Below are 55,852 nucleotides of genomic sequence, written 5' to 3'. Positions count from 1 at the left end.
CACGGAGCAGCCGAGCCGCTCGGCGTAGTCCTCGACCCGGCGGTGGGTGACGTCGCGCTCGATCTCGGCGCGGAGCTGGTCGATCAGGTCGGCGGCGGGGCCGGAGCGGACCGGCGGCGCCAGCGCGACGATCCGCATCAGCAGGACCGCGACCTGGTGCGCGAGGAGGGCGCGGCTCAGCTCGCTGCCGTCGCTGCGGGCCCGGTCGACGGCGATCTGCGCGATCTCCGCGACGATCGCCTCCTCGTCCTCGCCGGCCGGCTGCCAGCAGGTGGGGGCGGTCGGGTCGGTGACGAGCCGCACGGGCAGCGGCGGCAGGGCCGGCAGCGTGGCGGGCGGGAAGGCGAGGACGGTCGCGTCGAAGCCGGCCTGCCCGCCGAACTGGTGCACCTGGCCGGGCCGCCCCCACAGCAGCGTGCCGGGGCGGCAGGCGTGGGTCACGAAGTCGATCGTGTGAGTGCCCTGGCCGGTGCTGGCGAGGATGACGACATGGTCGCGGGCGCGCTGCGGCGCGGCGTGTGCGGGCAGGTCGCTGAGCCGCGCCGCATCGACGGCCGCGGTCGGCGAAGCCCGCAGAAGCACCATGACCTGCCCGACTGTACCCAAGCAGGGCCGGGCCGTCATCTCCACCGGATTCCGGTGCCGGCCCGGCCCGCGAGCGCGCTCAGGACGCGTGTCCGGGCGCGCGGGCCGGGCTCAGCCGACGCTGATGCCGGCGACCGCCAGCTCCTCCAGGCGGACCTGCTCGAAGGCGGCGCCGATCTCGGTGAGGCGGGCCGCGTCGACGGACTCGCGCAGCGTGGGCAGCGTCGACGTCTCCTCCTCCTCGACGTGGCGGCCGACGGTGGCGATGAAGTCCTCCAGGCGGTCGTTGAACGACTCGTCCTCCGGGCCCATCCGCTGCAGGTCGTGGAGCATCCGCTCCGCCTCGTGGTGCTCGTCGGCGCCGCGATGCGCGACCTCGTCGGGCAGCGACGGGTACACCTGCTGCTCCTCGGCGTGGCTGTGCGCGGTGAGCCGCGCGGCGATCTCGTCGAGCAGCAGCTGCCGGTCGCCCGAGCCGGCTCGGAGCCGGTCGAAAAGCTGCTCCATGAGCCGGTGGTCGTTCATGATCAGCGTGACGGCGTCGGATGCCATGACTCCCCCTGTCGTCGCGGTCACCATTCAGCGTGCATGCATACCCGGTCGCAAGAAGGGCTAAACGGTCAAAACGCACCGCACGACGTGCGCCGCGCGCACTTCCGACCGATGATCGAACTATGCGGTCGTGGCTGTATATCCCCGATATCCGAAATGTCGGAAGCATCGGTACCAGTGAGGCGGACGCCCTGGTGGTCGACCTCGGCGGCGCCGCTGACCCCGCCGCCGTCGGCGGCTGGATCGTGGACGCGGCCCGGGAGGCGGTCTGGGTCCGGCTGGACGCGACGGAGCGGGGCCGGCAGGCGCTGCGGGTCGTCGTCTCGCCCGCGCTGACCGGGGTCTGCGTCGCCGCCGAGTCGGCCAGCGAGATCGCCGCCCTCAGTGCCGTCATCGCCGAGGCCGAGGAGGCGGCCCGGCTGCCGGTCGGCCGGATCGCCGTCGTTCCCCGCCTGGCGACCGCCGCCGCCGTCCTGCAGGCCGCCGAGATCGCCCGCGCCCCGCGGGTCGCCCGGCTCCAGCTCGCCGAGGGTCCCCTGGCCCGGCAGCTGCTGGTCGAGCCGGGCGACGACGAGCGCGAGCTGCTGTGGGCCCGGTCGATGGTCGTGATGGCCGGCGCGGCGGCCCGGCTGGCGCCGCCGATCGCCGCGGCGTGCCCGCCCGGCACCGATTGCGAACCGTCCGGCGTGGTCCTGCGCCGGCTCGGCTTCCGCGGCCGGACCTGCCTTGACGAGAACCAGGTCCGGATCGCCAACAAAGTATTCGCAACCCCATAGGACATTGGCACGAGATTATGTGACCTACGGCAAATACTTACCCTTTGTGCTGTCGACGATGCGTTCTGTGAGTATTTCCGTCCCGTAAAAACCTGGAAACGTCGCCGTTGCGCCCGGCGTCCCGTGGCCAGCGGAAGTCGGCCCCGTGGCAGCCGTTAGGGTCCGTATGGGTTCGTGTACACCAACCCAACGGATGAGGAAAAACAAGGCGATCGGCGGCGCGCGGGCGACATCGGTATTGACACGGATCGGCCGAGCTGTGATTGTGCTCAACGTCATGCGCCTGCTTGTCAGGACTGACCCGTATTGTCAATCTCGGATGCCTGCGGGGACTCTTCGTGACCCAAAGCCAGAGCACGTCGTCGCTGCCCGTCCCAAGACAGGAGCGCGACCCTCGGCTGAGTCCCGATCGTCGGCCGACCCGTCACGCCGCCGCCCCGGCCGCGCCTGAGCGCGACCAGCGGGCAGGGCGGCGCGAACGGCCCGGCCGGCGCATCATCGACCAGCTCCGCCTCATCGTGGGCGTGCCGCTCGTTGCCGTCGTCGTGTTCGCCGGCATCGCCCTGGTGACCACCGTCCAACAGGTGAACCGCAGCCGGCAGCTGCAGGACCTCTCGGCGCTCGCCTCCGACGCCGGCGGCCTCGCCCACGCGCTGCAGCGCGAGCGGGCCGCGGCCGTCAACGTGCTGCTGAACCCGAACCCGGCGCAGCTGGAGGCGTACTCGTCGCAGGTGATGATCACCGACGACAACGTCACGGCCTACCGCAGGAGCCGCGCCGGCATCAGCGACGTGCCGGACGTGGTCCGCCGCGTCGACTCGAACCTCGACGGCCTGGCGCAGCTGCGCGAGCAGGTCCGCAAGGACGCCCGCGCGTCGGTGTCCGGTATCGCGTTCAGCTACCGGATCCTCATCGCCGACCTGCTGTCCTACCGGGAGTCGGTGGCCCGCTCCGGCGCCCCGACCGAGCTCGCCGACCAGATCCGCGCCGCCGCCGCCCTGTCGCGCGCCGCGGAGGCCCTCGGCCAGCAGCAGGCGGCCGTGCTGCGCGCCGTCGCGGCGACCGAGCTGACCCCCGCGCTCCAGCAGGAGATCACCGCCACCCGGACGAGCTTCGTCGAGGCGACGGTCCAGTTCAACGACCTCGCCCCGGCCGAGTGGCGCAGCTGGTACGAGCAGGCCAGCACCGGCGAGCAGGTCATCGCCGCGCAGCGGTTGCAGGACCAGGTCAACCGCACCCGGCCCGGTGAGCGGTTCACCCTGGACACGGGCGGCTGGATCAACGCGATGTCCGGCTGGTCGGGCCTGCTGTTCGGGGTCCAGCAGAAGGTCGACGACGCGATCCAGACGAAGGTCGGCGACCTGCGCGACGAGCAGATGACCCAGGCCGGCATCCAGATCGCCGGCGTCGCCCTGGTGCTGCTCATCGCGATCGTCCTGACCGGTGTCGTGGCCCGGCGGATCACCCGCCGCCTGCGCGCCCTGCACGACTCGGCCCGCGACGTCGCCTACGACCAACTGCCCGCGGTCGTCGCGGAGCTGCGTGCCGCCGCGCCCGGCACGGTCGACCCGGACGAGGTCGCGGACCGCGCCTCGGCGAAGCTCGTCGTCGGCGGCGCGGACGAGGTCGCCGACGTGGCGCAGGCCTTCCGCGCGGTCCACCGCGAGGCGGTCCGCATCGCCGGTGAGCAGGCCGTCATGCGGTCCAACGTCGCCGAGATCTTCGTCCACCTGTCCCGCCGCGAGCAGCGACTGGTCGACGCGGTCCTCGCCCAGGTCGACCGGGTCGAGCGCGACGAGACCGACCCCGACCGGCTGCAGCAGCTGTACCAGCTGGACCACCTCGCCACCCGGATGGCCCGGATCAACCTGAGCCTGCTCGTCCTGGGCGGCTCCGGCGCCGCGCGCGTCCGCCGCGAGGACGCCCCGATGGGCAAGGTCCTGCAGGCCGCGATCTCGCAGATCGAGCACTACACCCGGGTCCGGTTCGGCAGCGTCGACGACGACGTCGCGGTCGTCGCCGAGGCGGTCGACGAGATCGTGCACCTGCTCGCGGAGCTGCTCGACAACGCCACCGGCTACTCGCCGCCGGAGTCCGAGGTGTGGGTCACCGGCCGGGCCCTCGGCGACCGGGTCATCCTGCAGATCGTCGACGAGGGCGTGGGCCTGCCGCCGTCGCGCCGCGAGCAGCTCAACCAGCTGCTCGCCCAGCCGCCCGCGATCGACATCGCCGCGGTCCGCGCCATGGGTCTCACCGTGGTCGGGCACATCGCCGCGCGGTACCAGATCCAGGTGCAGCTGCGGCCGGGCCAGCACACCGGCACGCTCGCCGAGGTGGTCATCCCCAAGGACGTGTTCCGCCCGATCATGGCCTCGGAGCGGCAGCCGCAGCTCGCGCCGGCCGTCACCGCGAGCCTGCCCGCCGGGTACGCCCAGAGCGGCGGCGGCAACGGCAACGGCAGCGGTGGCAACGGGGGCGGTCCCGCCGCCCGCCCGGTCGCCGCGGAGCTGTTCACGCCCGCGCCGCGGACCGCGCCGCCGAGCCTGTTCGACGTGCCCACGCAGGAGTACCGGGTCGCGACGCCCACGCAGGAGTTCGCGCCGGTGCAGGACTACGCACCCGTCCAGGACTACGCGCCGGTCCAGGACTACGCGCCGGTCCAGGCACCGGTCCAGGAGTACGCGCCGGTGCAGGAGTACCGCGCGCCGCAGCCGATGCCGCCCGGCCCGGGTTCGTGGCCGCCGCTGCCGGAGCCCGAGGTGCCCTCGATCCTCGCCGACGCCGACGACTCGATCGAGCTGCCGATCTTCCAGTCGGTCAACGGCTGGTTCCGCACCGAGACACCCGTCGAGCTCGCCGACACGGGCGTGTACGCCGCGCCCGAGGAGCCCACGAACTGGGAGTCCAGCGCCGATGTCGGCTGGCGTGCCGCCCAGCAGGCGGCCACGCCGGACGTCAGCAGCGTCACCGCGTCCGGCCTGCCGGTCCGCGCGCCGCAGCGGCATCTGGTGCCCGGCGCGGCCGCGCCGGCACAGGGGGAACGCTCCACCGCACCGCGTCGCGACCCCACCAAGGTCGCCGCCGCGATGTCCGCCTACGCCCGCGGTGTGGCCGGCCGCCGGCCGGGCGGCGGCTCCTGATCCGATGGGCTCCCTGACGCACCAAGAACAGCAAGAGAGGACCACTTCTGTGACCGACCCGAGTAATCTCGGTTGGCTGCTGGACAACTTTGCGACCCGCACCCCCGATGTCAGCCACGCGCTGGCGATCTCCACCGACGGGCTGGTCCTGGCCCACACCCGCGCGCTGCCGCGCGACCGGGCCGACCAGCTGGCGGCCACCGGCAGTGGTCTCGTCGCGCTGCTCGCCGGCGCGGCGCGGTTCTTCGAGGCGGGCAGCGTCATCTCCAACGTGACCCAGCTCGACGGCGGCTTCATGTTCACCATGGCGTTCACCGACGGCGCGTCGCTGCTGGTGCTTGCCTCGCCGCACGCCGACGTCGGCAAGGTGTCCTACGAGATGACCGAGCTGGCCAACCGGATCGGTGACGCGCTGGCCCCGACGGTCCGCGGAGCGCCGGCATGACCGCTCCGGGACGCGGGCGGCCGACCGCTGTCAAGATCATCATTGCGGGCGGGTTCGGCGCCGGTAAGACGACCCTCGTCGGGGCCATCTCGGAGATCCCGCCGGTGACGACCGAGGCGGTGATGACCGCGGCCAGCCTCGGTCACGACGACTCGACGCTCGTGCCGGACAAGGGCAGCACCACCGTCGCCATGGACTTCGGCCGGATCACGCTGTACCAGGACCTCGTGCTCTACCTGTTCGGCACGCCCGGGCAGAAGCGGTTCTGGTTCATGTGGGACGAGCTGTGCCGCGGCGCGATCGGGGCCGTGGTCATCGCCGACACGCGGCGCCTCGCCGACTGCTTCGGCGCCATCGACTTCTTCGACAACCGGCGGCTGCCGTACGTCATCGCGGTGAACCACTTCGAGGGCGCCGCCCGCTACCACCTCGAGGACGTCCGCGACGCCCTCGCGGTCAGCCCGGGCGTGCCCATGATCAACGCCGATGTCCGCTCCCGCGCGTCGGCCAAGGAGATCCTGGTCGCCGTCACCGAGCACGCCCTGGCGCAGCGCACCGCCGCCCGCCGCTGACCCGACCGTGTCGGCGCCGACGACCGCGCCGACGCCAGGAACCGTGCCACCGAACAGAACCGCGTCACCGAACGAAACGTCCGCGACCCCACCGCGAACCCCTCCGCGAACCAACCGCGAACGCAGAACACATAGGAGAACCATGCAACGACGATCGCTGGTCAGTGCGGTGCTCGCCGCCGGTCTGCTGGTCGCAGCCGCCGGCTGCGCCGACGGCGACGCAGACACCAAGTCCGGCAGCGGCGCCGCCGCCTCCACCCTGAAGATCGGCTTCCTCGGTTCCCTCACGGGCACCTACCAGGCGGTCGGCACCGACCTGAAGAGCGGCTTCGAGCTGTACCTGTCGATGCACGACAACAAGCTCGGCGGCCACCCGATCGACCTGAAGATCGCCGACGAGGGCGACGGCGCTCCGACCGCGCTGCCCGCCGCGACGAAGCTCATCAAGGACGAGAAGGTCGTCGCGCTGACCGGCATCGTCGGCGGTGGCTCGGTCGCGGCCGTCGCGCCGCTGCTCGCCGAGGCGAAGATCCCGCTGATCGGCTCCAACGGCCGGCCGGAGCTCAAGGACCTCAGCGGCGTGTGGACGACCAGCTTCATGTCCACCGACGCGGGCCAGGCCATCGCGCAGTACATCAAGGACAAGGTCAACGGGCCGGTCTTCGCGATCGGGCCGGAGTACCAGGGCGGCTTCGACCAGGTCGGCGGCTTCACCACCGAGTTCACGAAGATCGGCGGCCAGCTGGTCAACGGCAAGGCGACGTGGACGCCGTTCCCGGCGACCACGAACTTCCTGCCGTACCTGTCGCAGATCAAGCAGAGCGGCGCCAAGGCCGTCTACACGTTCTACGCCGGCAAGGCCGCGATCGACTTCGTGAAGCAGTACGCGCAGTCCGACGCGAAGGACATCCCGCTGTACGCCGCGGGCTTCCTCACCGAGGGCTCGGTGCTGCAGGCGCAGGGCGACGCGGCGCGGAACATCCTCAACGTCTGCAACTACTCGCCGGACCTCGACAACGAGGAGAACCGCAAGTTCGTCGCCGCCTGGAAGCAGAAGCACCCGGACGCGACCCCGACCGAGTACGCGATGGCGTCCTACGACGCGGCCGCCGTCCTGGACCGCGCGATCGCCGCGGCCGGCGACAACCCGACCCCCGAGTCGATCAACGCCGCCGTGGCCAAGCTCGGCCAGATCGCGTCGCCGCGCGGCAACTGGCAGTTCGGCCCGAAGAACCACTCGCCGATCCAGAAGTGGTACCTGCGGCAGGTCCGCAACGACGGCCGGGCCCTCGCCAACGTCATGGTGCAGGACCTCGCGACGGTCGGTGCCTGACCGAGTTGGACGCGTATCTGATCCCGGCGGTCGACGGCGTGGCCTACGGCCTGCTGCTCTTCGTCGTCGCCGCCGGGCTCACCCTCGCCTTCGGCGTCGGTGACGTGCTCAACCTGGCGCACGGCACGCTGTTCGCCTTCGGCGCCTACGCGGCGGCGAAGGTCAGCGACGGGTCGTGGGCCTCGCTCGCGGCCGCGGTGCTCATCGGCGCCGTGGCCGCGGCGGCCGGCGGCGCCGTCCTGTCGGCGCTGCTCGTGCCGCTCGCCGGCCGGGGCCACCTGGCGCAGGCGCTGCTCACGTTCGGCGTCGCGCTCGTCGCCGGCGACCTGCTCGTCGGCCTGTTCGGCCCCGACGAGCTGCCGGTGCGGATCCCCGCGAGCCTCGACCGGGCGGTCACCATCGCCGGGCACTCGTACCCCGGCTACCGGCTCGCCTTCATCGGCGTCGCCGCGCTGATCGCGGTGGCGCTCTACGCCGTCGTCGCCCGCACCCGCGCCGGCAGCCTGGTCCGCGCCACCGTCGACGACCGCGACATGGTCGCCACGCTCGGCGTCAACCCGTTCATGGTGCGCACCGGCATCCTCGCCGCGGGCGGTGCCCTCGCCGGGCTCGCCGGCGCGCTCGGCGCTCCGATCATCGGCCCCGGGCCGCGCACCGCGGACCTGGTCCTCATGCTGTCCCTGGTCGTGGTGGTGCTCGGCGGCATGGGCTCGATCGGTGGCGCGTTCGTCGCCGCGATCGCGGTCGGCGAGATCCAGACCATCGGGGTGACCTCGGAGACGACCCGGGACTACGCCCCGTTCCTGCTCTTCGGCGCGATGGCCGTCGTGCTGTCCGCGCGGGCCCGTGGCCTGCTGTCAGCCGGACGGAGTGCCGCATGACCGCGCTCAAGCGCCCCGCGCTGCCGGCCCCGCTGCGGCGGCTGGCGCCGCTGGGGTTCCCGGCGCTGATCGCCGTGCTGCTGCCCCTCGCGTGGGTCCTCGACGACTACGCCACCAAGACCCTCACCCGGATCCTCGTCATCGGGCTGCTCGCCGTCAGCGTCGCGCTGCTCACCGGCGTCGCGGGCCTGCCGACGCTCGGGCAGACCGCGCCGTACCTCGTCGGGGCCTACACCGCCGCGACCCTGGTCCGGCACGACGTCGCGATCGGCGTCGTGCAGCTGCTCGCCGCGGCCGCGGCCGGGGCGCTGTTCGCGCTGGTCACCGCGCCGCTGGTGGTCTACGCGCGGGGCGTCGTCGTGCTCATGATCACCCTGGCGCTCGGCGAGCTCACCTCGACCGTCGCCGGACGGTGGAAGTCGGTCACGAACGGCACCGACGGCATGCTTGCGTTCGCCTCCCCGGCCCCGCTGCCGGGGCTGGTCACGCTGACCACCGACCGGGCCACGTACCTCTACGTCCTCACCGTCGTGGCGGTGCTGGTCGGCGCGGTGCTGCTGGTGCTGCGCTCGCCGGCCGGCGCGATGCTGCGGGCCGCCCGCGACGGCGAGCAGCGGATGCGGGCCAGCGGGCACCCCGTCGCCGGGTACCTCACCGTCGCCTACGTGGTCGCCGGTGCCCTCGCCGGCTCGGCGGGCGCGCTGCTGGTCACCGTCGAGCGTTACGTCTCGCCCGGCGACGGCGGCTTCGACGTCTCCGCGCTCGTCCTGCTCGCGGTCGTCATCGGCGGCGCCACCTCGCTCGTCGGCGCGCTGCTCGGCGCGGGCCTGGTGGTCGCCGCCCGCGACTGGGTCTCCGGGCCGCTGCCCGGCCACGCGCCGCTGGTGCTGGGCGGGCTGTTCATCATCTGCGTGTACCTCCTGCCACGGGGGTTGCTGGGGAAGCGGTCGGCGCATGACTGACGTGCTCGAGGTACAGGGGCTCGGTCGCCGGTACGGTGACCTCGCCGCCCTGGACGGTGTCGACCTGCGGATGGCGCCCGGCGACCGGGTCGGGCTGATCGGCCCGAACGGCGCCGGCAAGTCCACGCTGCTCAACCTGGTCGCCGGGTCGCTGCGGCCGACGGCGGGCCGCATCCGCCTCGACGGCCGCGACGTCACCCGCCTCGGCCCGGCCCGCCGGGCCCGGCTCGGCGTCGGCCGGACCCACCAGCACCCGGCCGTCTGGTCGAGCCTGCCGGCGCTGGACAACGTGCTCGTCGCCGCCCGCCGGCCGTGGGGACGGCTGCGTGCCGGTCGCCGCGCCAGGGCCCACGAGCACGCCCGGGACCTGCTCGCCGGTGTCGGGCTGACCGGCGTGGACCAGACCCTCGCGGGCGCGCTGTCGCACGGGCAGCGCCGGCAGCTGGAGCTGGCGATGGCCCTGGCGGGGGAGCCGCGCCTGCTGCTGCTCGACGAGCCCGCCGCGGGTCTCGCCCCGCCGGAGGTCGAGGTCCTCGCGTCGCTGCTGGCGTCGCTGCCGCTCACCGTCGCGATCCTGCTGGTCGAGCACCACCTGGACCTGGTCTACGGCTTCGCCGACCGGATCACGGTGCTGCACTCCGGCCGTCACGTGCACACCGGCACCGTCCCGGAGACCCGCTCGTCACCCGAGGTGGCGGCCGCCTACGCCGGAGTGGCCCCATGACGCTGACCATCGAGGGACTGCACGCCGGGTACGGCGGCGGCACCGTCCTGCACGGCGTCGACCTGACCGTGCCGGAGGGCACGGCCCTGGCGGTGCTCGGGATGAACGGCGCCGGCAAGACCACCCTCGTGCACACCATCGCCGGCCTGGTCAAGGCCCGCTCCGGCAGCGTCCGGCTGGGCGGCACCGAGCTGGCCCGGCGACCGGCGCACGCGATCGCCAGGGCGGGTGTCGCGCTGGTGCCGCAGGGGCGCCGGGTCTTCGCCAGCCTGACCGTCGCCGAGCACCTGACGCTGTCGCGCCGCAAGGGGGAGTGGACCCGGCAGCGCGTCCTGGACCTGCTGCCGCGACTCGGCGAGCGCCTCACCCACAAGGGCAACCAGCTCTCCGGCGGCGAGGCGCAGATGCTCGCGATCGCCCGGGCGCTGCTGACCCAGCCGCGGCTGCTGCTGCTCGACGAGCCGTGCGAGGGCCTCGCCGTCGACCTCGCCGCGCGGGTCCGGGCCGTCGTCGCCGAACTGACCCGCACCGGACTCACCGTCCTGCTGGTCGAGCAGCAGCCCGAGCATGCCCGGGCGGTCACCGGGCACCTCGTGCACCTGGAGAACGGCACGCTGAGCGCCGTCCCGGAAGGCGACCAGGGCGACACTCAAGGGGCGGCAGGAATTCCCATACTTCGATAGGTTGTCGGGCAGTCACTCTCCGGAGCAGGGAGCTGCCATGACGACACTGCCCTTCCCGCTGCCCGACGCGCCCACGCTGTACGCGCCGCTGCCGGCCCTGTCCGAGGTCCAGCGCGACGAGGCCCTCGGCGGCGTGGCGCGGATCGACACCCCCGACGGCGGGGTCGCCTACGTGGTGACCCGCTACGCCGACGTGCGCACCGTCCTCGTCGACCCGCGGTTCAGCCGCGCCGGGGCGGCGGCCTCCACCGCCTCCGCCGCCGACTTCGGGCTCGGCGCGCTCGCCACCGGCTCGATCGCCGGCATGGACCCGCCGGAGCACACCCGGCTGCGCAAGCTCGTCGCCCGCGCCTTCACCGCCCGCCGGGTCGAGCAGCTGCGGCCCGGCGCCGCCGGGATCGTCGACGAGCTCATCGACGCCATGCTGGAGCTGCCGCAGCCCGCCGACCTGGTCGAACACTTCTCCCTCGCGCTGCCGGTGCGGGTGATCTGCGAGATGCTCGGCGTGCCCGCCGGCGACCGGGCGAAGTTCCACGGCTGGTCCGACACGCTGCTCGGCGGGCCCGGCTCCGACCCGCGGGTCATGGGCGCCGCGCTGCGGGCGATGGGGGAGTACTTCGCCGGCCTGATCGCGCTCAAGCGGGCCAGCCCGCAGGACGACCTGATGACGGCGCTGATCGCGGCCCGCGACGAGCAGGACAAGCTCTCCGAGGAGGAGCTGGTCCGGCTCAGCCTCGGCATCCTCATCGGCGGGCACGAGACGACCGCCAACCAGATCACCATGATCCTGCTGACCCTGCGGCACCACCCCGAGCAGGACGCCCGGCTGCGCGCCGACCCGTCGCTGATCCCGGGCGCGGTGGAGGAGCTGATGCGCTTCGTCCAGCTCGGCGACGGCGCCACCTCGCTGCCCCGCGTCGCCACCGAGGACGTCGAGCTCGGCGGCGTGACGATCCCGAAGGGGGCGGTCGTGCTGCCCGCGCTCGCCGTCGCGAACCGGGATCCCGAGGTGTACGACGAGCCCGACGGCCTCGACGTGACCCGCGCGGAGCTGTCGCACCTGTCGTTCGGCGCCGGCGTGCACCACTGCCTCGGCGCGCAGCTGGCCCGCATGGAGCTGCAGGAGGCGCTGCGCGGACTGTTCACGCGGATGCCCGCGGTCCGGGTGGCCGTGCCCGACGAGGAGCTGCGCTTCAAGCAGGGCATGATCGTGCGCAGCGTCGAGACGCTGCCGGTGACCTGGTAACACCTGCCGGCGCCGCACCGGCGTCTACATCCTCATCAAGGGCCGGGTCTCCCGTCGATGCGGTCGCTGTCGGAGGTCGCCCCCGACCGGGCCGAACGCTTCCACAAGCAGCGCATCGGGGTGCTCGCCACCACGTCGCTGCTGGCCCCGGCGATGCTCGTGTACGACGGGGTCACCGACCCCTCGAACGTCGACTGGAAGGCGATCAGCGCCGGCTCGGTCGTGCTGTTCCTGCTGGTCGTGGCGAGGATGTCCGGCCTGGTGGCGCAGGTGCGCGACCAGGCGGCGCAGCTGGAGGCCCTCGCCCACAACGACGGCCTGACCGGGGTGCCCAACCGCCGCGCCTGGGACCTGGAGCCGCGGCGGGAGATGACGAAGGCCCGCCGCAGCGGCGCCGACGTCTGCGTGGCGCTGCTGGACCTCGACCACTTCAAGCGCTTCAACGACACCTTCGGCCACCAGGCCGGCGACCGGCTGCTGAAGGAGGCGTCGGCCGCGTGGCGGTCGCTGCTGCGCCCCGGCGACACCCTGGCCCGCTACGGCGGCGAGGAGTTCGGCGTGCTCCTCGTCGGCGCCGCCCCGCCGGAGGCGGCACGGATCCTGGACCGGCTGCGCGAGGTGACCCCGCACGGCCAGTCGTTCTCCGCCGGGCTGGTCCGGCGGGACGGCGTGGAGGCCGCCGACGAGGTCGTCGGGCGCGCCGACGAGGCCCTCTACCAGGCGAAACACAACGGCAGGAACCGCGTTCACCTGGTGGACGCCACCCCGACGAGCAGGAACACCAGGATCCTCGCCTGAGGTTCGTGCGCGCCTTGTTGCAAACTCTTGGCAACAACGTGGCGTCGGCAATAGGCTGCATGGCATGCCTGCGGTAGCCATGCACATCTCCAACGGGATCATCGACAACCAGATCGCGGTGCTGTTCGCCGGTGTCGCCCTCGCCGGGCTCGCCCTGTGCTTCATCCAGGGCCGGCGCGAGCTCGACGACCGGCTCGTGCCCATGGCGGGCCTGGTCGCGGCGTTCATCTTCGCCGTGCAGATGCTCAACTTCCAGGTGCTGCCCGGGGTCAGCGGCCACCTGCTCGGCGGCACCCTCGCCGCGATCCTCGTCGGGCCCTACCTCGGCGCGATCTGCGTCACGATCGTCCTCGTCGTGCAGGCGCTGATCTTCAGCGACGGCGGCGTCACCGCCCTCGGGCTCAACATCACCAACATGGCGCTGCTCGGCACCGCCGCCGGCTACCTGGTCGTCGCCACCCTGCTGCGGGTGCTGCCCCGGCGCACCTGGACGCTGACCGCGACCGCCGTGATCGCCAGCGTCGTGTCGGTGACGGTCGCCGCGCAGGGCTTCGTCCTCCAGTACGCCCTCGGCGGCGCCACCGACATCGGGAAGTCCCTCGGCGCGGTCGCCGCCGCCATGGCCGGCACGCACCTGCTGATCGGGCTCGGCGAGGGCGTCATCACGGCGCTCACCGTCACGTACGTGGCGAAGGTCCGCCCCGACCTCGTCTACGCCGTCCGCAACCGCCGGCGCCCCGTCGTCAGCGAGGCGGTGACGGTATGAAGAAGTCGACCTGGTTCATCCTCAGCGGCCTGATCGCCGCGCTGCTGCTCGCGGGCGTGGTCAGCAACTACGCCTCCGGCCACCCCGACGGCCTCGACTCCGTCGCCCGGGAGGGCTGCACCTTCGACGCCGACGACCACATCACCGGCGGCACCTGCATGGCGCAGTCGGAGACGGACAACGCCACCAAGGACAGCCCCCTCGCCGGGTACGGGCTGCGCGGCATCGGCAACGACTTCCTCTCCACCGGACTGTCCGGGGTGATCGGGGTCGTCGCCACGTTCGCGATCGGCGGTGGCGTCTTCTGGCTGCTGCGCGCCGGTCGTTCCTCGCGCTCCTCGCATCAGGCGGGCTGACATGGGAGCCGGGCACAGCCACGCGCTGTTCGTGGACCGGCGCTCGCCGGTACACGACCTGGCGCCCGAGGTGAAGATCGCCGCCAGCGTCCTGTTCACCGTCGCCGTCGTCGCGACGCCGCGCGAGGCGCTGTGGGCGTTCGGCGGCTACCTCGCCGTCATCGTGGCGGTCGCGTTCACCGCCCGGATCGGCCTGCGCTGGCTCGCCCTGCGCTCCCTCATCGAGCTGCCGTTCATCCTGTTCGCGTTCGCGCTGCCGTTCCTCGGCCACGGCGAGCGGGTGCACTGGCTCGGCATGAGCCTGTCCGTCGAAGGGCTCTACGGCATGTGGAACATCATCGCCAAGGGCACCCTCGGCGTCCTGTCGTCGCTGCTGCTCGCCGGCACCACCACCCCACGCGACCTGCTGCTCGGCCTCGACCGGCTGCGCTGCCCGGCGATGATCACCGTCATCGCCACGTTCATGCTGCGCTACCTCGACGTCCTCGCCGGCGAGGGCCGCCGGATGCGGGTCGCGCAGCGCTCCCGCGGCTACGACCCGCGCTTCCTGTGGCAGATCAAGGGCTTCGCCACCGGCATCGGCGCGCTGTTCCTGCGCGCCTTCGAGCGCGGCGAACGCGTCTACCTGGCGATGATCTCCCGCGGCTACGAGGGGCGCATCCCCCTGGCCCTCGCCGGCGACGGCGCGACCGCCCGGCAGTGGGCCGCGGCCGCCACGGTGCCCGTCGTCGCCGGCGCGATCGCGACGGTAGCGTTGCTCGGGTGACGCCATCCCTGCGGGTGACCGACCTGCACTTCGCATACCCCGACGGGCACGTGGCGCTGCGCGGCGTCGACCTCACCGTCCCGCAGGGGGAGCGGGTCGCCCTGCTGGGCCCCAACGGCGCCGGCAAGACCACGTTCGTGCTGCACCTCAACGGCATCCACACGGCGACCGCGGGCGGCGTCGAGGTCGGCGGCCTGGCCGTCGAGCCGCGCGACCGGGCCGGGCTGAAGGAGGTCCGCCGCCGCGTCGGGATCGTCTTCCAGGACCCCGACGACCAGCTCTTCATGCCGACCGTCGCCGAGGACGTCGCCTTCGGCCCGGCCAACCTCGGCCTGCGCGGCGCCGAGCTGGCCGCGCGCGTCGACGAGGCCCTCGACGCGGTCGGGATGGCCTTCGCCCGCGACCGCGCCCCGCACCACCTGTCCTTCGGGCAGCGCCGCCGGGTCGCCGTCGCCACCGTCCTCGCGATGCGGCCGGAGATCCTCGTGCTCGACGAGCCGTCGTCCAACCTCGACCCCGCGTCGCGCCGGGAGCTGGCCGCCATCCTCCGGTCGCTGCCGGTCACGCTGCTGATGGTGACCCACGACCTGCCGTACGCCCTGGAGCTCTGCCCCCGCTCCGTCATCCTCGACGACGGCCGGATCGCCGCCGACGGCCCGACCCGGGAGCTGCTCGCCGACGCCGAGCTGCTCGAACGGCACCGGCTGGAGCTGCCGTTCGGCTACACGGTGAGCGCATGACCTCTTTCTCGGCTTTCGCATGACCGACTCGGCCCGCTGGACCCGGGTGGACGACGGCCGGTTCCAGGTGGACCTGCTCACCGCCGACTACCGGCGGCACGCGTTCACCCGGCACAGCCACTCGACCTTCGCCATCGGCGTCGTGGTCTGCGGCGCCGAACAGTTCCACTACCGGGGCGCGTTGCACCGGGCGGGCGTCGGCAGCCTGGCGATCCTGGAGCCCGGCGAGCCGCACGACGGCCAGGCCGCCGACCCGTCCGGCTGGGCCTACCGGGTCTTCTACCCGCCCGCCGACCTGCTCTTCGAGGGCTTCGCGGGGCCGTCCCACTTCGCCGAGGCGGTGGTCCACGACCCGCACACCGTGCACCTGATCCGCTCGGCCCACGAGGCGCTGACCTCCGGTACCGACACCTTCGCCGCCCACTCGAAGCTCACCTGGGCCCTCGCGGCGGTGGTCGACCGGCACGGCTCGCGAGCTCCATCCGGCACGTCGGCCCTGTCCGTCCGGGACGCCGCGGCGGTTCAGAAGGTCACCGAGATCCGCGACCGGCTCCTGGCGGACCTCCGCTGCGCCCCCAACCTCCGCGAGCTTGCCGACGGCGTCGAACTGTCCCCGTTCCACATGCTGCGCGTCTTCCGCGCCGCGACCGGCTTCCCGCCGCACGCCTGGCTCGTCCTCGAACGCGTCTGCCGCGCCCGCCACCTCCTCGCCGCCGGCCTCACCCCCGCCGAGGTCGCCGGCGCCGTCGGCTTCGCCGACCAGGCCCACCTCACCCGGTGGTTCAAGCGCGTGACGGGCGTCACCCCGGCCGCGTTCCGCAACTCCGTTCAAGACCCCGTGCGCACCGTCGCGTGATGCTGTCGGCATGAGTCGTCGTGGCTGGTTGCTCTTCATCGCCATGTCCGTCGTGTGGGGCGTCCCGTACCTGCTGATCAAGGTCGCGGTCCGCGACATCGGCCCCGCCGAGCTGGTCTTCGTCCGCACCGCCCTCGGCGCGCTCCTGCTGCTGCCGATCGCCCTGTACCGCAAGGAGGTCCGGGCCTCGCTGCGCCCGTGGCTGCCGCTGCTCGCCTACACCGTCGTCGAGATCGGCATCCCCTGGCTGCTGCTGTCCCACGCCGAACAGAAGGTCGACAGCGCCTTCACCGGCCTGGTCATCGCCGGTGTACCCCTCGCGGCCGCCCTCATCGCCCGCGAACGCCTCTCCGGCACCCGCATCGCCGGCCTGGTCACCGGCCTCGCCGGCGTCGGCCTGCTGGTCGGCTTCCACGGCACCGCCGGCGGCCCCGTCCCGCTCCTGGAGCTCCTCGGCGTCGTGATCTGCTACGCGTCCGGCCCGCTGATCATCGAACGCTGGCTCTCCGACGTGCCCCGCTACGGCGTGTCCGCGGTGTCCCTGGCCGCCGGCGCGCTGCTCTTCGCCCCGTTCGTCGCCCCCGGCCTGCCGTCCCTGGCCCGCACGGTGACCCTCCGCCCCGCCCTCGCCGCCGTCACCCTGGCCGTCGTGTGCACCGCGCTCGCGTTCGTGCTGTTCTTCGCCCTCGTCGCCGAGGTCGGCGGCGTCCGCGCCACGGTGATCACCTTCGTCAACCCCGCCGTAGCCGTCATCCTCGGCGCCGTCGTCCTGCACGAGAAGATCACCCCACTGACCGTCGGCGCCTTCGTGCTGATTCTCGCCGGCTCGTTTCTCGCCACCCGCAAAAAGATCTCGGAGAAACCTGCCGAGAAGCGCGAACCGGCCGCGGTCTGACCCACACCCGGCCGCCATGTCAGGCACTCGGGGCAGCGTAGACTACAGAGGGTCACGCCCCCGTGGATCGATTCTTCCGGCAGAAGATCGATTTCTGCAGCGGGGGTATCGTGCTTGATGAACGGCCCGGCAGCACCCGAGCTGCTCACCTGATCCACCGCAAGAGATGCCATGCCCACCGCCGACTCCCGCGTGCTTCAGGGATGACGTGCGGCTCCCGAGAGCTCCGGGTGACGTGCTGCCCCCACGAGCCCTGCGGGTGACGTGCGGCTCCCGCGAGCTTCAGGGGGATGACGCGCTCGCCGTCAGCTCCCGCGGACTCGATGCGGCCCTCGTGTCACCTGCTGCGCAGACACCACGTGTCGCCCGTCACGGTCACGTGTCGCCCGCCGTGCAGACCCGGGAGACCTTCTGCTGCCGCCGGGGGTCGAGACGCGGCCATCCCGGGCCGAGACGTGGTGGTCCTGCCGTTCGGGCAGGGGTGTGGCGATTCCGGGCCGAGACGTGGCGGTCCTGCCGCCTGGGCGGAGGTGTGGCGGTCCCGGGTCGAGACGCGGCGAACCGGGGCTGAAGACGAGACGTGGCGACCCCCGTGCCGGGGTGTGGCGACCCCCGCCCGTCGTAGACGTGGCGGTGCCGGGCGGAGGTGTGGCGGTGCCGGGCGGAGGTGTGGCGGTGCCGGGCGGAGGTGTGGCGGCCCCGGCTTAGAACGACGTGGCGGTCCAGGGTGGAGATGCGGCGATCCACCCGCCCGGTCGGCGGGTGGATCGCTGGTGGATGGTCCGGCGCGCCGGCATCAGTCGGCGAGGATGGCGTACAGCTTGCGGCGCGTCTCGGTCAGGACCTCGAGGGCCTGGGTGCGCTGCTCGGCGGTGCCGTTGAAGCCGACCTGCCGCAGGGCGTCCATGATGCCGACCGCGGCGTCGCGGAACTCCTGCGCCTGGGAGACGTTCTCGTCGCCGTACTCCTGCCAGGGCGCGTTCTGTGCGGCGGCCTCGGCCTCGGGGCGGCCGGTGTCGGTCAGGACGAAGCGCTTGCGTCCGCCCTGCTCCTCGGCCGTGATGAGGCCCTCGTCCTCGAGCAGCTGCAGCGTCGGGTAGATCGAGCCGGGGCTCGGCCGCCAGATGCCGCCGGTACGGCTCTCCAGCTCCTGGATCATCTCGTAGCCGTGCATGGGGCGCTCGTGCAGCAGCGCCAGGACGGCGAGGCGCACGTTGGGGCGGCCGCCCCGGCCTGTGCCCTTGCCGCCCCAGCCGCCGCGTCCCGCGCCCCGGCCGTGCCCGTGGCCCCAGCCGCGTCCGCCCGGGCCGCCCGGTCCACCGGGAGGGAAGGGCGGGATGAAGCCGCCGAAGCCACGGTGCCAGGCACCCGCGTCGAAGAGCATTGCTCCGTGTCGTGATCGCATGATCGTTTCCAATCGTCGAACGGTCGCCGACCTGTTGTCGACTGTCGTTGATAGTTCGACGATATATCGGGAACCTATCGGCAACAAGGGCGCGACCGATACGTCCCGAAAAGAGCGTTACAGCACGATCACCGTCCGCAGGACCGTGCCCGCCTCCATCTCGTGGAATGCCGCCTCCACGTCCGACAGGCCGCCGGTGGCGCTGACGAACTTGTCGAGGGGGAGCCGCCCCTGCAGGTACAGGTCGACGAGCATCGGGAAGTCCCGCGACGGCAGGCAGTCGCCGTACCAGCTGGACTTCAGCGCGCCGCCCCGGCCGAAGACCTCCAGGAACGGCAGGGTCAGCTGCATGTCGGGGCGCGGCACGCCGACGAGCACCACCGTGCCGGCCAGGTCCCGGGCGTTGAAGGCCTGCTCGTACACCTGCGGCGACCCCACCGCCTCGATGACGACGTCCGCGCCGAACCCGCCGGTCAGCGCCCGCACCGCCTCGACCGGGTCCGTCTCGCGCGAGTTGACGACGTGCGTCGCCCCGAACTCCTGCGCCCACGCGAGCTTGCGCACGTCCACGTCGATGCCGATGATCGTGCGCGCGCCGGCGAGGACCGCGCCGACGATCGCCGCGTCGCCGACGCCGCCGCAGCCGAACACCGCGACCGAGTCGCCGCGGCCCACGTTGCCGGTGTTGATCGCGGCGCCGATGCCGGCCATCACGCCGCAGCCGAGCAGCCCGGCGACGCTCGCCGACGCGCGAGGGTCGACCTTCGTGCACTGACCGGCGGCGACCAGGGTGTACTTGAGGAACGCGCCGATCCCGAGCGCCGGCGACAGCGGGGTGCCGTCGGCGAGGGTCATCTTCTGTTTCGCGTTGTGGGTGTTGAAGCAGTACCAGGGACGCCCCCGCAGGCACGCCCGGCACTGCCCGCAGACGGCCCGCCAGTTGAGCACGACGAAGTCGCCGGGCGCGACGTCGGTGACGTCCGGGCCGACGGCGGAGACGATCCCGGCGGCCTCATGGCCGAGCAGGTATGGGAAGTCGTCGCCGATACCGCCCTCGCGGTAGTGCAGGTCGGTGTGGCAGACGCCGCACGCCTGCACCTCCACCACCGCCTCGCCGGGGCCTGGGTCGGGGACGATGACGGTCTCGAGGCTGACGGGCCGTCCCTTGCCGAGGGCGACGACGCCCTGTGTTTCGATAGGCATACCTCCCGTCCTACCAGAGGAATCCAGAGATGACGGACGACCTGCGGCGCATCGCCAAGGAACACTTCGGCTGGGACCGGCTGCGCGACGAGCAGGTGCAGGCCATGCAGGCCCTGATGGAGGGGCGCGACGCCCTCGCCGTGCTGCCGACGGGCGCCGGGAAGTCCGCCATCTACCAGGTGCCGGCGCCGCTGCTGCCCGGCCCGACGATCGTCATCTCGCCGCTGCTGGCGCTCCAGCAGGACCAGATCGCGTCGCTGACCGCCCGCAACCAGGCGTCGCTGCAGGCCGTGCGGCTGTCGTCGGCCGAGGGCAAGGCCGAGCGCGAGGAGGCGCTCGAGGCGCTGCGCGCCGGGGACGCCGAGTTCGTGTTCCTGACCCCCGAGCAGTTCGCCGACCCGGCCCGCGTCGCCCAGATCAAGGCGCTGAAGCCGAGCCTCGTCGCCGTCGACGAGGCGCACTGCGTCTCCGCGTGGGGCCACGACTTCCGCCCCGACTACCTGCAGCTCGGGCAGTTCATCCGCGAGCTGGGCCGCCCGCCGATCGTCGCGCTCACCGCGACCGCCTCGCCGCCGGTCCGCGAGGACATCGTCGAGCGGCTCGGGATGCGCGACCCGGAGATCGTCGTGACCGGCCTCGACCGGCCCAACCTGTTCCTGGAGTCGGTGCACTGCCCCGACGAGCCGACCCGCTTCCGGCGGCTGCTCACCCGGTTGAAGGAGTCCACGCCGCCCGGGATCATCTACGCGCCGACCCGCCGCGCCACCGAGGAGCTCGCCGAGCGGCTCGTCGAGGAGGGCATGCCGGCCGTCGCGTACCACGGCGGCATGAGCGCCGGCGACCGCGAGCGCGCGCACGAGGCGTTCCTCGCCGACGAGGTCGAGATCATGGTCGCGACGACCGCCTTCGGCATGGGCATCGACAAGCCCAACATCCGCTGGGTCAACCACATCGCGCTGCCGGACTCGCCCGACTCCTACCTGCAGGAGATCGGCCGGGCCGGGCGCGACGGGAAGCCGGCGCAGGTGCTGCTGCTGCACCGCACCGAGGACACCGGGCTGCGGAAGTTCTTCACGAACGTCTCCGTCGACCGCGAGGAGGTCAGCTCCCTCGCGGCGCTGCTGCGCTCCGTCGCGCCCGACGCGATCACCCGTGACGAGCTGGAGGAGCGCACCGGCCTCGGCGCGCGCAAGCTCGGGCAGCTGCTGAGCCTCCTGGAGGAGGTCGGCGGCGCGCAGCTGCTGCACGGCAGCAAGGTCAAGGCACCCCGGTGGGCGCCGACCCCCGCGAAGGCGGCGGAGCTCGCGGAGGCGCAGGCGGAGCGGCAGCAGACGCTGTCGCGGTCGCGCCTGGACATGATGCGCACCTTCGCCGAGACGGAGCTGTGCCGCGGCCGGACGCTGCTGGCGTACTTCGGTGAGCACCTCGAGGGCACCTGCGGCCACTGCGACAACTGCCACGACGGCAGCGCGCAGGCCGGGCTCGCCGCCACGGCCGACGTGCCGTTCCCGGTCCACAGCGAGGTCCGCCACGGCGAGTGGGGCAAGGGCGTCGTCATGTCGTACGCCGGTGAGCACATGACGGTCCTGTTCGACGAGGTCGGCTACAAGACGTTGTCAGTGCCGGTCGTTGAGGAGCACAAGCTGCTGCGCCGGCTCTGAGGCCCGCGCCACCGCCGCGGCGTCCAGGCCGCACGCCTCGAACAGCGCCCGCGCCGCGGCCCGCTCGGCCGTGTCGTCCCGCTCCTCGCGCCGCAGCGCGTCGGCGATCCCGGCGTGCGCGCGGGCCTGCTCGTAGCGTCGTTCGGTCAGCCCGGCGAGGCGCAGCGCCAGCTCGTGCGCGGCGATCGCGTCGCCGGTCCGCCCGAGCAGGGTCAGCGTGATGCCGAGGTCGTTGCGGGCGCTGGCCTCGAAGAACGGCGTCAGGTCGCGGACCTGCTCGGATGCCTCGTGATGGCAGCGCAGTGCCGCGCCGGGGTCGCCGAGCACCGCGTGCGTGCGGCCCATCCCGCACAGCGCCTCGACGACGCCGGCCCTGCTGCCGGCCTCCCGGTTCATCCGGTGGCCGCGGGTGAACAGCAGCAGCGCCAGCCGAGGGTGGCCGAGCGCGAGGTGCGCCCCGGCGAACTCGTTGCACAGGTTGGCGAGCTGCAGGGTCGCGCCGATGCGGTGCATGTGCAGCGCCGCGTCGCGCAACGTCACGCGGGCCTGGGCGGGCCGCCCCAGCAGGAGCTCGGTCGCGCCGGTCTCGAAGAGGGCCAACGGCGTGCTGGCGTGCTCCATGTTCAGCTTGCGGAACGTGCGCAGGTGCTCCATGCCTTCGGTGAGCCATCCGGCGGCGCGGCACACGATGCCGAGGTTGACCTGGACCCGGCTGACCTCCTGCGGCATGCCGGCCGCGGTGTAGTGCGCCGCGGCTCGCTCCAGGTGCCTGATGCTCTCCGTGCTGCGCCCCAGCCGCATCGTCGTGCCGGCGTGCCAGTTGCTGGCGAGCGCGATCAGCCCGTCGTCGCCGAGTGCGGACGCGGACGCGATGGCCTGCAGGCCGAGCCGTTCGGCGATCTCGGCCCGCCCCTCGTTGTTGGCGAACCGCCACAGCACCCGGTGCAGCATGACCGCGTGCCGGTGCGCGCCGGTGCGGTGTGCCTCGTCGGCGAGGGCGACGACGGCGGGCCATGCCGCCCGCAACCAGAGCAGGCGCTCGTGCTCGCCGGAGAAGGACCGCTGGAACGCGTCCGGCCGCACGTCCGGTGCGATCGCCTGGATCGGCTCCAGGGCCTGGTTCACGGCGGCGACCGTGTGCAGGTAGTAGTCGAGCAGCCGGGCGGTCGCGGCCGCCCGTTCCTCCTCGGTCACCAGGGTGGCGGCGAACTCGCGCAGCAGGTCGTGCAGCCGGTACCGGCCGGGCTGGTCCTCCTCCAGCAGGTGCACCTCCACCAGCCGGTCCAGCAGCTCCCGGGCCTGCCCGACCGGCACGTCGGCCAGCGCGGCCGCCGGCCACGCCTCGAACTCACCCGCCGGATGCAGCCCGAGCAGCCGGAAGCACCGCTGCTCGGCCCCGCTCAACTGCCGATACGACACGTCGAACGCCGCCGCCACGCTGCGGCCCTCCGCCGACACCGCGATCGGCGGCGGATCCGCGGCCCGTAACCGCTCCACCATCGCCGCCAGACTCCACCGCGGCCGGTGCTGCAACCGGTGCGCGATCAGCCGCACCGCCAACGGCAGCCGCCCGCACAGCTCCACCACCGTGACCGCCGCCTCCGGCTCGGCGTCCACCCGCTCACCCACCGCGTCCCGCAGCACCGCCACCGCGGCACCGACGGGAAGGGGCTCCAGCTTCAGCAGGAACGCGTCGTCGACCGGCCCGATCCTGGTCCGGCTGGTCACGAGCACCACGCACGGCGCGTCGGCCTGGGGTAGCAGCGGCCGCACCTGCTCGGCGCCGGCGGCGTTGTCCAGCACCACGACGGACCCGCGGCCGGCGAGGGCCCGCCGCCACAGGCCCTGCCGGCCCGGCAGGTCGCCGGGGATGCCCTGCGGTGCCTCGCCGAGCTGGGCGAGGAGCAGGCCGAGGGCGTCGACCGGCGACACCGGGTCGCCCTCGCTGTGCCCCTGCAGGTCGACGAAGAGCTGAGCGGCCGGATACTCGGGCCGCAGCGCCTCGGCGGCGGACACCGCGAACGCGGACTTCCCGACGCCGGCCATCCCGTCGACGACGATCAGGCGGTGCGGGCCGTGGGCCGCCCTCAGCAGCCGCGCGGTCTCCTCCTCGCGCCCCCGCAGCCGGGCGACCGTCCGGGGCAGGGCGCTGGGCCCCGATCCCCGCGGCCCCGATCCCCGCGGCGCCGTCTGCGCGGTGCCGCGGAGCACCTCCATGTGCAGGTCGCGCAGCCGCGGGCCGGGGTCGACGCCGAGCTCGTCGCGCAGGGCCTCGACGGTGCGCAGGTAGAGGTGCAGCGCCTCGGCCTGGCGGCCGTCGCGGTGCAGGGCGGCCATGACAGCACCGGCGAGGCGCTCGCGCAGCGGGTTGCCGGCGACGAGCGGCGCCGCGTGCTCGACCACCTCGCGGTGCCGGCGCAGGGCCAGCAGGGTCTCTGCCCACTCCTCGGTCGCGGCCCAGCGCAGCTCGACGAGCGAGTTGCGCCACCGGGCGATCACCGAGCCGGGCAGCCCGGCGAACGGGGTGCCGCGCCACTCGTCGAGGGCGGTGCGGTACAGCCGCGCGGCGGCCTCCGGGTCCGGTTCGGTGCGGGCCCGGCGCAGTGCCGCCCGGAAGCGGGACAGGTCGAGCTGGTCCTCCGGCAGCGTGATCCGGTAGCCGGCCGGGTCGGTCCGCAGGGCCTCGCCGTCGGCGCCGAGGAGGCGGCGGATGCGGTACACCACGGTCTGCAGCTGGTTGCGGGCGGTCACCGGCGGGTCGTCGTCCCACACCAGCTCCACCAGGTCCGGCACCGCGACCACCCGGCCCGAGTGGAACAGCAGCCCGGCCACGATCAGCTGCTGGCGGGAGCCGCCCAGGTCGAGGGGCCTTCCGCCGGCCACCACCTCGACCGGGCCCAGCACGGAACACTCCACGCAGCGCGACGGTAGTGCGTCGCGGCAAGGTCGTACACCGGTATCCCGGCCCGCTGGATCTCCGTCAGTGGTGGGCGTCCTCGTTGCGGTGGCCGAGCGCGGCCCAGATCTCGCTCACCGTCTCGAACATCTCGTCCTCCGGCAGCCGCTCCAGCGCGCTGAGGACGTCGTCGGGCGCGTTGAGGTCCGTGGCGCCGGCGAGGAGGTCGTCGCGGTCGCCGGGCAGGCTCGCCATCGGGATGAAACGGCCGAGCCGGCTGCGGGCTTCGATCTCGTCATGGGTGAGCTCAGGCTCCATGCCTCCGGCGATACTCGGGCATACCCCCACCAAACGAACGACACCCGATTGAGGTGAGACGCCGTTGGGTACGGCATCGACATCCGCCCGATCCGCCGCACTCCCACCCCCCGGGCCTGCGGCCGGGCGCTTCACAGGAGGTGAACACGCGTGGCACGCATCGGGCAGCTGTTCGGCGGGCGCAACGCCCAGGTCGACCGGGACCACGACGGGGTCGACGACCGCACCCTCGACCAGAAGGCCGGCGACACCGCCGACCGCAAGGTCGATCGGGACCATGACGGGGTGGACGACCGCGTCGAGGGCGGCACCCTGTACGGCAAGGCCGACCGCGACCACGACGGGGTCGCCGACCGTCCGTTCGACCCGAAGGCCGGGCCCACCGTCGACCTGGACCGCGACGGCATCGACGACCGCGTCGAGTCGAAGCGGCTGCGGACCTCGGACCGCACCCACCGCATCCCCGCCGTCGGCCCGCTCCCCGGTGCCGCCGACACCGACCGGGACGGCCTCGCCGACCGCCGGGAGTCGCACACGACGACCATGAAGCCGGTCATCGACCGCGAGCCCGTCACGGACCGCGAGATCGTCGCCGACCCGGACGTCGTCGCCGAGCCTGGCCGCCCGGCCCGCGCGAGCATGCTGTCGACGCTCGGCCTCATCACCGGCGTCGTCGCGGTCGCGGCCGCCCTCACCGGCCTGCTCGCCGTGTGGGCGCTGCCGCTCGGCGCCCTCGGCCTGCTGCTGTCCTTCGGCGGCATCCTCGCCGGCGCCCGCCGCCACGTCGCCGGCCGCGGCCTCGGCACCCTCGGCGTGCTGTTCAGCGGCACCGCCGTCGTCTTCGCGATCCTCGCCATCACCGGGCAGGTCAGCTGGCTCGACACCGACGTCGACCAGGTCGCCCGCCTCAACGAGTGGCTCGACACCAAGGTCACCTGGATCAAGGACTGGTAGACCGCGGACCGCCAGTCACACCTGAGGAGGACCCGGGCGAACCCCGGGTCCTCCTTCCGTCCCGGCGGCCCGCAAGCCCCGTGCGGACGTCGGGCTCAGGTCGTGGCGGGGGCGGAGGCGCCGTGCAGGACGCCGTCGCCCGCGGTGAGGACCTCGTCGAGGGCGTCGGCCGGCAGCGGCCGGGAGAAGTGGTAGCCCTGGGCCTGCGGGCAGTCCAGCTCGCGCAGCCGGTCCGCCTGCTCCGGCGTCTCGACCGCCTCGGCGATCGCCGACAGGCGCAGGCTGTTGCCCAGCTCGACGATCGCCCGCGTGAACGCCATCTCCTCCGCCATCCCACCCTCCGGCGTGAACGCCCGGTCGATCTTCAGGATGTCGACCGGCAGGTGGCGCAGGTAGGCCAGCGACGAGTACCCGGTCCCGAAGTCGTCGACGGCGACCCGCACGCCCTCCTCGCGCAGCGCCGACAGCAGCGCCGTCACGTCGTCGCTCTCCGTCGACGACGACACCAGCACCGTCTCGGTGATCTCCAGGATCAGCGCGCCGCCGGGCAGGTCCGCCTCCCGCAGCGCCGAGAGGACCGTCCGCGCGAAGTCCGGCTCGCGCAGCTGGCGGCCGGACACGTTGACGGTGACGGAGATGCCGAACCTGTCGTGCCAGGAGCGGACGTCGCGGCACGCCTGCCGCAACACCCATGCACCGATCGGGACGATCAGGCCGTACTGCTCGGCGACGGGGATGAACTCCATCGGCGGCACCGGCCGCCCGTCGGGGCTCCAGCGCAGCAGCGCCTCGACCGCGGTGACCCGGCCGGTCGACAGGTCCACCACCGGCTGGTAGTTGACCGTGAACTCGTCGTTCGCCACGGCCCGCCGCAGCTCCGCCGACAGGCGCATGTGCTCGTGCCGTTCGCTGGCCAGCCGCGGCTCGTAGGCGGCGAGCCGGTTCTTGCCCGCCGCCTTCGCCGCGTACAGGGCGAGGTCCGCGAGCTGCAGCGCCTCCGCAGGTGTCGTCGGGGCGCGCACCAGCAGGGTCCCCACGCTGGTGGTGACGTTCAGCTCCCGCCCGCCGATGTCGTACGGCTGGGCGAGGGCGTCGACGATCGCCTGACCGACCGCGTTCACCCGCAGCACCGGCACGTCCTCCAGCAGGATGGCGAACTCGTCGCCGCCGAGCCGGACCAGGGTGTCGGCGGTGTCGACCTCGCCGAGCAGCCGCGCCGCGACCTCCATCAGCAGCGCGTCGCCGACCGGGTGGCCGAACGAGTCGTTGACGTCCTTGAAGCCGTCCAGGTCCAGCAGCAGCAGGCCGTGGGCGGCGTTCGTGCGGGTCAGGGCGTGCTCGAGACGCTCCTGCAGCAGCGCGCGGTTGCCGAGGCCGGTGAGCGCGTCGTGCAGCGCCCGGTGCGTCAGCTGCTGCCGCAGCACCTCCTGCTCGCGCAGCGCCGCGCCGAGGGCGAGCGCGTGCGCGTCGAGCTCCTCCACCCGCCGGTTCGCGAACTGGACGAGCTGGCTCAACCGGGCGATGAGCAGCACCGACGTGACGATCGACGTGGCGAGGGGCACGACCGCCCACGACCGCGACGGCAGCGGCGACGCGACCAGCAGCATCGTGATCGCGATGACCGGACCGATCAGCGACAGCACGGAGTACAGGTAGATCCGCCGCCGCGGGATCACCTGCTGCGGGCGCTCGGGGCGGCCCGCGGCCTCCGCCATCGACGGGTGCAGCGCGCCGGTGCCCATCAGCGCGTACGCGCACAGGTACAGCGCCGCGGAGACGCGGTCGCCCTTCGGGTCCCCGATCCAGGCGATCGCGACGTAGTACACGATGTCGCCGGTGATGAGCGTCGCCGCCGCCACGCACACGAGCCGGTGGGCGGCGTTGCGCACGCTGCTGGTGAAGGCCATCCGGGTCGTCGCCACGACCAGCAGGAGGTCGATCCCCGCGTACAGCACATGACTGATCCGGTGCGGGACGTCGAAGTGCGCGCCGGCCAGCACCGGATGCACGATGAACGTCCAGCTCAGCGCCGCGACCCCGGACGCGACGATGCCGGAGTCGATGAGCCGCTCCCAGCGCGGCCGGCCCGGGTCGCGGCGCACCCAGCTGACCAGGCCGCCGGCGAGGAACGGGTACGCGGCGAGGAACAGCGCGTCCTTCGCCGACGGGAAGCCGACCTCACCGGTCAGCGTGTAGTCGACCGCCCACGCCGTCGCGCCGAACACCGAGCAGGCCAGGCCGGCGGTGAACAGCCACCACGCGCGCGGGTGCGCCGGCCGGTGGCGCCGCACCCCGACGACCACCGCGGCCACCGTCGAGACGCCGACCAGCGAGTACAGCGCCTGGCGCGGGATGACCGGCAGGAACGCGCCGACGACCACCGTGCCGAGCCCCAGCCCCGCATACCAGCGCCATGCGGTCATCGGTCTCCTTGTCGCTGATTCGGCTGACCTGCCTATCGGCAGCCGGGTGGCGTAACTGAGCAGGGCGAAGATGGACGGGTTCGAGTGCCACATGACGGGTAGGGAGCGCGGATGAAGGTCGCACTGCTGGGACCGATCGCCTGGCGGACCCCGCCCCGCGCGTACGGGCCGTGGGAACAGGTCGTCTCCCTGCTCGCCGAGGGGCTCGTCGCGCGGGGCGTCGACGTCACCCTCTTCGCCAGCCTCGACTCGGTCACCGCCGCCCGCCTCGACGGGGTCGTCGAGCGCCCGTACAACGAGGACACCTCCTACGACGGGAGGATCTGGGAGGCGCTGCACGTGGCGCACTGTTTCGAACGCAGCGCCGGGTTCGACCTCGTGCACAACAACCTGGACTGGCTGCCCCTCGCGATGAGCGGGTTCTGCCGGGCGCCGCTCGTCACGACCGTGCACGGCTTCTGCTCGCCGTCGATCCTCCCCGCGTACCAGCGGGCCCGTTCGGCGTTCGTGTCCATCTCCGACGCCGACCGCGGCCCCGGCCTCGACTACGCCGCCACGATCTACCACGGCATCGACGTCGCGCAGTTCCCGTTCCGGGCCGCGCCGGGCGACTCGCTCGTCGCGTTCGGCCGCATCCACCCCGACAAGGGCACCGCCGAGGCGATCCGGATCGCCCGCGCCGCCGGCCGGCGGCTGCTCATCGCCGGTCCCGTCCACGACGAGCGGTACCACGCCGAGGAGGTCCTGCCGCAGATCGACGGCGAGCAGATCGTGTACCTCGGCAACATCGGCCCCACCGACCGCGCCGACGTCCTCGGCGGCGCCGCCGCGCTGCTGCACCCGATCGGCTTCGCGGAGCCGTTCGGCCTGTCGGTCGTCGAGGCGATGATGTGCGGCACGCCCGTCGTGGCGTATCCGCTCGGTTCGATGCCGGAGGTGGTGGACCAGGGGGTCACCGGATACCTGGCGGGGTCCGCCGCCGAGGCGGTGGAGGTGCTCGACGACGCGCTCAAGCTCGACCGCCACCAGGTCCGCGGGCACGCGGTGAGCCGCTTCTCCGCGGACAGGATGGTCGAGGACTATCTGCGCCTGTACCGCCGGCTGCTCGGCTGAATTCTCAGGGCCTGCACCCAGTTTCTTCTTAAGGCTCCGGCCGCGCGGCCGAACGTTCACAGTGTGCGGCGCCCGCGGGCTTACGACGCGGTAACGCGGGACGGCTCGGCTCCGGCAGCGACGTGGCAGGCTGCCGGAGCCGACGCCATCTACGCGCATCGTGATCGAAGGCTGGCGTTGCGTCACCGTTCCCTCTAGGCTCTCGGGCGGAGGGAAGGCTGTGAGTAGCGTCGATACCACCGCGGGTCCCGTCCCGCTGCCGAAGCGGGGCTTCGGCGCCCGTCTCGCCGCCGTCGAGGAGCTCGTCGCCACCTGGGACCTGCACGGCGCCCAGGAGGCCGCGCGGGCCCTGCTCGACGAGCCCGGGCTGCCGGACGGCGACCGGCTCACCGCCCGCCGGCTGCTCGCCGAGGCGCTGCGCGAGCTCGGTGACCTCGCCGCCGCCTACGACCTCGCGGACGCCGTCGCCACGCAGGCCGAGCAGGCGTACGGGCCGTCGGACGTGTCCACGGTGCACGCCTGGGCCGTGCTCGCCGCCGTCCGGCACGACTACGACGAGTGGGACGCCGCCGAGGCGCTCTACCACCGCGTCCTGGACAGCGGCGTCGACGAGACCGACCCCGTCACCGGCGCGGAGGCGGCCCGGGTCATCCGCCTCGCCCGCGTCAACCTCGCGCTCCTGCAGCGCGACCGCGGCCAGCTTCCGCTCGCCCTCGCCATGCTCAACGCCGCCTACGCCGTGCACCGCCGGGAGTACGGCGCAGACGACCTCGACACCATCCGGATCGCCGCCGAGCTCGCCGCCCTGCACCGCGACGACGGCAACGTCCCCGCGTCGCGCCGCCTGTTCACCCTCGCGCACGCGGCGGCGCGGTCCCGGCTCGGCAACCGCCATCCGTTCACGAAGGCGATGGAGTGGGAGCTCGCCGCCGTCGAGCCGCCGATGCCCGCCGCCCTGCTGCACCCCGCGCCGGCGCCCCGGGAGGCGGCGGTGGCCGGTGACCCGCCGGAGCCCGCCGACACACCGGCTCCCGTCGTGGACGCCGTGGCCGGGGACACCGATGACCCGGAGCCGCTGCCGGACCCGGCGGGCCGGCGCGTCCATGAGCCGGTCGTGGTGCCGGCCGTGGTGCCCGAGGTCGTGGCGCCGGAGCGCGTCGTGCGTCCTCCCGCGGTCGTGGACGTCCCCGCCGTGACGCACGAGGCTTCCGGTCCCGGCGACGGAGGTCGTGCCGCGGGGGAGCGGCGGGTCGCGGTGCCGTTGAAGGCGGTCGTCGCGGTCGCGGCCGGCGCGCTGGTCATCGCCGCGGTCTCGATTCCGTGGAGCCAGGGCGGCGCCCCGGACCGGACCACCGCGAAGCCACCGGCCGGACCGACCGGCACGGCCGCTCCCCGGGCCGGGGCGGAGGCGGCCGGGCAGGGAGCGGGCGCGCCGACGAGGGTGCGGGACCTCCGGCTGCGCGACGACGGGACGGCCCTCGCGGTCACCTGGACGGGGTTGGAGGGCGCGGCGGTCGTGGCGCTTTCACGGGACGGCGGGCCCGCGGTGGTGCTGGCGGAGGTGCCGCCGGGCACGACGTCGTACGTGGTGAAGGGCGTCGATCCCGTGGTCGCGTATTGCGTGGTCGTGGGGCCGGTGGACGCGGCCGCCGCGGTCACGCCGGGGGCGTCGGTGTGCACGGGTGAGCGGTGACGACGGGGGTGGGAACCGGAGCCCGAGAACGGGCGTGTCGCAAGGTTCGCCGGGTATAGTCCGGCCGATGCGGCTCACTGACCGGACCCTCAACTGGCTCCCCGGCCCCGTGGCGCAGCTGATGCGGCGGCACCGCGAGACGGTCAAGTTCGTGATCGTCGGCGGGTTCTGCTACGTGGTCACGCTGCTGGTCAACTACGGGCTCCGGCTGACCGTGCTGGAGCACAAGCCGGTCACCGCGCTCACGATCGCGAACGTGGTCGCGTCGGTGGTGTCGTACTTCCTGAACCGCGAATGGTCGTTCCGGACCCGGGGCGGCCGGCGCCGCCATCATGAGATGGCGCTCTACCTGGTCATCAACGGCATCGGCGTCGCGGTCAACGCGGCGCCGTTGTTTGTCGCGCGCTATGTCTTCGGGCTGCAGGAGCCGGCGGTCAGCGCCCTCGTCGAGGAGATCTCCGACTTCGGCTTCGGCATGGTGCTCGGCACGGCCCTCGCGATGCTGTTCCGGCTGTGGGCGTACCGGGCCTGGGTCTTCCCGCACGACGACGTGCGCCCCGCCCCCGACCGCTGGGACCACACCGTGCCGGCCCAGGTCGCCCCGGCCCCGGTCCAGGCGGACAGCGCGGGCTCGTAGCGCCCCGGCGGCATCGGGCGGCACCAGGCGGCACCAGGCGGCACCAGGCGGCACGGACCGGCTCAGAACGTGATCTGGTCCGGGTCGGGTTCGGACGGCGCGCCGAGGAGCTGGTCGACGCCGGCGACCTTCAGCTGGCGGATCACGAACGGGCTGGCGCGGTGGATGACCAGGCGGACGCCCTCGACGCCCGCCTCGCGCTGCGCGCCCACGAGGGCGCCGACCGCGGCCGAGTCGAGGAACGTGACCAGCCCCAGATCGACCCGCAGCACGCTCGGCCGGCGCTGGGTCGCGGCGGCCACCAGGTCCTGACGGAGTGTCGTCGCGGTCCCGTGGTCGATCTCGCCCCGGACGGAGACCACCGTGGACCCGTCCATCAACACATTGACGGTCACCGACATCGACATGACTCACCCCGCGCGCTCATCAGGCACAGCATAGGAGCACCGGGGGGCGAGTGCAGCGCGTGAGGGGCGTCGTTCACCCGGACCGTGGTGAGCTTCCGCCCGGAATGTGGTCAGGGCAGTGCAGTCGTAGCTCTCGGTAACCGAACGGGGCGTCGACGAACCAGCAGTGGTGCGGCGCCTCGGTGCCGGGGTGGCGGTAGCCGTCGAAGAACCGGCACGACAGGCACATCCGGCTCACCGGGATGCGGCCCTCGCGCTGGAGCTCGGTGATTTTGGTCGTGACGATCCGCAGCAGCCGCGCCTGGGCGTGCTCGTCGAGGTCCTCGACGCTGCCGAGGGCGTTCTCCGCCCAGTTGGACGGTGCGGGGGTCAGCGCCAGGCCGCGGTCGGTCGCCGCGATCCGCATGTCGTGCGCGGCGTAGGACGGCGCCGGCCGCATCTCGACCAGGCCCTCGGCGATCAGCGGCGACACGATCGCCATCGTCGCCGCGACCGACGAGCCGAGCTCCGTGGCCAGGTCGGACAGGCGGAACTCGCGGTCCCGCCGGCCGAGCAGCAGCAGGACCTGCCGGTGTGGCGGGGGGAGCTGGGACTGCTCGGGCGGGGGAGTGTCGGTGGGCGCCATGACGGCGACCCGCACCAGGCCGGCGACGAGCTTCTGTGCCTGTGCCTCCAGGGTCACGGCAGTCTCCTCCCGAGCGTCGCTGGTAGCACACCCTAGTCCGGGACGTCGATCAACAGGGGGCATCGCGCGCCGCAATTTGTCTGACCGCCAGGAAGCCGCCCCAGCGCCCGGGGCGGTGCCGGTGGCCTCGGGCGTCCGGGCGCTCGTGGTCCCCGGACGGTGCAGCCCTGGAGCTGCCGGAATCGCACGGGATCGTGCGGCGTGGACCGGGCGCCTTCGACTGGGTGCCGGGTCCAGCCGGCGGTCAGGTGGGGACGGAGGCGGGAGGGGAGCCGAGCCTGCGAGGCCAGGTGGCCGTGCGCCAGTCGTACATTAGCCAAAAACACGAAATGTCCGGAAAAGGTGTGTAAGCTTCGCCCCACCAAGGTGCGACGGGGGTTGGAATGGGTGCAGGACGGTTGGTCGCGACGGCCACGATGCTGGTGGCGGCGATCGCGACCGTGGAGACGACGACGGCCGCGGCGGCGACGGCAGCGCCCGCCAGGCCGACGAAGCTGGTGCTGACGGTCGCCAAGGGCGAGAGCTCGAAGCCGGCGCAGCGCCGCGCGTCGCTGACGTGCCGGCCCGCCGGCGGGTCGCACAAGCTGGCGAAGGACGCGTGCTCCGCGCTGGCCAAGGTCGGCGGCGACTTCGCCCGGCTGCAGGCCACGACCGGCATGGCGTGCACGATGCAGTACGACCCGGTGACGGTCACGGCCGTCGGCCGGTGGAAGGGCAAGCGGGTCGACTACAAGAAGACGTACGGCAACGCCTGCTCGCTGTCGACCACCACGGGGCCCGTGTTCAGCCTCTAGGGTTCAGCCCTTGAAGACGCCCAGCGTCTTGAACTGGTGGTTGGGGAAGATGGCCGCCGAGTCCTGGACGTTGAAGCGCTTCTTGAGCATCTCGGCGAGGATGTCGCGGTAGTCGTTGGCTCCCGCGACATCGCCCTGGTCGAGCGCGCCGGGTGCGAGGCCGGGCCAGTTGCCGTGCACCTTGCCGCCGTTGAGGCCGCCGCCGAGCAGCAGCATCGCGTTGCCGTGGCCGTGGTCGACGCCGACGTTGCCGTTCTCCTGGACGCGCCGGCCGAACTCGCTCATCGTGATGATGGTCGTGTTGTCCAGCAGCGGGCCGAGGTCGGTGGCGAAGGCGCCGATCGCCTCGGACAGGTTGGTCAGCGAGTTGCGCATGTCGCCGCCGTCGACCCGGCCGAGGTTGGTGTGCATGTCCCAGCCGCCGACGTCGAGGGCCGCGACCCGCAGGCCGACGCCGCCCTTCATGAGCTGGGCGATGTCCTTCAACCGGTCCGCCAGGCCGCCGCCGGGGTACTGGACGCCCTCCAGCGGCCGGTACTGCGAGTTCGCGATCTTCTGCGCGGTGTTGATCGCCTGGATGGTGCCGGCGGCGGTGCTGGCGAGGGAGTGGTCGAGGCCCGTGTAGAGGGTCTTCAGCGCCTCCATCGTCTGGCTGCGCATGGCGTCGTTGTCGATGCGGAAGTCGCGGATGCCGTTGAGGACGATCGCCTGCTCGCCGCCGACGAGGGAGCGCGGCAGCGCGTTGCCCTGCGCGACGGCGCGGAACGTGGTGCCCGGGCCCATCTGGGCGAGGACCCGGTCGAGCCAGCCGGTGCGCACCGCGACCGACGCCGCGCCGCGCTCCAGCGCGTCCTGCGCCTGGAAGTGGCTGCGGCTCGCGTCGGGGGAGGCGACCGCGTGCACCGCGGCCATCTTGCCGGCCTGCCAGAAGGGGTACAGCGCGGTCATCGCCGGGTTGAGCCCGAAGCCGCGCCCGGCGGGCAGCAGCGCCGCCATGGGGATCGCGATGTTGGGCCGCATCGAGCGGTAGTTGGGGTCGTCGCCGGGCGCGACCACGGACAGCCCGTCCATGCCGCCGCGCAGGAAGATGACGACGAGCGTGCCCTTGGCGTCCTCGGGCGCGGCGAACGCGACCCGGCTCGTCACCAGCTGCGCGCCGAGCGCGGCCACGCCGACGAACCCGGCGCCCTGCACGAGGCGGCGGCGGGTGAAGCCCTTGCTCCACCGCTCACGCTCGGCGGCCAGCTCGTCCTGGACCTGGTCGGCCTGCACCCGGATCGCGGCCTCGCACAGGTTCGGGCCGTGCCGGCGCAGCTCCTCCAGTGAGGTGGGGCGGCGCTCGCCTTCTGGAAGGTCAGTCACGGAAACCTCACCGCAGCGCGTGGTAGACGGAGTCGAGGACGAGCGGGGCCAGGTTGGGCAGCTTGCCGCCGAGGTTGGCGTCGGTGACCCGGGTGTCGGGCTTCGCGCCGAGGAACTTGATCAGCGCGTCCCGCTCGGCGGGCTTCATCGGCTGGAAGATGAGCCGGTTGCACAGCACGTCCAGGTAGGTGGCCAGGGTCGCGGCCGGCTGGGTGACGAGCGAGTCGGCGCGCGGGTTGTTGAGGCCCTTGAACGACTGCTGCAGGAACGCGCGGTGCGAGTTCCACGTCTCCAGCATGCCGGCGGCGGAGCTCCACGCGTTCGCGACGTCGGGGTAGCCGTCCGGCGGCTCCCAGCCCAGCGGCGCCTGGCCGAGCTTGCGGGTGAAGTTGTACAGGTCCTCGAGGGCCTTGCCGGTGTCCGCGCCGGGCTTGGTGCCGACGACGCGGGCGGTCGCGACGAAGTTCTCCAGGGGGCGGCGGGTCTTCAGCCCGGCCGAGATCCAGAACTCCAGGGACCGGAACAGCACCTTGAGCACCGGCGCGATCGCCGAGCCGCTCTGCTGGTACGCGGTGGCGAGCCGGTCGACGAGGGACTGCGGCGGCGTGTCGCACACGAACCGCACCGCGAGCTTGCGGGCGATGTACTTCGCCGTCGACGGGTGCGTGGCCAGGTACAGCAGGTAGGCGTCGCCGACGGCCAGGCCGTCCTTCGCCGACTTGTTCCCGTGCTGGAAGCCCAGCACCTTGACCGCGCCGGTCCAGTGCCGGTTCTGCTCGTACTTGAACGTGCCCTCGCGGGTGGCGGTGCGGCCCGTCATCAGGTACGCGGAGTTGCGGACGTCTTTTTCGTTGTAGCCGCCGTCGATCCCGACGGTGTGCAGCTCGAGCAGCTCACGGCCGTAGTTCTCGTTGACGTTGCGCTTGTCGGAGGAGGTGTTGTCCAGGTAGCGCATCATCGCCGGGTCCCGCGCCGACGCGATGAGCATGTCGGAGAACTTGCCCAGCGCGTGCTTGCGGATGACGTTCACGTCGTAGGGGACCCGGGTGTCCCAGCCGCCGTCGAACGGGCTGGTGATGTTGAGGTGGTTGTTCCAGAAGTCGACCATCACCTCGAACAGCTGCCGGGTGCTCCACACCTGCCGGGCGATGACGGCGCGGGTCAGCTCGTACATCGCCTTGTTGTCGCCGTCCTTGACCGCCGCGCGGATCTCCGCGGTGGTCATCGTGACGGTCGGCGTGGTCTTCAGCGCCGCGTCGGCGACCGGGTCGGCGATCTTGTCCGGCTCCAGTTGCTGGTCGAGCCAGCCGTCGATGCCGAGCTCCTTGACCGCGGCGACGTCCGCCTGCGTCGGCCCGAACGTGCAGCGCCGCAGCAGGTGCAGCACCGGGTCGCGGTTCAGCGGCGTCGGGAAGCGGGGCGTGGCGCGCATCGCGGCGACGGCGGCTGCGGAGGCCGAGTCGGCGGTGCCGGCGGCGCCGAGGTCGTTGAGGTCGCCGAGGCCGCTGGTGTAGCTGGAGTCGCGGTTGGAGAACGAGCCGGCGTCGCGCGGGGAGACGTTGCCGCCGCCCTGGCCGGTCCTGACCATCTCGTCGGCGTCGTCGGGGCGGCCGAGCATCGCGGCGGCGCCGGATCCGAGCCCGCCGATCGCGACGGCGCCGCCGCCGAGGGCCATGAGCGCCTGCCGGCGGTTGCGCATCAGCTCGTGCAGGGCGGGCCGTCCCGTCCTGAGCCACGCCGGTGCGGGTCCCTTTGAGGTCTTTGCGGCAGGTGTACGGGGCTGCTCCTGCTCGTCGTCGGCCGGCGGCGGCTCGTTGAGGACGCGCGGCATCGGGAACTCGCCCGTGTAGTCGGCGAAGAAGGCGCCCTTGACGCGTCTGTGCGAGTCGGATGAGGGGTCGTCATCCGCGAAGAGCCGCTCAGGCATCCCTGAACCCTAATGAGCGCGCGTTCGGGCGTTCAAGCGGACGGGTGCGGCTCCGGTTCAACTTTGTCTTTGTTCTTGCTTAAGCGAGGTGCATTCCGCGTCAATGCGTGAAATTCGGGCGGCTACTCAAAGTTATCTCTTCCGCACGTACCGCAAAAGCGGTACGCATAAGGGGCCGACAAGGGGAGGCGGTGGGGGTCTTGCGTGACGCTGCACCGGTTCGCCGGCGGCACCGCTTCTTCGTCCGCGGGGTGGCGTTCGCCGACATCCCCGTCGCCGCGAAGCTCGTCCTCGTGCTGCTCCTGCCCCTGCTGGCCCTGCTCGGCCTCGCCGGGGTCACCGTCGCCGTCTACGCGGACCGCACCGGCGACGTGCGGGGCGCCGTCGCCTCGGCCGTCTCGGCGTCGGCGGAGGCCGGCCACGTCGTCGACGGCCTGCAGCGCGAGCGGCTCGCCCTCGCCGACCCCGCCCGGCCCATGCCCGCCGCCGGCGACCCCGCCCGCACGGACGCCGCCGCCGCCCGTTTCCGTGCCGTCTCGGCCGGTGTGCCCGGCGCCGCCGGTGCGCTGGACGGTCTCGACGCGCTGCGGGCCCGCGCGCCGCAGGCGTCCGGTCCGGTGCCGCTGCTCGGGTACCGGCAGCTGATCGCCGGCCTGATCGCCTTCCAGCAGGGCGTCGCCGACCGGCCCGCGCCGCCGGCGGTCCTCGCCGGGAGCCGGGCCGCGGGGTGGCTCGCCGTTGGCAAGGAGGAGCTCGCCCTCGTGCAGGTGACGGCGGTGCGCGCGCTCGCCGCGGGGGAGCTGACCGCCGCCGACCGCGACGCGATCGCCGCCCACCGCGCCGCGGCGGCGAGCGCGTTCGACCGGTTCACCGCCGCGGCGACCCCCGCCTGGCGGGCCGTGTTCGGGGGCCTGGACGTCACCGCCGACGTGGAGCCGCTGCTGCTGGCCCCGCCGTCCGCCCCCGCGGACACCGCCGCCCTGGCGCTGGCCTCGCTCGCCCAGCTCGACGGCCTGCAGGGCCTCGCCGACCGGGTCGCCGCCGACACCGCCGACGCCGTCGGCGACGCCCGCGACCGGCAGAACCGCACGGTCGTCCTCGGCCTCGCCGCCGTCCTCGCCGTCGTGGTCGCCGCGGTCGCCCTGGCCGTCGCCGCCGCCCGCGCCCTGCGCCGCCGCCTCCGCGCCCTGCTCACCCTGGCCCTGCGCCTTGCCAATACCGCGGCACACACCGCCGCCGCGTTCGCGCCCGCCGCCGGCACCCTCCCGGCCGCCGGCCCGCGCGCCGCCGATCCGCGTGCCGCCGGACCGCCCGGCGACGATCCGCGGGCCGCGGGGCTGTCCGGGGTGGAGCCGCACGCGGCGGGGGTGGCCGCCGGGGAGGTGGCGGCCGGGCGGGACGAGATCGGGCGGGTCGCCGAGGCGCTCGACGCCGTGCAGCGGGCCGCGGCCCGGGCCGCCGCCGACGCCGCCGAGGCGGCCGCCGGGCAGGCCGCGCTCCGGGCCGGTGAGGCCGGCATGTACGGCGACCTCGGGCGCCGCGCGGCCCGGCTCGCCGACGCGCTCCTCGAACGCCTCGACGAGGCCGAACGCGACGAGGCGGACCCGGACCGGCTGGCGCTGCTGTTCGCGCTCGACCACCTCGCGACGCGCATCCGGCACGACACCCACAGCCTGCTCGTCCTCGCCGGGGCCGACGCCGCCAGGGTGCACCCCGCGCCGGTGCCGCTGCTCGACGTGCTCCGCGCCGCGCAGTCGCAGATCCACGCCTACGAGCGCGTCGAGTACGGCCGCGTCGACGACGACACGGCGGTGGAGCCCGCCGCCGTCGACGGCGTCGTGCACCTGCTGGCCGAGCTGCTCGACAACGCCGCCCGGCACGCCGGCGGCGAGCATCCCGTCGTCGTCGACGCCCGGCGGGCCGGCGACGGGGCCGTCGTCCACGTCACCGACCACGGCCGCGCCGCCCTGGATCCGGACCTGGTCGCCGAGCTCAACGAGCGGCTCGCGGACCCGCCGGCGGCCGGGCCGCGGCTCGGGCTGACCGTCGTCGCCCGCCTCGCCGCCCGTCACGGGGTCGGCGTCGCCCTGCACCCGGCGCCGTCCGGCGGGCTGGTCGCGACCGTGCGGCTGCCGCAGGGCATGGTCGTACACCGGCCGCCGACGCCACCGGTCCCGCCGGAGCCCGCCGCGCACCGGCTGCCGCCGCGCCCCCTGGAGCGCAGCCCGGCGCTGCCCGGCGCAGAGCCGATGGACATCCCCGTGCCGCGCAAGGGCGGCCTGCTCGTCCCGGTGGTGCCCAGCGGCGTCGTCGCCGAGGGGCCCACGGTCGAGGCCCGGGCGTTCGACGACGGGCTGCCACGGCGTACTGTCAATGCGTCACCGCAGAGCGGCACCACGGGCACATCCCCATCCGCGGACCCCGGCGACGTCGGCGAGACGCTGCCGGCCCACCGGCATCCGATCGGCCGTTTCGGCACCGTCACCACGGTGCGTCAGGAAGGACATGCCACGTCATGACAGCCATCACGGGGCTCGACTGGGTGCTCAGCGGCTTCACCGATCGGGTGGCCGGCGTCCGGCACGCCGTCGCGGTCTCCGGGGACGGTCTGCTGGTCGCGGCCTCCAACGAGCTGCCGCCGGAGCGCGCCGACCAGCTCGCCGCGATGGTCGCCGGCGTGGTCTCCCTCGCGCAGGGCGTGTCCGCGGCCACCGACGCCGGCCCGGTCCTGCGCACGATCGTGCAGATGGGCCGCAGCCTGCTGTTCGTCATGGCCCTCGGCGACGGCCACACCCTCGCCAGCATCGCCGCCATGGTGCAGCCGGGCTGCGACGTCGGCGAGGTCGCGTTCGAGATGTCGGGCCTCGTCGACCAGGTCGGCGCCGCCCTGACCCCGTCGTCCCGCTAGGGCTCGGGGTCGTCGCTCTCCTTCATCTTGCTCGTGTCGCGCAGCGGCATGAACGGCTCCTGATCCGCGGGTAGCCCGCCCTGGATGGCGCGGCCGCGCTCGAGCTCGGCGTCGAACTCCGCGCCCAGCAGGATCGCGATGTTGGAGATCCACAGCCACACCAGGAACGCGATGATGCCGCCGAGGGTGCCGTACGTCTTGTTGTACGAGCTGAAGTTGCCCACGTAGATCGCGAAGCCGGCGGAGGCGATCAGCCAGATCAGCACCGCGAGCCCGCCGCCGGGCGTGACCCAGCGGAAGCCGGTCTGCCGGGCGTTCGGGGACGCGTAGTACAGCACGGCGAGGATCACCATGACGATGAGCAGCAGCACCGGCCACTTGGCGATGTCCCAGACCTGCACGGCCTGTTTCGACAGGCCGATCCAGCTGCCGGCCTGTTCGGCGAACCGGCCGGTGAAGACGATGCTCAGCGCGGCGAGGGAGATGAGGACGCCGACGACGACGGTGACGCCGAGGCGGATCGGCAGCACCTTCCAGATGGGCCGGCCCTCGGGCACGTCGTAGATCGAGTTGGCGGCCCGGATGAACGCGCCGACGTAACCGGAGGCGGTCCAGACGGCGCCGAGCAGACCGATGATCGCGAGCACGCCGGCGGAGCCGGAGCCCTGCTTGAGCTCGTCGACGGCGCTGTTGACCGGCCCCGCGATCGACGCGGGGAACAGCTCCTGGGTGTTCCTCAGGACCGCGTTCTGGGTCGTGTCGGTGAGCAGCATGCCGGACACCGCGAGGAGCACCAGGATGCCGGGGAAGATCGACAGCACGCCGTAGTAGGTCAGGGCGGCGGCCCAGTCGGTCAGGTTGTCCTCGTTGAACTCTTTGACCGTCCGCTTCAGGACGTTGATCCATGACCCCTTGGTCAGCTGCGTGGGCCGGCTCGGCGGGTTCTCGAGCCGCGGTCCGGTGGGTTCGTCCTGCGCCATGCCGTTCATATGCCCTACCGGCGCGCGCTGATAACGCTTGGGGGATGTCGCTACGGAGCGACCCGTCCCGCCCGGATCAGGGCGACCTGCACCATGTCGACCAGTTCGGTGGCGCGGAAGGGCTTGGCGATCACCGAGGCGTCCGGTCCGAGCTCCACGACGGAGGCGTCGAAGTAGGGCAGGCCGGACATGTACATGATCAACGCGTCGGGGCAGTGCGCCCGTACCACCTCGGCCACCTGCACGCCGGAGCCGTCGTTGAGCTTCAGGTCGGTGATCGCCAGGTCGATCGCGGCCGGGTGCTCGACGCAGACGCGCTCCGCCCCGGCGAGCCCCGACGCCGTGAGGACCTCGGCGCCGGCGCGGCTGAGCACCCGTTTGACGATCTCGCACAGGTCCGGCTCGTCGTCGACGACGAGGACGCGAAGGTGCTCCAGCATGCCTTCACGATAAGGCGTGATTGTGCCTGATCTGCCTTACTTCGCCGGGATGCCGGGCCGGATCCGGCGGCGGCTGAACCCGAGGAACACCACCAGCACGCATGCCACCACCAGCAGCACCGCCGCGTAGGTCCACCAGGCGGGCCGGCCGGCGGCCGGCGGTGCCGCGGCGGCCGGTGGCTGCATCTTGGACGTCAGGAAGTCGGCGGGCGCGGCCGCGGCGCTGGTCGCGACCGGCGGGACGGTCGGCGCCGCCGTCGGCGACGGCGTGCGGGTCGGCTTCGCGGAGGTGCCGGTCTTCGCGCCGGTGGTCACGGTGAACGAGAAGCTGCCGTTGCCGGTCGCGCCGTTGCTCCCGGTGGCCGTGTAGGACACGGTGTAGCTGCCGGGCGCGCCGTCCGGGACGCCGAGCGCGATGCGGGCCGTCTCGTTGCGCACGGTGACGGCGCCGAGGCTGACGGCCGCGCTGTCCGGGCCGGTCAGGATCACCTGGGCGTCGACGATCTTGTCGTTGAACACGAGTTGCAGCACCTGCGGCAGGTGGCCCACACGGGTCTCCGCGCCCGGCGTGCTGCTCGCGAGCGTGAGACGGGGTGCATATGCGGTGGCAATTGACGGAAACGGCAGGATGCCAAGAATTCCGACAATCATCGCGGCGAACACTGTACTGCGCCTGACCACACCAACGAATCGCCCGGTCATGGGCGGAAACAATAGTGCATTGACGTCAGCAATGTGCGGGCGACGGTGTTAGCGTGCCGTTTCATGCAGGGCAGTTGGCGTGAACTGGTGCAAATCAAACGGCCTCCGGCGCCGACTCCGGCGAGCCGGCGGCTGCGCCGCATCGTGCTGCTCACCGCGGTGGTGACGCTCGCCGCGGATCTCGTCAACCTCAAATACTCCAGCGAGGGCGGATTCGGGCTCGGGGTGCGGACATTCTGGGCGATGCTGCGCGCACTCGGATTTTTGTTCCTGATGCGGGAGATCCGCTGGGGCCGGCTCACCGCCCGGCCGTTCGGGTTGATCCTCGCGGTCACCACCGTGTTCGCCTCGGCCCGGCTCGCCCAGCCCCGCGAGGGCGGCTACCTGCCGCCGTGGCAGGTGCTCGCCGCGCTCGCCGTCATCCTGACGCTGTGCACGACCGTGGTCTGGCAGCTGTTCCGCTCGCCGGCGATCGCCGCGCACCTCACCCGCAGGCCGTCGAAGCGGCCGATCCCGGCGTGGGCGCTGACCGCCCGGGTCGCCGCGCTGTCCTACTCGGCGCTGCTGAGCGTGCCGTGCCTGGTCGCCGCCGGGACGCTGTGGGGCGAGCCGCGGCTGCCACGCTCGACGGCCGTGCCGCTGGTCATCTCGTGGTTCGTGCTCGGCATCGTCGTCGCGTTCGTGGCGTCGCTGATCAGCTTCGCGATGATGTTCGGGCACGCCTGGGCGCGGGTGCTGCTCGCCATGGTCAGCGTCTTCGTGCTGCTCGTGCAGCCGGTGCTGTGCTGGCTGCTGCTCGGCGTCGACGGCGTCATCCGCGACGGCGTCCCGCTCGTGCTGGCCGCGCTGGTGTGCCTCTACGGGCTGGCGAGATCGGGCACGGGGGTCGCCGCGCCGCCGTAGACGCTGATCTTGTGTTCGATCAGGGTGAGATCGCTCTGCAGGTCGGCGATCCGCTGCAGCACCTCCCGGCGGTGCTGCTCCAGGAGCCCGCGGCGCTCGTCGAACGTCTCCGGGCCGACCCGGCACAGCTCCGCGTACCGGCGCATCCCGGCGATCGACATGCCGGTGGCCCGCAGGCGGGTCAGGATCCCGAGCATCCCGACGTCGCCCTCGGAGTAGCGGCGGTGGCCGTTCCAGTCCCGCTCCGGCGGGTCGAGGAGGCCGGCTCGCTCGTAATACCGCAGCGTGTGCGCGGTCAGGCCGGTCCGCTCCGCCACTTCCGCGATGGTGAAATCCATCGTTCCAGCCTATTTGACTTCGAGCGCGCTCGAAGGGGGAGTGTTGGGGCATGCGACAGCGAACCCTTGGCACTCTGACCACGTCGGCGCTCGGCCTCGGCTGCATGGGGATGAGCGAGTTCTACGGCCCGGGTGACGACGCCGAGTCCATCGCCACCATCCACCGCGCCCTCGACCTCGGCGTGACGTTCCTGGACACCGCCGACATGTACGGCCCGTTCACCAACGAGCAGCTGGTCGGCCGCGCCATCGCCGGGCGCCGCGACGAGGTGACCCTCGCGACCAAGTTCGGCATCCAGCGCGACGGCGACGGCCGCAGCATCAACGGCCACCCCGACTACGTGCGGGCCGCCCTCGACGCGTCGCTCACCCGCCTCGGCGTCGACCACATCGACCTGTACTACCAGCACCGCGTCGACGACCGGGTGCCGATCGAGGACACCTGGGGCGCGCTCAGCGAGGCCGTCGCCGCCGGCAAGGTCCGCCACCTCGGCATCTCCGAGGCGTCGGTCGCGACCGTACGGCGGGCGCACGCCGTGCACCCGGTGACCGCCGGGCAGTACGAGTACTCCCTGTGGAGCCGCGAGCTGGAGGACGGCATCCTCGGCGCGTTCCGCGAGCTGGGCATCGGGCTGGTCGCCTACAGCCCGCTCGGCCGCGGCTTCCTGACCGGCGAGATCACCGACCCGTCGCAGTTCGACCCGTCGGACTTCCGCCGGGTCAACCCCCGCTTCCAGGGTGAGAACTTCCAGCGCAACCTCGACCTGGTCGCCGAGGTCCGCGCCCTGGCCGCCGCGAAGGGCGTCACCCCCGCGCAGCTCGCGCTCGCCTGGGTCCTCGCGCAGGGCGACGACGTCGTGCCGATCCCCGGCACCAAGCGGCGCCCGTACCTCGAACAGAACGTGGCCGCGCTCGACGTCCCGCTGACCGCGGACGATCTCGCCGCGATCGAGAAGCTCTCCATCGCGCAGGACGTGGCCGGCACGAGGTATCCAGCGGCGACGATGGGGTCGCTGAACCGCTGACGATTTCTTCCTGGGTGGCGTTTTGCCGGGAGGTGCTGGCGCCGCCCAGGAGTTCGTCGTATGGTCTTCAGCGTGTCCGCGTACTTGAACCGATGCTGGTGGCCCGCCTGACGAGGCGGCCCACTCCCGCGTGACACCCACATCCGCGGCCGCCGATCCGGCGGTCGCTTTTTTTCGTTCCCTTCCTCGAAGGGGCCGGCCGCCCGGACCGCCGGCCAGACCTGAGAGGGACGACCCGCATGCTGCCCGACCTGAACCGCCCGTTCGCCCTGCTGCGCCGCGAAGGCCGCGACGTCGTCGAGGTGCTCGCCGGCACCGTCGAGACCGTCGAGTCGCTCGCCGACATCCCGTCCGAGTCCCTCTCGCTCGTGCCGTTCCGGCAGGTCCGTGAGCGGGGCTTCGAATGCGTCGACGACGGCACGCCCCTGTCCGTGCTGCGCATCTCCTCCCGCTCGTCGTGCCCGGTGTCCGACTTCCTCGCCGTGCTGCCGGCCGGGCCGGTGTCGCTGCGCGACGGCGCGTTCGACGTGTCCGACGACGAGTACGCCTCCATCGTCTCCGAGGTGCTCCGCGACGAGATCGGCCGCGGCGAGGGCTCCAACTTCGTCATCCACCGCGTCTTCACCGCCGGCGTCGACGGTGACCCGGTCGCCGCCGCCCTCGCCGTGTACCGGCGGCTGCTGGAACGCGAGCGCGGCGCGTACTGGACGTTCCTCGTGCACACCGGTGAGCGCACGCTCGTCGGCGCCACCCCGGAGCGGCACGTCAGCGTCGAGGACGGCCTGGTCATGATGAACCCGATCAGCGGCACGTTCCGGCACCCGGGCGGCGTGCCCGACAAGGAGGCGGTGCTGCGGTTCCTCGCCGACCGCAAGGAGATCGACGAGCTGTCCATGGTCCTGGACGAGGAGCTCAAGATGATGGCGACCGTCGCGACCGAGGGCGGGCAGGTCATCGGCCCGTACCTGAAGGAGATGGCGCACCTCGTCCACACGGAGTACCTCCTCGCCGGCCGCAGCGCACTGGACGTGCGGGACGTGCTGCGGGAGACGATGTTCGCGCCGACCGTCGTCGGCAGCCCGATCGAGAACGCGTGCCGGGTCGTCGCCCGCCACGAGCGCCGCGGCCGCGGCTACTACGGCGCCGTGCTCGCCCTCATCGGCACCGACGAGGCCGGCCGGCAGACCCTGGACGCGCCGATCCTCATCCGCACCGCCGAGATCTCGTCTGCCGGGCGCCTGCGGGTGCCGGTCGGCGCCACCCTCGTGCGGCACTCGACCCCCGAGGGGGAGGTGCGCGAGACCCACACGAAGGCCGCCGGCGTGCTGACCGCGCTCGGCCTGGGCACGGCCCCGGCCTCCGGTCCCGTCCCGGCCGCGCCGCTGCTCGCCGCCGACCCGGCCGTGCAGGGCGCCCTCGTCGCCCGCAACGCCACCCTCGCGCCGTTCTGGCTGCAGGACCACCACACGCGGTCGCTCGCGACGCCCGCGCTCGCCGGCCGGCGGGTCCTCATCGTCGACGCGGAGGACACCTTCACCGGCATGCTGCACCACCAGTTGCGGATCCTCGGCCTGGACGTCGTCCTGGAGAAGTACACGGCGGTCACCACGCTGGACGGCTACGACCTCGTCGTGCTCGGCCCCGGCCCGGGCGACCCGCGGCGCGTCGAGGAGCCGAAGATGGCGGCCATGCGGGCCGTCGCCGAGCAGCTGCTCGACTCCGGCACGCCGACGCTGGCCGTGTGCCTCGGCCACCAGCTGCTGTCGGGCCTGCTGGGCCTGCCCCTGCGCCGCAAGGCCAACCCGTACCAGGGCATGCAGCGCGACATCGTGTTCTTCGGCCGCCCCACGACGGTCGGCTTCTACTCCACCTTCACCGCCACGCACCCGCACGACCGTTTCAGCAGCGCCTACGGTGAGGTGGAGCTGTCCCGCGACCCGGCCAACGGCGACGTCCACGCGCTGCGCGGCCCCACCTTCGCCGGCGTCCAGTTCCACCCCGAGTCGGTCCTGAGCTACGACGGCATCGACCTGCTGCGCGGCCTGCTCACCACCCTCCTGCCGGCGCCCGCCGTGTCGTAGGCGTGCCGTCTCCCGTGCCGGCGCCCGCCGTGTCGTAGGCGTGCCGTCTCCCGTGCCGGCGGCCCCGGGCTTCTCCCGGACGCCGCCGGCCCGGTCTCCTTCTTCCGGCGGTGTCCGGTGCGGCGCGCCGGCGTGTGTCGCGGGGGTCCGCGGTGGGTACCGGGCGGTCGTGATGCGTGCGGTGCGGGTGGTCCTGCGGTTCTTCCGCGGCCGGGACCTCAACCTGCACGCGGGCGCCGTCACGTTCTACGGCGCCGTCGCCGTCGTGCCCGTCGCGCTGCTCACCATCAGGCTCGCCGGGCTCATCGCCGGCACCGGCCGGATCCGCGAGCTGGCCGGGCCGGTCATCGCCGCCATGCCCGGCCGCCTCGGCGCCGACCGCGCCACCGCCGTGCTCGTCGACGCCGGGCTCGGCATGTCGTGGCCGCTGACCCTGATCGCGCTCGTCCCCGCCACCTGGTACGGCGAAGGCCTCCGCCGCGCGTTCGTCTCCCTCACCGAGTCCGGCTCGCCCGCGGGCTGGCGCGGGCGGCTGCTCATCCTGCCCGTCCTCGCCGCCGCGCCGGCGCTGCTGCTCGGCCTCCTCCTCGTGCTGCCCGGCGCCGCACGTCGCCTGCAGGACGGCGGGTGGTCGAGTGTGACGGCGGTCGTCGTGTCGTTCCTCGCCACCTGGCTCGCGCTGAGCCCGGCGTTCGTCATGGTGTACCGCTGGTGCGCCCCACCGAGCCCCGCCTGGGTGCCGACGGTCGTGGTCGGCTCGTTCACGGCGGCGAACGTCTCGGGCTTCGCGCACGGGTTCGTGCTGTTCTGGTCGCTGCCCCTCGACCTCGGCGCGCCCTTCGGCGGCCTGGACGCGGTCGGCGCGACCGTCGCCGTGCTGCTGTGGCTGTACCTGTTCCACCTGCTGACACTCATCGGATACGGCGCGACCCTCCAGGCGGCCCGCTGGTGGGCCTTGCGCTCCGCCGCCCCGTGAACGATGCTTCCGAGGAATTCTCACCATTGGGGGCCGGAATGCGGGACCGCCGGGCAAGACTCAGCGTCGCGGTGGCGTACCTGGTCCAGGGCTTCTGCTTCGCCGCCCTGCTGACCCAGGTCGGCGTGCTGCAGGAGAAGTTCGGCTTCTCCGACGGCGAGCTCTCCCTGGTCCTGCTCGCCGTCCCGGTCGTCGCCGGCGTCGGCAGCGTCCTCGCCGGCCTGCTGTCCGCCCGCTTCGGCAGCTCGCCCGTGCTGCGCGCCGGCGGCCCCGGCGTCGCCCTCGCGATCACCGCCGTCGGCCTCGCCGGCCAGGCCTGGCAGCTGTACGCCGCCCTCGCCTTCGTCGGCCTCATGCTCGGGTTCGTCGACGCCACCATGAACATGCAGGGCGTCAGCGTCGAGCGCCGCTACGGCCGCCCCGTCCTCAACTCGTTCCACGCCGTGTGGAGCGTCGGCGCCATCCTCGGCGCGCTCGCCACCGCCGGCACGTCCCGCCTGGGCTGGTCGATCGGCGCGTCCCTCGCCGCCGTCGCGGCCGTCGGCGCGCTGCTGGCCCTCGCCGCGGGCCCCTGGCAGCTGCGCCGCGCGGAAGAGGTCGCGGACGTGCCACCGGGTGCCGACACCGCCGTCCCGTGGCGCCCCGTCATCCTCGTCGGCATCGCGATGATGCTCATGTTCATCGCCGACTCCGCCGTCTCCAACTGGAGCACGGTCTTCCTCGACCACGCGTTCTCTGCCAGCACCAGCGTCGCCGCCCTCGGCCTCGCCGCCTACCAGGCCACCATGCTCGTCGGCCGCACCGCCGGCGACCTCATCGTGCGCCGCTTCGGCCCCGTCGGCGTCGTCGCCGTCGGGGGCGTGGTCGGCGGCCTGGGCCTGGGCCTCGTCGCCGCCTCACAGTCGGCGGCGATGGGCATCGCCGGCTTCGCCGTCGTCGGCATCGGCCTGTCGCTGGTCGTCCCCCAGTCCTTCTCCGCCGCCGGCCGCCTCGACCCGGCCGGGACCGGCGTCGCGATCGCCCGCGTCAACCTGTTCAACTACGTCGGCTTCGTCGTCGGCGCCGGCCTGATCGGCGCGGTCGCGGAGAGCGCGTCCCTGCGCCTGGCCTTCGTCGTGCCGGCGGTCCTCGCCGCGGGCATCGTCGCCCTGGCCCCGGCCTTCCGCACGAAGGCACCCGTCTCCGCCGCCGCGGTCCCGGCCCCGGTCGCCAACTGACCGGCCTCCCGCTTCTGGCCTCCCGCTTCCGGCCTCCCGCTTCCGGCCTCCCGCTTCCGGCCTCCCGCTTCCGGGCGCCCGCTTTCGGGCTCCTGTTTCCGCGCCCGCTCGGTTGTCGTGGTGCTGCACCGGCGCTGCGCTCCTCGCGCGTGCCGTGATCCGGTAAAGGTTGTGCGGTCGTGAGGTGCACACCGTCAGGTCGTGTGGACCTGCGGCGTCAGGGCTGCTGGGCGGTGGCGCTGACCTTCTCCGCGGCGGCCGCGACCGAGCCGCGGGTGGTGGCCGCGAGGCTCGTCTGCTCGTGCAGCGACGCCTCGACCTCGCGCTGGGCGGCGGCGACCGAGCCGAGCCGGTCCGCGACCCCGCCGACCGCGTTCGCTGCCGCGAGCGCGCCGGCGGTGACCTGGCCGACGGTCGTCTCGATCCGGCCGGTCGCGGCGGCGGTCTGCGCGGCGAGGTCCTTGACCTCGTTGGCGACCACGCCGAAGCCCTTCCCGGCCTCGCCGGCGCGGGCGGCCTCGATCGTCGCGTTCAGGGCGAGCAGCTTCGTCTGGTCCGCGACCGCCTGGATGAGGCCGGCGACGGTGGCGATGTCGGCGATCGCGGTCTCCAGCTCGCCGATGACGGTGCGCGCGCGGTTGGAGTCGTTGAGCGCCGCCTCGACGTCGGTGACGGCGTCGCGTACGGCGCCGGTCATCCCCGCCAGCTTCTGCTCGAACGACTCCATCGCCGCGCCGGCCTCGGCGCCGAGCCGCACACCGGCGTCGGCGACGTCGGCGAGGACGGTCTCGAGGCGCCGGCCGAGGCGTTCGCTGTGCGCGACCTGCTCCGCGGCGTTGCTCGCGGCCGCCTCCTCGCGCCGGGTGGCGTCGTCGGCGGCGGCCCGCAGCGCCGACTGGTTCTCCGCGGCGACGCGCGCCCGCTCGGCGTCGACCTCGGCCTCCGCGTTGGCGGCGAACCTCCAGTACACCAGCTGCGTCAGGCACATCGCGAGGACGAACCCGGCGTGCATCAGCACGAACAGGATCGGGTGGTCGCGCGCCTGCGGGCTGCTGAAGAGCATGTCCGGCATGGTCGCGGCGACGAGGAGGTGGTGCGCCGCGACCAGCAGGACGGCGACCAGCAGCGTGACCCAGTCCTGGTACAGGCTGACCAGCCCGACCACCACGAAGAAGTGGAAGTGCAGGTCGGTGAGGCCGTTGCCGGCGTGCACGAGCGCCGCGGCGGCGAGCACGAGACCCGTCGAGACGGCGACCGCCGCGCCGCGCCTGCTGCGGGCGACGCCGGCGGCGACCGCGCAGATCAGCACGCCCGCGTTCGCCGACCAGACGAGCCACCCGCCGTCGTGGGCGTGCTCGCCGACGACGGTGTGCCCGTTGACGAGGCTGAGGACGACGAGCACGGGCAGGTGCAGCGCCAGCACCAGCCGGAGCGCCCGGTGCCGCGACTGGAAGGCCGCGTCGCTGAGGCGGACCTTCGGCATGAGCCAGGCGAGCACTCCGGGCATGACGTGTGACGCTCCCTCTGGACGGCCGACCCCTGTGGTCCTCGTGGGGGACCCAACCATCCATCGGCCTCCCGGCGCGGATCTGAAGGTCGTTCGCCAGGAGGATGATTCCTGCCGCCGGGTGCAAGGGTCATCCGGCCTCGGCGAGCATCGCCGCGACCTCGGCGGGAGCCGGCAGCCCCTCGGTGTCGCCGGCCAACGCGACCACCCTGGCCGCGAACCGGGTGCCCAGCAGCGCCGCGCCGCGCGGCCCGGTCCCGGCGAGGCGGGCGGCGAGGTAGGCGCCCGCGAACGCGTCCCCGGCCCCGACGGGGTCGACCACCCGGACCGCCGCGGACGGCAGGTGCGCCGGCGTGTCACCGCCGTCGTGCCAGCAGCCGTCGGCGCCGGCCTTCAGCACCACCTCCCGCACGCCGGCGGCCCTGGCCCGCGCGAAGACCTCCCCGGGGTCGTCCGTGCCGAAGAGCGGCACCGCCTCGTCCATCCCGAGGAGGAGGTACGCCGTCAGCGGCAGCAACGCGGTCACGACACCGGCCGCGTCCAGCCCGGGCCGCAGGTTCGGGTCGACGGCGACGGGTATGCCCCGCGCGTGCGCCTCGCGGGCCAGCCGCAGCACCGCCCGGCGCGGCCCGTCGCCGAGCGCGGCGGTCAGCCCGGACACCGCGACCAGGTCGGGCCCGGCGGCCAGGGCCCGGTCGGCGTCGGCCTCGTCGAGGGCGGACGCCGCCGAACCGGCCCGGTAGTAGTGGACCCGCCGCGCACCGTCGGGCCGGACGTCCTTCACGAACACGCCCGTCGGCCGGATGCCGTCGACGGCGACGAGACCGGCGGCGACGCCGAGCCCCTCCGCGGCCGCCACGACCCGCCGCCCGAACGGGTCGTCGCCGACCCGGCTGCAGAACGCCGCCCGCGCCCCGGCCCTGGCCGCCGCGGCGAGCAGGTTCAGCTCGGCGCCGGCCACGTGCACCGACGCCGTCGCGCACTCCTCCAGAGGGAGGAGGTCGGCGGGCTGGAAGAGCACCATCGCCTCGCCGAGCCCGACGATCAGCCCGCTCACCCGAACCACCTCCCGCGAGCGCCCGCACCCCGGACGACGGCGGTCACGGGAGCCACCTCGCGCGGAGGTCGGGGCGCAGGAACGCGGCCGGGGAGGCGATCGACAGGCCGCCGTCGACGGGAAGGCAGGCGCCCGTGACGAACCCGGCGGCCGGTGACGCCAGGAACGCCACCGCGGACGCCACCTCCTCGGGGCGGCCGACGCGGCGCAGCGGGTAGCCCTCGGCGGCGGCGGGGAGGTCGTCGCCGCCGATGAGACCCGGCGCGACCGCGTTGACGCGGATGCCGCGCGGGCCGTACTCGAGGGCGAGCTGGCGGACCAGGCCGTCCAGGCCCGCCTTCGCCGCGGCGTACGAGGGCAGGCCGGGGGCGGCGAGGAAGCTGTTCACGGAGGTGACCGCGACGATGCTGCCGCCGGAAGGCAGGTGCGGCAGCGCCGCCCGGCAGGCGTAGAAGGCGCCCGAGAGCGTCACGTCGATCGCGGCGCGCCACTGGTCGTCGGTCTGGGTCTCGGCGGGGGCGACCGGCATGACCGCGGCGGCGAGGACGAGCACGTCGAGCCGGCCGAGCAGGTCCACGGCGCGGCCGACCACCTCCGCCGCGCCGCCGGGGGTGGAGCAGTCGGCCGCCCAGCTCGCCTCGAACGCCGGATCCGCGGTGGTGTCCAGGGCGGCGCCCGCGACCCGGTCGCCGGCGAAGGCCCGCCCGATCGCGAGCCCGATCGGCGACGTCGCCCCGATGACCAGCACGCCCCTCACCGGGCGCTCCCTGGCAGGCGGTGGCCGTCCGGGACGCCGCTCACCGGGCCGGCCCTGACAGGCCGAGGTCGTCCAGGATCACGTCCAGTGCGGCCAGGGTCGCCGGGTCGGCGTCCACGGCGGGCGCGCGGACCGTCGTGGAGTCGATGACGCCCCGCCGGTGCAGCACGTGCTTGTGGATCGACCACGCGATCCCCGGCTGCAGCCCGAAGCGGATCAGCGGCAGCAGCCGGTTGAACCCCTCCCGCGCCTCCCGGAGCGACCCCGCCTGGTACGCGCGGAGGACCGGGACGAGCAGGTCCGGGAACTCGCTCGCGGGCATCGTGCCGACGGCGCCGCGGGCGTACTCCTCCAGGACGAACAGCGCGTTCTGGCCACCGAGGACGAGGAAGTCGGCGGCGGTCGCGTCGATGACGGCGCCGACCTTCGGGGCGGTCGGCTGGGTCTCGACCTTCACCGAGTCGACGCCGTCGAGCTTCGACAACTCCACGATGAGCGGCACGGGCAGGTTGACGCCGGTGGAGGCGGGCGCGTCCTGCACCATCACCGAGAGCCCGCCGGCCGCGGCCACCGCACCGTAGAAGTCGACGATCTGGGCCGGGGACGGCTTCACCATGAACGGCGGGATCAGCATCGCCACGCTGGCACCGGCGTCCGCCGCGGCCCGGCACTGGTCGATCGCGTCGCCGGTGCCGGTCGCCGACACGCCGGCGACGATCGGCAGGGCCGGGCCCAGCGCGGCCCGCACCACGGCGAGCACGGCGGCCCGCTCGGCCGTGGTCAGCGTGAAGCCCTCGCTGGCGAAGCCGAACACGGCCACGCCGTCCACGCCCGCGGCGGCGGAGAACTCGACGAGCCGGCGCAGGCTGGACGTGTCCAGGGAGCCGTCGGGGTGGAACGGGGTGGCGAGCACGGGAATCAGCCCGCGCACATCAGTGGAGCGGCTCACGACGCCGCCTGCGGCGTCGTCGTCGCGAGCTGAGTCTGTGCTTGCTGGCCACTCATTGGTCCTCCAGAAGGGCGGTGATGTCGACGTCGACGCCGAGGCCCGGCGCGGTCGGCAGGTGGAACGACCCGGGTCCGCCGGTCAGCGGCCGGGTGAGGATGCGGTTGGCGACGGGGAACGGGCCGGGCTGGAACTCGAAGACCGGCATCGCCTCGATCGCGGCGGCGACGTGGATGCCGGCGGCGAGGACGACGCCGAGCCCGACGGAGTGGTGCGGCGCCACCGGCACGTGGTGCACGGAGGCGATCTCCGCGATGGCCATGGCCTCGGTGATGCCGGTGCGGCCGACGTCGGGCTGCGCGAGGTCGAGGGCCCGCTCCTGCAGCCACAGCTTGAACTCGAACCGGTTGCGCAGCGTCTCGCCGACGGCGACGGGGGTGACGAGCGCGGCGGCGAGCTCCTGGTGGCCGTCGACGTCCTCGGGCGCGAGGGGCGCCTCCAGGAACCAGGCGCCGCGCGCGTCGAGGGCCTTGCCGAGGCGCAGCGCGTCGGCGAGGTCGTAGGCCCAGTGCGCGTCGACGGCGACCCGCATCCCGGTCGCGGCGACCGCGTCGAAGGTGGCCAGGTCCTCCTCCACCCCACGGCCGAGGTGGAGCTTCACCGAGCTTGCACCCTGTGCAAGCCAGTTGCGGGCGAGCTCGGCCCGCTCGGCGTCGGTCGCGACCGGGAGGCCCGAGACGTAGGTCGGCACGGTGTCGCGGTACGCCCCGCCGAGCAGCGCGTGCACGGGCAGCCCCGCCGCCTTGCCGGCCAGGTCCCACAGGGCGATGTCCACCGCCGCCAGGGCGTCCGCCTGGTGGCCGACGAGGTGGCCGCGCTCCCGCATGAGGCCGGTGAGCCTGCTCCACATCGGCCGGACCCGCCGCGGGTCCTGCTTCAGCAGCGCGGGCGCCAGCAGCCGGTCGACGATGGCCTGCACGATCTCGGGCCCCACGGGTGCGAGCGCCTCGCCCCAGCCCACCGTGCCGTCGTCGCAGGTGATCCTGACGAGGAGCGTCTCGTAACGATCCGAGTACAGGCTGCGCCACGGCGGCCGGAGGTAATAGTCGGATTCTTCGGGATTCGAGCGCGTGGCGGCGCCCAGGTAGACGTCCTCCCCGCGCAGCTTGAGCGGGAAGGTCGTCACGTCAACGATCCTCACGGGGCACCCCCGCTGTGCGGTTGACCACTTGCAGCATGCGGGATATCTTGCCGTATCACGCAAGCAACTTCCAGAGAGGGTCCTGATGGCTTCGGATGTCGGAAGCAACCAGAGCGTCGAGCGGGCGCTGACGGTGCTGCGGGTCTTCACGGCCGGCCGCTCCGAGCTGCGCGTCTCCGACGTCGCCAAACTCGCAGACCTTGGACTCTCCACCGCGTCGCGCCTGCTCGCAACCCTGGAGGCGGCCGGCTTCGTCGACCGCGACCCGGTCAGCGGGCTCTACCGGCTCGGACTGGACACGGTCAGCCTCGGTGGCGCCGTGCTCAACAGCCACCCCGTGCACCGCGAGGCGCGGCAGATCGCCCAGAACCTGGCGGCCGACCTGGGCCTCGGCGTCAACGTCGCGGTCCGCCGCGACGCCAGCCTCTTCTACCTGCTCAACTTCGAGGGCCGGCAGGCGCCGCGGTCGTTCGTGCTCGCCGGCCAGCGCAACCCGCTGCACGCCACGGGCCTGGGCAAGTCGCTGCTGACCGGCCTCACCCCGGTCGAGCGGCGCGGGCTGCTGCCGCCGAGCACCCTGGTCGCCTACACCCCCCGCACGATCACCACCCACGAGAAGCTCGACGCCGAGCTCGAGCTGACCTCCGCCCGCGGCTACGGCTCCGAGCTGGAGGAGCTGGCGCTGGGCCGCGCCTGCGTCGCCGCCCCGATCCGCGACGGCGCCGGCACTGTCGTCGCCGCGCTGTCGGTGTCGGGCCCGCTCTCCGCAATCGACTTGCAGAGCCGCGAGGTCGCGCTGTCCCGGATGGTCATCGAGGCGGCCGACTCGATCAGCATCGGCCTCGGCTATGTCGGGCCGGCGCACCACCCGAGCGCGGTGTCGCTGTGAAGGACCGGACGTTCGGGTTCCTGCTGACCCTGCCGGCGCTCGCGCTGCTCGGCGCGGTCGTGCTGTATCCGCTGATCGGGTCCCTGTCCACCAGCCTGTTCAACCAGAGCCTGGTGCTGCCGGGCCGCTCCTTCGCCGGCTTCGACAACTTCGCCGAGGTGCTGGAGCGCAACTTCTGGCCGGTCCTGGAGCACACGGTCGTCTTCACCGTCGGCGCGACCGTCGTGCCCGTCGTCATCGGCTTCGCCCTCGCCCTGGCGCTCAACACGCGACTGCGCGGCAGGGCGGTGCTGCGCGGGTTGTTCCTGATGCCCTGGGTCATTCCCGGCGTCGTCGTGTCGTTCGTCTGGATGTGGATCTTCAACGCCAACTACGGCCTGCTCAACGGGCTGCTCGTCCAGCTGCACCTGATCGACGAGCCGATCGTCTGGCTCGGCAGCCCCGGCACCGCGATGGCCGCCGTCATCGTGGCCAAGAGCTGGGCGAGCTTCCCCTGGATCATGGTGATGCTGCTCGCCGGGCTGCAGACCGTCCCGGCGGCGCTGCACGAGGCCGCGGCACTCGACGGCGCCGGGGCGGTCAACCGCTTCTGGCACGTGACGCTGCCGCACCTGCGCGGGATCCTCGGCATCGTCGTGCTGCTCGAGGTGATCTGGAACGTGCAGCACTTCGACATGATCTACGTGCTCACCAACGGCGGGCCGGCGGGCTCCACCACGACGTTCGCGGTCGCCGTGTACGACACCGCGTTCAAGGCCTTCGACCTCGGCAAGGCCAGCGCCCTCGGCGCGCTGTGGCTGGTGCTGATCCTGGCTCTCGTCGTGGTCTACGTGCGGGTGTCCGAGCGGGGTGAGCCGGCATGAGCGCACCGACGCTGGTCAAGGAATCGCCGGTGGTCGTCCCGCCGAAGGACCTGGTCCGCAAGCGCCGTGCGGGCCGGCTGTTCGGCCCTGCCACCACGGTCGCACTGATCGGCATCTTCGCGTTCGGCCCCGTGTACTGGGTGCTCGTCACCGCGCTCACCCCGACGCACGACGTGTTCCGGTTCCCGCCGCACTTCGTTCCCGACCGGATCACGGTCGAGCACTTCACCGCGATCCTCGACAACGCGAAGCTGCTGCGGTACCTCACCAACAGCCTGATCGTGTCGACCGTGACCGCCGTGCTCACGGTCATCGTCGCCGCCTACACCGGCTACTCCTTCGCCAAGTTCCGCTACCGCGGCCGCCGCTCCCTCATGTACCTCGTCCTGGCCTCCCAGATGTTCCCCCAGGCGCTGCTGCTCATCACCCTCTACCTCGTCTTCAGCCAGGTCGGACTGATCAACTCCTACCTCGCCCTCATCCTGTCCTTCACCACCTTCACCCTCCC

At 73.2% G+C, this 55,852-nt stretch carries 53 protein-coding genes (1 of these 53 cut by a window edge); 33 read left to right on the top strand and 20 right to left on the bottom strand.

The window, feature by feature from the left end; translation table 11 throughout:
• Positions 1–585, bottom strand: the 5' portion of a protein-coding gene (locus AB0J72_RS38540; RefSeq protein ID WP_363408161.1) for an AraC family transcriptional regulator. 303 nt of this gene lie to the left of the window's left edge; 585 of the gene's 888 nt are visible here — the first part of the coding sequence; its start codon is at positions 583–585; its stop codon lies beyond the left edge, outside the window.
• Positions 586–696: 111 nt separating this feature from the next.
• The gene (locus tag AB0J72_RS38535; protein WP_363408158.1) at positions 697–1,137 is read right to left on the bottom strand and encodes a hemerythrin domain-containing protein; all 441 of its coding nucleotides are present in this window, start codon (positions 1,135–1,137) and stop codon (positions 697–699) included.
• Between the two features lie 122 nt (positions 1,138–1,259).
• Here AB0J72_RS38535 and AB0J72_RS38530 point away from each other — a divergent pair, with 122 nt between their 5' ends.
• The 17 genes from AB0J72_RS38530 (at position 1,260) to AB0J72_RS38450 (ending at position 17,076) form a co-directional block, all read left to right on the top strand.
• The gene (locus tag AB0J72_RS38530) at positions 1,260–1,913 is read left to right on the top strand and encodes an aldolase/citrate lyase family protein (RefSeq protein WP_363408155.1); all 654 of its coding nucleotides are present in this window, start codon (positions 1,260–1,262) and stop codon (positions 1,911–1,913) included.
• 524 nt (positions 1,914–2,437) lie between these two features.
• Positions 2,438–5,053, top strand: a complete 2,616-nt coding sequence (locus tag AB0J72_RS38525) for a nitrate- and nitrite sensing domain-containing protein (protein ID WP_363408152.1) — start codon at positions 2,438–2,440, stop codon at positions 5,051–5,053.
• Positions 5,054–5,102: 49 nt separating this feature from the next.
• A complete protein-coding gene (locus tag AB0J72_RS38520; protein WP_360562741.1) occupies positions 5,103–5,498 on the top strand; it encodes a roadblock/LC7 domain-containing protein in 396 nt (131 codons plus the stop codon).
• Entirely contained in the window at positions 5,495–6,070 is a 576-nt protein-coding gene (locus tag AB0J72_RS38515) for an ATP/GTP-binding protein (RefSeq protein WP_363408149.1), read from the top strand. The genes AB0J72_RS38520 and AB0J72_RS38515 overlap by 4 nt, the downstream gene beginning before the upstream one ends.
• A gap of 142 nt (positions 6,071–6,212) precedes the next feature.
• The gene (locus tag AB0J72_RS38510) at positions 6,213–7,403 is read left to right on the top strand and encodes an ABC transporter substrate-binding protein (RefSeq protein ID WP_363408146.1); all 1,191 of its coding nucleotides are present in this window, start codon (positions 6,213–6,215) and stop codon (positions 7,401–7,403) included.
• Positions 7,404–7,408: 5 nt separating this feature from the next.
• Entirely contained in the window at positions 7,409–8,284 is an 876-nt protein-coding gene (locus AB0J72_RS38505) for a branched-chain amino acid ABC transporter permease (RefSeq protein ID WP_363408143.1), read from the top strand.
• Positions 8,281–9,246: a branched-chain amino acid ABC transporter permease gene (locus AB0J72_RS38500; protein ID WP_363408140.1), complete on the top strand. Its 966-nt coding sequence runs from the start codon at positions 8,281–8,283 to the stop codon at positions 9,244–9,246. Before AB0J72_RS38505 ends, AB0J72_RS38500 begins: the two co-directional genes overlap by 4 nt.
• The gene (locus AB0J72_RS38495) at positions 9,239–9,970 is read left to right on the top strand and encodes an ABC transporter ATP-binding protein (RefSeq protein ID WP_363408137.1); all 732 of its coding nucleotides are present in this window, start codon (positions 9,239–9,241) and stop codon (positions 9,968–9,970) included. Before AB0J72_RS38500 ends, AB0J72_RS38495 begins: the two co-directional genes overlap by 8 nt.
• Complete coding sequence (locus AB0J72_RS38490; protein ID WP_363408134.1) at positions 9,967–10,653, top strand: ATP-binding cassette domain-containing protein; 687 nt, start codon at positions 9,967–9,969, stop codon at positions 10,651–10,653. The genes AB0J72_RS38495 and AB0J72_RS38490 overlap by 4 nt, the downstream gene beginning before the upstream one ends.
• A 37-nt stretch (positions 10,654–10,690) precedes the next feature.
• The gene (locus tag AB0J72_RS38485; RefSeq protein WP_363408131.1) at positions 10,691–11,899 is read left to right on the top strand and encodes a cytochrome P450; all 1,209 of its coding nucleotides are present in this window, start codon (positions 10,691–10,693) and stop codon (positions 11,897–11,899) included.
• Positions 11,900–11,956: 57 nt separating this feature from the next.
• Positions 11,957–12,697, top strand: a complete 741-nt coding sequence (locus AB0J72_RS38480) for a GGDEF domain-containing protein (protein ID WP_363408128.1) — start codon at positions 11,957–11,959, stop codon at positions 12,695–12,697.
• 64 nt (positions 12,698–12,761) lie between these two features.
• Complete coding sequence (locus tag AB0J72_RS38475; RefSeq protein WP_363408125.1) at positions 12,762–13,463, top strand: energy-coupling factor ABC transporter permease; 702 nt, start codon at positions 12,762–12,764, stop codon at positions 13,461–13,463.
• Positions 13,460–13,819, top strand: coding sequence for a PDGLE domain-containing protein (locus AB0J72_RS38470; RefSeq protein ID WP_363408123.1), 360 nt, complete (start codon positions 13,460–13,462; stop codon positions 13,817–13,819). Before AB0J72_RS38475 ends, AB0J72_RS38470 begins: the two co-directional genes overlap by 4 nt.
• 1 nt (position 13,820) lies before the next feature.
• Positions 13,821–14,585: a cobalt ECF transporter T component CbiQ gene (cbiQ, locus tag AB0J72_RS38465; RefSeq protein WP_363408120.1), complete on the top strand. Its 765-nt coding sequence runs from the start codon at positions 13,821–13,823 to the stop codon at positions 14,583–14,585.
• Positions 14,582–15,325 carry an energy-coupling factor ABC transporter ATP-binding protein gene (locus AB0J72_RS38460; protein WP_363408117.1) on the top strand — a complete coding sequence of 248 codons (744 nt, stop codon included), beginning with the start codon at positions 14,582–14,584 and terminating at the stop codon, positions 15,323–15,325. Before cbiQ ends, AB0J72_RS38460 begins: the two co-directional genes overlap by 4 nt.
• 19 nt (positions 15,326–15,344) lie before the next feature.
• Entirely contained in the window at positions 15,345–16,181 is an 837-nt protein-coding gene (locus AB0J72_RS38455; protein ID WP_363408114.1) for an AraC family transcriptional regulator, read from the top strand.
• A 10-nt stretch (positions 16,182–16,191) separates the two neighbouring features.
• The gene (locus AB0J72_RS38450) at positions 16,192–17,076 is read left to right on the top strand and encodes an EamA family transporter (protein ID WP_363408111.1); all 885 of its coding nucleotides are present in this window, start codon (positions 16,192–16,194) and stop codon (positions 17,074–17,076) included.
• 796 nt (positions 17,077–17,872) lie between these two features.
• On the opposite strand, the gene AB0J72_RS38445 is transcribed toward AB0J72_RS38450, so the two are convergent.
• A complete protein-coding gene (locus AB0J72_RS38445; protein WP_363408108.1) occupies positions 17,873–18,460 on the bottom strand; it encodes a PadR family transcriptional regulator in 588 nt (195 codons plus the stop codon).
• A gap of 138 nt (positions 18,461–18,598) precedes the next feature.
• Positions 18,599–19,684, bottom strand: coding sequence for an S-(hydroxymethyl)mycothiol dehydrogenase (locus AB0J72_RS38440; protein ID WP_363408105.1), 1,086 nt, complete (start codon positions 19,682–19,684; stop codon positions 18,599–18,601).
• A gap of 29 nt (positions 19,685–19,713) precedes the next feature.
• On the opposite strand from AB0J72_RS38440, the gene AB0J72_RS38435 reads away from it, so the two are divergent.
• On the top strand, positions 19,714–21,345 hold the full coding sequence (locus AB0J72_RS38435; protein ID WP_363408102.1) for an ATP-dependent DNA helicase RecQ: 1,632 nt from the start codon (positions 19,714–19,716) through the stop codon (positions 21,343–21,345).
• Here the strand turns inward: AB0J72_RS38435 and AB0J72_RS38430 are convergent.
• Both AB0J72_RS38430 and AB0J72_RS38425 read right to left on the bottom strand, forming a co-directional pair.
• Entirely contained in the window at positions 21,301–24,261 is a 2,961-nt protein-coding gene (locus tag AB0J72_RS38430) for a BTAD domain-containing putative transcriptional regulator (protein ID WP_363408099.1), read from the bottom strand. The genes AB0J72_RS38435 and AB0J72_RS38430 overlap by 45 nt on opposite strands.
• Positions 24,262–24,325: 64 nt before the next feature.
• Positions 24,326–24,559 carry a DUF2795 domain-containing protein gene (locus tag AB0J72_RS38425; RefSeq protein WP_363408096.1) on the bottom strand — a complete coding sequence of 78 codons (234 nt, stop codon included), beginning with the start codon at positions 24,557–24,559 and terminating at the stop codon, positions 24,326–24,328.
• Positions 24,560–24,709: 150 nt separating this feature from the next.
• Between AB0J72_RS38425 and AB0J72_RS38420 the strand changes: the two genes are divergently transcribed.
• Entirely contained in the window at positions 24,710–25,513 is an 804-nt protein-coding gene (locus AB0J72_RS38420; protein ID WP_363408093.1) for a hypothetical protein, read from the top strand.
• Between the two features lie 95 nt (positions 25,514–25,608).
• Here AB0J72_RS38420 and AB0J72_RS38415 read toward each other — a convergent pair whose 3' ends face one another.
• The gene (locus AB0J72_RS38415; RefSeq protein WP_363408090.1) at positions 25,609–27,936 is read right to left on the bottom strand and encodes a GGDEF and EAL domain-containing protein; all 2,328 of its coding nucleotides are present in this window, start codon (positions 27,934–27,936) and stop codon (positions 25,609–25,611) included.
• Between the two features lie 111 nt (positions 27,937–28,047).
• On the opposite strand from AB0J72_RS38415, the gene AB0J72_RS38410 reads away from it, so the two are divergent.
• The 3 genes from AB0J72_RS38410 (at position 28,048) to AB0J72_RS38400 (ending at position 31,379) form a co-directional block, all read left to right on the top strand.
• Complete coding sequence (locus tag AB0J72_RS38410) at positions 28,048–29,049, top strand: glycosyltransferase family 4 protein (protein ID WP_363408087.1); 1,002 nt, start codon at positions 28,048–28,050, stop codon at positions 29,047–29,049.
• A 220-nt stretch (positions 29,050–29,269) separates the two neighbouring features.
• Positions 29,270–30,742 (top strand): tetratricopeptide repeat protein, encoded by a 1,473-nt coding sequence (locus AB0J72_RS38405; protein ID WP_363408084.1) that lies wholly within the window; start codon positions 29,270–29,272, stop codon positions 30,740–30,742.
• A 67-nt stretch (positions 30,743–30,809) separates the two neighbouring features.
• Entirely contained in the window at positions 30,810–31,379 is a 570-nt protein-coding gene (locus AB0J72_RS38400; protein ID WP_363408081.1) for a GtrA family protein, read from the top strand.
• Between the two features lie 62 nt (positions 31,380–31,441).
• Here AB0J72_RS38400 and AB0J72_RS38395 read toward each other — a convergent pair whose 3' ends face one another.
• Positions 31,442–31,780 carry an STAS domain-containing protein gene (locus AB0J72_RS38395; RefSeq protein WP_363408281.1) on the bottom strand — a complete coding sequence of 113 codons (339 nt, stop codon included), beginning with the start codon at positions 31,778–31,780 and terminating at the stop codon, positions 31,442–31,444.
• Between the two features lie 79 nt (positions 31,781–31,859).
• On the bottom strand, positions 31,860–32,468 hold the full coding sequence (locus AB0J72_RS38390) for a helix-turn-helix domain-containing protein (RefSeq protein ID WP_363408078.1): 609 nt from the start codon (positions 32,466–32,468) through the stop codon (positions 31,860–31,862).
• A 386-nt stretch (positions 32,469–32,854) separates the two neighbouring features.
• Here AB0J72_RS38390 and AB0J72_RS38385 point away from each other — a divergent pair, with 386 nt between their 5' ends.
• Positions 32,855–33,265, top strand: a complete 411-nt coding sequence (locus tag AB0J72_RS38385) for a subtilase-type protease inhibitor (RefSeq protein WP_363408075.1) — start codon at positions 32,855–32,857, stop codon at positions 33,263–33,265.
• A 3-nt stretch (positions 33,266–33,268) separates the two neighbouring features.
• Here the strand turns inward: AB0J72_RS38385 and AB0J72_RS38380 are convergent, their stop codons facing one another.
• Positions 33,269–34,627 carry a DUF1501 domain-containing protein gene (locus tag AB0J72_RS38380; protein WP_363408072.1) on the bottom strand — a complete coding sequence of 453 codons (1,359 nt, stop codon included), beginning with the start codon at positions 34,625–34,627 and terminating at the stop codon, positions 33,269–33,271.
• Between the two features lie 7 nt (positions 34,628–34,634).
• Positions 34,635–36,554, bottom strand: a complete 1,920-nt coding sequence (locus tag AB0J72_RS38375; RefSeq protein WP_363408069.1) for a DUF1800 domain-containing protein — start codon at positions 36,552–36,554, stop codon at positions 34,635–34,637.
• 200 nt (positions 36,555–36,754) lie between these two features.
• Here AB0J72_RS38375 and AB0J72_RS38370 point away from each other — a divergent pair, with 200 nt between their 5' ends.
• Both AB0J72_RS38370 and AB0J72_RS38365 read left to right on the top strand, forming a co-directional pair.
• A complete protein-coding gene (locus AB0J72_RS38370; protein WP_363408066.1) occupies positions 36,755–39,073 on the top strand; it encodes an ATP-binding protein in 2,319 nt (772 codons plus the stop codon).
• The gene (locus tag AB0J72_RS38365; RefSeq protein ID WP_344502829.1) at positions 39,070–39,462 is read left to right on the top strand and encodes a roadblock/LC7 domain-containing protein; all 393 of its coding nucleotides are present in this window, start codon (positions 39,070–39,072) and stop codon (positions 39,460–39,462) included. Before AB0J72_RS38370 ends, AB0J72_RS38365 begins: the two co-directional genes overlap by 4 nt.
• On the opposite strand, the gene AB0J72_RS38360 is transcribed toward AB0J72_RS38365, so the two are convergent.
• Genes AB0J72_RS38360 through AB0J72_RS38350 form a run of 3 tightly spaced genes read right to left on the bottom strand, consistent with a single transcriptional unit; the run spans position 39,459 to position 41,533 of the window.
• A complete protein-coding gene (locus AB0J72_RS38360; protein ID WP_363408062.1) occupies positions 39,459–40,442 on the bottom strand; it encodes a YihY/virulence factor BrkB family protein in 984 nt (327 codons plus the stop codon). The two genes, AB0J72_RS38365 and AB0J72_RS38360, sit on opposite strands and share 4 nt — an antisense overlap.
• Before the next feature lie 50 nt (positions 40,443–40,492).
• Positions 40,493–40,882 carry a response regulator gene (locus AB0J72_RS38355; RefSeq protein ID WP_363408059.1) on the bottom strand — a complete coding sequence of 130 codons (390 nt, stop codon included), beginning with the start codon at positions 40,880–40,882 and terminating at the stop codon, positions 40,493–40,495.
• 36 nt (positions 40,883–40,918) lie between these two features.
• Positions 40,919–41,533 (bottom strand): copper resistance CopC family protein, encoded by a 615-nt coding sequence (locus AB0J72_RS38350; RefSeq protein WP_363408278.1) that lies wholly within the window; start codon positions 41,531–41,533, stop codon positions 40,919–40,921.
• A gap of 138 nt (positions 41,534–41,671) precedes the next feature.
• On the opposite strand from AB0J72_RS38350, the gene AB0J72_RS38345 reads away from it, so the two are divergent.
• Positions 41,672–42,487: a hypothetical protein gene (locus AB0J72_RS38345; RefSeq protein ID WP_363408056.1), complete on the top strand. Its 816-nt coding sequence runs from the start codon at positions 41,672–41,674 to the stop codon at positions 42,485–42,487.
• Here AB0J72_RS38345 and AB0J72_RS38340 read toward each other — a convergent pair.
• Positions 42,442–42,825 (bottom strand): MerR family transcriptional regulator, encoded by a 384-nt coding sequence (locus AB0J72_RS38340; RefSeq protein WP_363408053.1) that lies wholly within the window; start codon positions 42,823–42,825, stop codon positions 42,442–42,444. The genes AB0J72_RS38345 and AB0J72_RS38340 overlap by 46 nt on opposite strands.
• Before the next feature lie 50 nt (positions 42,826–42,875).
• Between AB0J72_RS38340 and AB0J72_RS38335 the strand changes: the two genes are divergently transcribed.
• The 4 genes from AB0J72_RS38335 to AB0J72_RS38320 all read left to right on the top strand — a co-directional run bounded on the left by AB0J72_RS38335 (position 42,876) and on the right by AB0J72_RS38320 (position 48,124).
• The gene (locus AB0J72_RS38335; protein ID WP_363408051.1) at positions 42,876–43,850 is read left to right on the top strand and encodes an aldo/keto reductase; all 975 of its coding nucleotides are present in this window, start codon (positions 42,876–42,878) and stop codon (positions 43,848–43,850) included.
• A gap of 239 nt (positions 43,851–44,089) precedes the next feature.
• Positions 44,090–45,931 (top strand): anthranilate synthase family protein, encoded by a 1,842-nt coding sequence (locus AB0J72_RS38330; RefSeq protein WP_363408048.1) that lies wholly within the window; start codon positions 44,090–44,092, stop codon positions 45,929–45,931.
• A gap of 172 nt (positions 45,932–46,103) precedes the next feature.
• On the top strand, positions 46,104–46,907 hold the full coding sequence (locus tag AB0J72_RS38325; protein ID WP_363408275.1) for a YhjD/YihY/BrkB family envelope integrity protein: 804 nt from the start codon (positions 46,104–46,106) through the stop codon (positions 46,905–46,907).
• A gap of 71 nt (positions 46,908–46,978) precedes the next feature.
• Positions 46,979–48,124 (top strand): MFS transporter, encoded by a 1,146-nt coding sequence (locus AB0J72_RS38320; RefSeq protein ID WP_363408045.1) that lies wholly within the window; start codon positions 46,979–46,981, stop codon positions 48,122–48,124.
• Between the two features lie 217 nt (positions 48,125–48,341).
• Here AB0J72_RS38320 and AB0J72_RS38315 read toward each other — a convergent pair whose 3' ends face one another.
• The 5 genes from AB0J72_RS38315 to AB0J72_RS38295 form a co-directional block, all read right to left on the bottom strand.
• Positions 48,342–49,631 (bottom strand): methyl-accepting chemotaxis protein, encoded by a 1,290-nt coding sequence (locus tag AB0J72_RS38315; RefSeq protein WP_363408042.1) that lies wholly within the window; start codon positions 49,629–49,631, stop codon positions 48,342–48,344.
• Positions 49,632–49,761: 130 nt separating this feature from the next.
• The gene (locus AB0J72_RS38310; RefSeq protein WP_363408039.1) at positions 49,762–50,688 is read right to left on the bottom strand and encodes a sugar kinase; all 927 of its coding nucleotides are present in this window, start codon (positions 50,686–50,688) and stop codon (positions 49,762–49,764) included.
• Positions 50,689–50,731: 43 nt separating this feature from the next.
• Entirely contained in the window at positions 50,732–51,445 is a 714-nt protein-coding gene (locus AB0J72_RS38305; protein WP_363408036.1) for an SDR family oxidoreductase, read from the bottom strand.
• A gap of 40 nt (positions 51,446–51,485) precedes the next feature.
• A complete protein-coding gene (locus tag AB0J72_RS38300; RefSeq protein WP_363408033.1) occupies positions 51,486–52,394 on the bottom strand; it encodes a dihydrodipicolinate synthase family protein in 909 nt (302 codons plus the stop codon).
• Between the two features lie 52 nt (positions 52,395–52,446).
• Positions 52,447–53,577, bottom strand: coding sequence for a mandelate racemase/muconate lactonizing enzyme family protein (locus AB0J72_RS38295; RefSeq protein ID WP_363408030.1), 1,131 nt, complete (start codon positions 53,575–53,577; stop codon positions 52,447–52,449).
• Between the two features lie 100 nt (positions 53,578–53,677).
• Here AB0J72_RS38295 and AB0J72_RS38290 point away from each other — a divergent pair, with 100 nt between their 5' ends.
• From AB0J72_RS38290 to AB0J72_RS38280, 3 genes are all read left to right on the top strand, one after another.
• Complete coding sequence (locus AB0J72_RS38290; protein WP_363408027.1) at positions 53,678–54,481, top strand: IclR family transcriptional regulator; 804 nt, start codon at positions 53,678–53,680, stop codon at positions 54,479–54,481.
• Positions 54,478–55,344, top strand: a complete 867-nt coding sequence (locus AB0J72_RS38285) for a sugar ABC transporter permease (protein ID WP_363408024.1) — start codon at positions 54,478–54,480, stop codon at positions 55,342–55,344. Before AB0J72_RS38290 ends, AB0J72_RS38285 begins: the two co-directional genes overlap by 4 nt.
• Positions 55,341–55,852, top strand: a 512-nt coding sequence (locus AB0J72_RS38280; RefSeq protein ID WP_363408021.1) for a carbohydrate ABC transporter permease, incomplete at its 3' end; no start/stop codon positions are given. The genes AB0J72_RS38285 and AB0J72_RS38280, both read left to right, overlap by 4 nt.

The organism is Dactylosporangium sp. NPDC049742, assembly GCF_040674675.1.
In the GTDB taxonomy this organism is placed as follows: Bacteria; Actinomycetota; Actinomycetes; order Mycobacteriales; family Micromonosporaceae; genus Dactylosporangium; species Dactylosporangium maewongense.
This window is presented reverse-complemented; position numbering and strand designations above follow the sequence as displayed.

What these genes read in the sequence shown, in the direction of transcription:
- AB0J72_RS38415 (WP_363408090.1), bottom strand. Translation starts at nt 27,936, where the DNA reads ATGACCGCATGGCGCTGGTATGCGGGGCTGGGGCTCGGCACGGTGGTC.
- AB0J72_RS38440 (WP_363408105.1), bottom strand. Translation starts at nt 19,684, where the DNA reads ATGCCTATCGAAACACAGGGCGTCGTCGCCCTCGGCAAGGGACGGCCC.
- AB0J72_RS38475 (WP_363408125.1), top strand. Translation starts at nt 12,762, where the DNA reads ATGCCTGCGGTAGCCATGCACATCTCCAACGGGATCATCGACAACCAG.
- AB0J72_RS38340 (WP_363408053.1), bottom strand. Translation starts at nt 42,825, where the DNA reads ATGGATTTCACCATCGCGGAAGTGGCGGAGCGGACCGGCCTGACCGCG.
- AB0J72_RS38495 (WP_363408137.1), top strand. Translation starts at nt 9,239, where the DNA reads ATGACTGACGTGCTCGAGGTACAGGGGCTCGGTCGCCGGTACGGTGAC.
- AB0J72_RS38435 (WP_363408102.1), top strand. Translation starts at nt 19,714, where the DNA reads ATGACGGACGACCTGCGGCGCATCGCCAAGGAACACTTCGGCTGGGAC.
- AB0J72_RS38490 (WP_363408134.1), top strand. Translation starts at nt 9,967, where the DNA reads ATGACGCTGACCATCGAGGGACTGCACGCCGGGTACGGCGGCGGCACC.
- AB0J72_RS38470 (WP_363408123.1), top strand. Translation starts at nt 13,460, where the DNA reads ATGAAGAAGTCGACCTGGTTCATCCTCAGCGGCCTGATCGCCGCGCTG.
- AB0J72_RS38355 (WP_363408059.1), bottom strand. Translation starts at nt 40,882, where the DNA reads ATGCTGGAGCACCTTCGCGTCCTCGTCGTCGACGACGAGCCGGACCTG.
- AB0J72_RS38535 (WP_363408158.1), bottom strand. Translation starts at nt 1,137, where the DNA reads ATGGCATCCGACGCCGTCACGCTGATCATGAACGACCACCGGCTCATG.
- AB0J72_RS38455 (WP_363408114.1), top strand. Translation starts at nt 15,345, where the DNA reads ATGACCGACTCGGCCCGCTGGACCCGGGTGGACGACGGCCGGTTCCAG.
- AB0J72_RS38510 (WP_363408146.1), top strand. Translation starts at nt 6,213, where the DNA reads ATGCAACGACGATCGCTGGTCAGTGCGGTGCTCGCCGCCGGTCTGCTG.
- AB0J72_RS38325 (WP_363408275.1), top strand. Translation starts at nt 46,104, where the DNA reads ATGCGTGCGGTGCGGGTGGTCCTGCGGTTCTTCCGCGGCCGGGACCTC.
- AB0J72_RS38410 (WP_363408087.1), top strand. Translation starts at nt 28,048, where the DNA reads ATGAAGGTCGCACTGCTGGGACCGATCGCCTGGCGGACCCCGCCCCGC.
- AB0J72_RS38365 (WP_344502829.1), top strand. Translation starts at nt 39,070, where the DNA reads ATGACAGCCATCACGGGGCTCGACTGGGTGCTCAGCGGCTTCACCGAT.
- AB0J72_RS38360 (WP_363408062.1), bottom strand. Translation starts at nt 40,442, where the DNA reads ATGGCGCAGGACGAACCCACCGGACCGCGGCTCGAGAACCCGCCGAGC.
- AB0J72_RS38330 (WP_363408048.1), top strand. Translation starts at nt 44,090, where the DNA reads ATGCTGCCCGACCTGAACCGCCCGTTCGCCCTGCTGCGCCGCGAAGGC.
- AB0J72_RS38400 (WP_363408081.1), top strand. Translation starts at nt 30,810, where the DNA reads ATGCGGCTCACTGACCGGACCCTCAACTGGCTCCCCGGCCCCGTGGCG.
- AB0J72_RS38450 (WP_363408111.1), top strand. Translation starts at nt 16,192, where the DNA reads ATGAGTCGTCGTGGCTGGTTGCTCTTCATCGCCATGTCCGTCGTGTGG.
- AB0J72_RS38350 (WP_363408278.1), bottom strand. Translation starts at nt 41,533, where the DNA reads ATGATTGTCGGAATTCTTGGCATCCTGCCGTTTCCGTCAATTGCCACC.
- AB0J72_RS38395 (WP_363408281.1), bottom strand. Translation starts at nt 31,780, where the DNA reads ATGTCGGTGACCGTCAATGTGTTGATGGACGGGTCCACGGTGGTCTCC.
- AB0J72_RS38445 (WP_363408108.1), bottom strand. Translation starts at nt 18,460, where the DNA reads ATGCTCTTCGACGCGGGTGCCTGGCACCGTGGCTTCGGCGGCTTCATC.
- AB0J72_RS38480 (WP_363408128.1), top strand. Translation starts at nt 11,957, where the DNA reads ATGCGGTCGCTGTCGGAGGTCGCCCCCGACCGGGCCGAACGCTTCCAC.
- AB0J72_RS38290 (WP_363408027.1), top strand. Translation starts at nt 53,678, where the DNA reads ATGGCTTCGGATGTCGGAAGCAACCAGAGCGTCGAGCGGGCGCTGACG.
- AB0J72_RS38315 (WP_363408042.1), bottom strand. Translation starts at nt 49,631, where the DNA reads ATGCCCGGAGTGCTCGCCTGGCTCATGCCGAAGGTCCGCCTCAGCGAC.
- AB0J72_RS38515 (WP_363408149.1), top strand. Translation starts at nt 5,495, where the DNA reads ATGACCGCTCCGGGACGCGGGCGGCCGACCGCTGTCAAGATCATCATT.
- AB0J72_RS38425 (WP_363408096.1), bottom strand. Translation starts at nt 24,559, where the DNA reads ATGGAGCCTGAGCTCACCCATGACGAGATCGAAGCCCGCAGCCGGCTC.
- AB0J72_RS38530 (WP_363408155.1), top strand. Translation starts at nt 1,260, where the DNA reads ATGCGGTCGTGGCTGTATATCCCCGATATCCGAAATGTCGGAAGCATC.
- AB0J72_RS38385 (WP_363408075.1), top strand. Translation starts at nt 32,855, where the DNA reads ATGGGTGCAGGACGGTTGGTCGCGACGGCCACGATGCTGGTGGCGGCG.
- AB0J72_RS38335 (WP_363408051.1), top strand. Translation starts at nt 42,876, where the DNA reads ATGCGACAGCGAACCCTTGGCACTCTGACCACGTCGGCGCTCGGCCTC.
- AB0J72_RS38485 (WP_363408131.1), top strand. Translation starts at nt 10,691, where the DNA reads ATGACGACACTGCCCTTCCCGCTGCCCGACGCGCCCACGCTGTACGCG.
- cbiQ (WP_363408120.1), top strand. Translation starts at nt 13,821, where the DNA reads ATGGGAGCCGGGCACAGCCACGCGCTGTTCGTGGACCGGCGCTCGCCG.
- AB0J72_RS38500 (WP_363408140.1), top strand. Translation starts at nt 8,281, where the DNA reads ATGACCGCGCTCAAGCGCCCCGCGCTGCCGGCCCCGCTGCGGCGGCTG.
- AB0J72_RS38375 (WP_363408069.1), bottom strand. Translation starts at nt 36,554, where the DNA reads ATGCCTGAGCGGCTCTTCGCGGATGACGACCCCTCATCCGACTCGCAC.